General features: G+C 71.3%; 51 protein-coding genes, 1 tRNA gene and 3 pseudogenes (2 of these 55 running past the window's edge). 24 read left to right on the forward strand and 31 right to left on the reverse strand.

Annotated elements, in window-relative coordinates:
* A protein-coding gene (locus ACGFYP_RS17830) for a tetratricopeptide repeat protein (protein ID WP_393493839.1) crosses the window boundary here: on the reverse strand, nt 1–94 show its 5' portion. 1196 nt of this gene lie to the left of the window's left edge; only the first 94 of its 1290 coding nucleotides appear in the window; the start codon lies at nt 92–94; its stop codon lies off the left edge, out of view.
* 222 nt (nt 95–316) lie between these two features.
* Between ACGFYP_RS17830 and ACGFYP_RS17835 the strand changes: the two genes are divergently transcribed.
* Together ACGFYP_RS17835 and ACGFYP_RS17840 are read left to right on the forward strand one after the other, a co-directional pair.
* Entirely contained in the window at nt 317–769 is a 453-nt protein-coding gene (locus tag ACGFYP_RS17835) for a hypothetical protein (protein WP_393493842.1), read from the forward strand.
* A 104-nt stretch (nt 770–873) separates the two neighbouring features.
* Nucleotides 874–1749: a spermidine synthase gene (locus ACGFYP_RS17840; RefSeq protein WP_393494344.1), complete on the forward strand. Its 876-nt coding sequence runs from the start codon at nt 874–876 to the stop codon at nt 1747–1749.
* Between the two features lie 15 nt (nt 1750–1764).
* Here ACGFYP_RS17840 and ACGFYP_RS17845 read toward each other — a convergent pair whose 3' ends face one another.
* The gene (locus ACGFYP_RS17845; protein ID WP_393493845.1) at nt 1765–2301 is read right to left on the reverse strand and encodes a hypothetical protein; all 537 of its coding nucleotides are present in this window, start codon (nt 2299–2301) and stop codon (nt 1765–1767) included.
* A 78-nt stretch (nt 2302–2379) separates the two neighbouring features.
* Between ACGFYP_RS17845 and ACGFYP_RS17850 the strand changes: the two genes are divergently transcribed.
* Nucleotides 2380–3081 (forward strand): response regulator transcription factor, encoded by a 702-nt coding sequence (locus ACGFYP_RS17850; RefSeq protein WP_361968008.1) that lies wholly within the window; start codon nt 2380–2382, stop codon nt 3079–3081.
* A complete protein-coding gene (locus ACGFYP_RS17855) occupies nt 3078–4487 on the forward strand; it encodes a sensor histidine kinase (RefSeq protein ID WP_393493848.1) in 1410 nt (469 codons plus the stop codon). The genes ACGFYP_RS17850 and ACGFYP_RS17855 overlap by 4 nt, the downstream gene beginning before the upstream one ends.
* Nucleotides 4488–4611: 124 nt before the next feature.
* Here the strand turns inward: ACGFYP_RS17855 and ACGFYP_RS17860 are convergent, their stop codons facing one another.
* A complete protein-coding gene (locus ACGFYP_RS17860) occupies nt 4612–5604 on the reverse strand; it encodes a transcriptional regulator (RefSeq protein WP_393493851.1) in 993 nt (330 codons plus the stop codon).
* Nucleotides 5605–5796: 192 nt separating this feature from the next.
* On the opposite strand from ACGFYP_RS17860, the gene ACGFYP_RS17865 reads away from it, so the two are divergent.
* Nucleotides 5797–6414: a TetR family transcriptional regulator gene (locus ACGFYP_RS17865; RefSeq protein WP_393493854.1), complete on the forward strand. Its 618-nt coding sequence runs from the start codon at nt 5797–5799 to the stop codon at nt 6412–6414.
* Nucleotides 6415–6460: 46 nt separating this feature from the next.
* On the opposite strand, the gene ACGFYP_RS17870 is transcribed toward ACGFYP_RS17865, so the two are convergent.
* The 5 genes from ACGFYP_RS17870 to ACGFYP_RS17890 all read right to left on the reverse strand — a co-directional run bounded on the left by ACGFYP_RS17870 (nt 6461) and on the right by ACGFYP_RS17890 (nt 10830).
* Complete coding sequence (locus tag ACGFYP_RS17870; protein WP_393493858.1) at nt 6461–7234, reverse strand: glucose 1-dehydrogenase; 774 nt, start codon at nt 7232–7234, stop codon at nt 6461–6463.
* 35 nt (nt 7235–7269) lie between these two features.
* Entirely contained in the window at nt 7270–8184 is a 915-nt protein-coding gene (locus ACGFYP_RS17875; RefSeq protein ID WP_393493861.1) for an NAD(P)H-binding protein, read from the reverse strand.
* A complete protein-coding gene (locus tag ACGFYP_RS17880; RefSeq protein WP_361968020.1) occupies nt 8181–8804 on the reverse strand; it encodes a ScbR family autoregulator-binding transcription factor in 624 nt (207 codons plus the stop codon). The genes ACGFYP_RS17875 and ACGFYP_RS17880 overlap by 4 nt, the downstream gene beginning before the upstream one ends.
* A 64-nt stretch (nt 8805–8868) precedes the next feature.
* The gene (locus ACGFYP_RS17885) at nt 8869–9432 is read right to left on the reverse strand and encodes a nitroreductase (protein WP_393493865.1); all 564 of its coding nucleotides are present in this window, start codon (nt 9430–9432) and stop codon (nt 8869–8871) included.
* A gap of 138 nt (nt 9433–9570) precedes the next feature.
* Nucleotides 9571–10830, reverse strand: coding sequence for an aminotransferase class V-fold PLP-dependent enzyme (locus ACGFYP_RS17890; RefSeq protein WP_393493868.1), 1260 nt, complete (start codon nt 10828–10830; stop codon nt 9571–9573).
* A gap of 428 nt (nt 10831–11258) precedes the next feature.
* On the opposite strand from ACGFYP_RS17890, the gene ACGFYP_RS17895 reads away from it, so the two are divergent.
* From ACGFYP_RS17895 to ACGFYP_RS17930, 8 genes are all read left to right on the forward strand, one after another.
* A complete protein-coding gene (locus ACGFYP_RS17895) occupies nt 11259–12257 on the forward strand; it encodes an NAD(P)/FAD-dependent oxidoreductase (protein ID WP_393493871.1) in 999 nt (332 codons plus the stop codon).
* Nucleotides 12254–12553 carry a 2Fe-2S iron-sulfur cluster-binding protein gene (locus ACGFYP_RS17900; RefSeq protein ID WP_361968028.1) on the forward strand — a complete coding sequence of 100 codons (300 nt, stop codon included), beginning with the start codon at nt 12254–12256 and terminating at the stop codon, nt 12551–12553. The genes ACGFYP_RS17895 and ACGFYP_RS17900 overlap by 4 nt, the downstream gene beginning before the upstream one ends.
* A 78-nt stretch (nt 12554–12631) precedes the next feature.
* Nucleotides 12632–13384: a hypothetical protein gene (locus ACGFYP_RS17905; RefSeq protein WP_361968030.1), complete on the forward strand. Its 753-nt coding sequence runs from the start codon at nt 12632–12634 to the stop codon at nt 13382–13384.
* Between the two features lie 67 nt (nt 13385–13451).
* Nucleotides 13452–14885, forward strand: a complete 1434-nt coding sequence (locus ACGFYP_RS17910) for an ATP-grasp domain-containing protein (protein WP_393493876.1) — start codon at nt 13452–13454, stop codon at nt 14883–14885.
* Nucleotides 14882–16207, forward strand: a complete 1326-nt coding sequence (locus ACGFYP_RS17915) for a biotin carboxylase (protein ID WP_393493879.1) — start codon at nt 14882–14884, stop codon at nt 16205–16207. The genes ACGFYP_RS17910 and ACGFYP_RS17915 overlap by 4 nt, the downstream gene beginning before the upstream one ends.
* On the forward strand, nt 16204–17490 hold the full coding sequence (locus ACGFYP_RS17920; RefSeq protein ID WP_393493882.1) for an acetyl-CoA carboxylase biotin carboxylase subunit family protein: 1287 nt from the start codon (nt 16204–16206) through the stop codon (nt 17488–17490). Before ACGFYP_RS17915 ends, ACGFYP_RS17920 begins: the two co-directional genes overlap by 4 nt.
* The gene (locus tag ACGFYP_RS17925; protein WP_393493885.1) at nt 17487–18383 is read left to right on the forward strand and encodes an EamA family transporter; all 897 of its coding nucleotides are present in this window, start codon (nt 17487–17489) and stop codon (nt 18381–18383) included. The genes ACGFYP_RS17920 and ACGFYP_RS17925 overlap by 4 nt, the downstream gene beginning before the upstream one ends.
* On the forward strand, nt 18383–20035 hold the full coding sequence (locus tag ACGFYP_RS17930) for a DUF885 domain-containing protein (protein ID WP_393493888.1): 1653 nt from the start codon (nt 18383–18385) through the stop codon (nt 20033–20035). The genes ACGFYP_RS17925 and ACGFYP_RS17930 overlap by 1 nt, the downstream gene beginning before the upstream one ends.
* 4 nt (nt 20036–20039) lie before the next feature.
* Here ACGFYP_RS17930 and ACGFYP_RS17935 read toward each other — a convergent pair whose 3' ends face one another.
* Entirely contained in the window at nt 20040–20498 is a 459-nt protein-coding gene (locus ACGFYP_RS17935; RefSeq protein ID WP_393493891.1) for a winged helix-turn-helix transcriptional regulator, read from the reverse strand.
* A gap of 87 nt (nt 20499–20585) precedes the next feature.
* On the opposite strand from ACGFYP_RS17935, the gene ACGFYP_RS17940 reads away from it, so the two are divergent.
* Nucleotides 20586–21860 carry an MFS transporter gene (locus tag ACGFYP_RS17940; protein ID WP_393493894.1) on the forward strand — a complete coding sequence of 425 codons (1275 nt, stop codon included), beginning with the start codon at nt 20586–20588 and terminating at the stop codon, nt 21858–21860.
* Between the two features lie 263 nt (nt 21861–22123).
* Nucleotides 22124–23617, forward strand: coding sequence for a cellulose binding domain-containing protein (locus tag ACGFYP_RS17945; protein WP_393493898.1), 1494 nt, complete (start codon nt 22124–22126; stop codon nt 23615–23617).
* Between the two features lie 168 nt (nt 23618–23785).
* On the opposite strand, the gene ACGFYP_RS17950 is transcribed toward ACGFYP_RS17945, so the two are convergent.
* The 7 genes from ACGFYP_RS17950 to ACGFYP_RS17980 all read right to left on the reverse strand — a co-directional run bounded on the left by ACGFYP_RS17950 (nt 23786) and on the right by ACGFYP_RS17980 (nt 30113).
* On the reverse strand, nt 23786–24685 hold the full coding sequence (locus ACGFYP_RS17950; RefSeq protein WP_393493901.1) for a carbohydrate ABC transporter permease: 900 nt from the start codon (nt 24683–24685) through the stop codon (nt 23786–23788).
* Complete coding sequence (locus ACGFYP_RS17955) at nt 24685–25686, reverse strand: sugar ABC transporter permease (RefSeq protein ID WP_361968049.1); 1002 nt, start codon at nt 25684–25686, stop codon at nt 24685–24687. The genes ACGFYP_RS17950 and ACGFYP_RS17955 overlap by 1 nt, the downstream gene beginning before the upstream one ends.
* 4 nt (nt 25687–25690) lie before the next feature.
* Nucleotides 25691–26974, reverse strand: a complete 1284-nt coding sequence (locus ACGFYP_RS17960) for an ABC transporter substrate-binding protein (RefSeq protein ID WP_393494347.1) — start codon at nt 26972–26974, stop codon at nt 25691–25693.
* 150 nt (nt 26975–27124) lie between these two features.
* Nucleotides 27125–27197, reverse strand: a tRNA-His gene (locus tag ACGFYP_RS17965).
* A 166-nt stretch (nt 27198–27363) separates the two neighbouring features.
* Nucleotides 27364–27966, reverse strand: coding sequence for an oligoribonuclease (orn, locus tag ACGFYP_RS17970; RefSeq protein ID WP_361968051.1), 603 nt, complete (start codon nt 27964–27966; stop codon nt 27364–27366).
* A gap of 163 nt (nt 27967–28129) precedes the next feature.
* Entirely contained in the window at nt 28130–29299 is a 1170-nt protein-coding gene (locus tag ACGFYP_RS17975) for a helix-turn-helix domain-containing protein (protein WP_393493906.1), read from the reverse strand.
* 397 nt (nt 29300–29696) lie between these two features.
* The gene (locus ACGFYP_RS17980) at nt 29697–30113 is read right to left on the reverse strand and encodes a hypothetical protein (protein ID WP_393493909.1); all 417 of its coding nucleotides are present in this window, start codon (nt 30111–30113) and stop codon (nt 29697–29699) included.
* A 348-nt stretch (nt 30114–30461) separates the two neighbouring features.
* Between ACGFYP_RS17980 and ACGFYP_RS17985 the strand changes: the two genes are divergently transcribed.
* Nucleotides 30462–30983, forward strand: a complete 522-nt coding sequence (locus tag ACGFYP_RS17985) for a universal stress protein (RefSeq protein ID WP_137989180.1) — start codon at nt 30462–30464, stop codon at nt 30981–30983.
* 191 nt (nt 30984–31174) lie between these two features.
* Complete coding sequence (locus ACGFYP_RS17990; protein WP_393493914.1) at nt 31175–31738, forward strand: GPR1/FUN34/YaaH family transporter; 564 nt, start codon at nt 31175–31177, stop codon at nt 31736–31738.
* Between the two features lie 206 nt (nt 31739–31944).
* Here ACGFYP_RS17990 and glmS read toward each other — a convergent pair whose 3' ends face one another.
* Nucleotides 31945–33762 (reverse strand): glutamine--fructose-6-phosphate transaminase (isomerizing), encoded by a 1818-nt coding sequence (gene glmS / locus ACGFYP_RS17995; protein WP_361969253.1) that lies wholly within the window; start codon nt 33760–33762, stop codon nt 31945–31947.
* 55 nt (nt 33763–33817) lie between these two features.
* On the reverse strand, nt 33818–34093 hold the full coding sequence (locus ACGFYP_RS18000; RefSeq protein WP_361969256.1) for a hypothetical protein: 276 nt from the start codon (nt 34091–34093) through the stop codon (nt 33818–33820).
* 209 nt (nt 34094–34302) lie between these two features.
* On the opposite strand from ACGFYP_RS18000, the gene ACGFYP_RS18005 reads away from it, so the two are divergent.
* Nucleotides 34303–35913: a beta-N-acetylhexosaminidase gene (locus tag ACGFYP_RS18005; protein WP_393493919.1), complete on the forward strand. Its 1611-nt coding sequence runs from the start codon at nt 34303–34305 to the stop codon at nt 35911–35913.
* 80 nt (nt 35914–35993) lie between these two features.
* Nucleotides 35994–37028 carry a hypothetical protein gene (locus ACGFYP_RS18010; protein WP_393493921.1) on the forward strand — a complete coding sequence of 345 codons (1035 nt, stop codon included), beginning with the start codon at nt 35994–35996 and terminating at the stop codon, nt 37026–37028.
* On the opposite strand, the gene ACGFYP_RS18015 is transcribed toward ACGFYP_RS18010, so the two are convergent.
* From ACGFYP_RS18015 to ACGFYP_RS18050, 8 genes and pseudogenes are all read right to left on the reverse strand, one after another.
* The gene (locus ACGFYP_RS18015) at nt 37021–37668 is read right to left on the reverse strand and encodes a hypothetical protein (RefSeq protein ID WP_393493923.1); all 648 of its coding nucleotides are present in this window, start codon (nt 37666–37668) and stop codon (nt 37021–37023) included. The two genes, ACGFYP_RS18010 and ACGFYP_RS18015, sit on opposite strands and share 8 nt — an antisense overlap.
* A gap of 187 nt (nt 37669–37855) precedes the next feature.
* Nucleotides 37856–39649, reverse strand: a complete 1794-nt coding sequence (locus ACGFYP_RS18020; protein ID WP_361969267.1) for an IucA/IucC family siderophore biosynthesis protein — start codon at nt 39647–39649, stop codon at nt 37856–37858.
* Between the two features lie 32 nt (nt 39650–39681).
* A complete protein-coding gene (locus ACGFYP_RS18025) occupies nt 39682–40224 on the reverse strand; it encodes a GNAT family N-acetyltransferase (RefSeq protein WP_393494350.1) in 543 nt (180 codons plus the stop codon).
* A gap of 65 nt (nt 40225–40289) precedes the next feature.
* Nucleotides 40290–41570, reverse strand: coding sequence for a lysine N(6)-hydroxylase/L-ornithine N(5)-oxygenase family protein (locus tag ACGFYP_RS18030; protein WP_393494353.1), 1281 nt, complete (start codon nt 41568–41570; stop codon nt 40290–40292).
* Between the two features lie 48 nt (nt 41571–41618).
* Nucleotides 41619–43076 (reverse strand): annotated as a pseudogene (locus tag ACGFYP_RS18035) (pyridoxal phosphate-dependent decarboxylase family protein); the annotation flags it as partial.
* 235 nt (nt 43077–43311) lie between these two features.
* Complete coding sequence (locus ACGFYP_RS18040) at nt 43312–44169, reverse strand: siderophore-interacting protein (RefSeq protein WP_393493927.1); 858 nt, start codon at nt 44167–44169, stop codon at nt 43312–43314.
* Nucleotides 44170–44172: 3 nt separating this feature from the next.
* Entirely contained in the window at nt 44173–45225 is a 1053-nt protein-coding gene (locus ACGFYP_RS18045) for an ABC transporter substrate-binding protein (protein WP_361969278.1), read from the reverse strand.
* 93 nt (nt 45226–45318) lie between these two features.
* Nucleotides 45319–45822: an ATP-binding protein gene (locus tag ACGFYP_RS18050; RefSeq protein WP_393493931.1), complete on the reverse strand. Its 504-nt coding sequence runs from the start codon at nt 45820–45822 to the stop codon at nt 45319–45321.
* A gap of 84 nt (nt 45823–45906) precedes the next feature.
* On the opposite strand from ACGFYP_RS18050, the gene ACGFYP_RS18055 reads away from it, so the two are divergent.
* From ACGFYP_RS18055 to ACGFYP_RS18070, 4 genes and pseudogenes are all read left to right on the forward strand, one after another.
* Entirely contained in the window at nt 45907–46755 is an 849-nt protein-coding gene (locus ACGFYP_RS18055; RefSeq protein WP_393493934.1) for a Scr1 family TA system antitoxin-like transcriptional regulator, read from the forward strand.
* Nucleotides 46715–46993 (forward strand): DUF397 domain-containing protein, encoded by a 279-nt coding sequence (locus ACGFYP_RS18060; protein WP_393493937.1) that lies wholly within the window; start codon nt 46715–46717, stop codon nt 46991–46993. The genes ACGFYP_RS18055 and ACGFYP_RS18060 overlap by 41 nt, the downstream gene beginning before the upstream one ends.
* 468 nt (nt 46994–47461) lie before the next feature.
* Complete coding sequence (locus ACGFYP_RS18065) at nt 47462–48010, forward strand: GNAT family N-acetyltransferase (RefSeq protein ID WP_393493940.1); 549 nt, start codon at nt 47462–47464, stop codon at nt 48008–48010.
* 81 nt (nt 48011–48091) lie between these two features.
* Nucleotides 48092–48262 (forward strand): annotated as a pseudogene (locus tag ACGFYP_RS18070) (MarR family transcriptional regulator); the annotation flags it as partial.
* Between the two features lie 50 nt (nt 48263–48312).
* Here ACGFYP_RS18070 and ACGFYP_RS18075 read toward each other — a convergent pair.
* Nucleotides 48313–48462: pseudogene (locus ACGFYP_RS18075) on the reverse strand (IS701 family transposase); the annotation flags it as partial.
* Nucleotides 48463–48619: 157 nt separating this feature from the next.
* On the opposite strand from ACGFYP_RS18075, the gene ACGFYP_RS18080 reads away from it, so the two are divergent.
* Nucleotides 48620–49024 (forward strand): type II toxin-antitoxin system PemK/MazF family toxin, encoded by a 405-nt coding sequence (locus tag ACGFYP_RS18080; RefSeq protein ID WP_393493943.1) that lies wholly within the window; start codon nt 48620–48622, stop codon nt 49022–49024.
* Between the two features lie 267 nt (nt 49025–49291).
* Here ACGFYP_RS18080 and ACGFYP_RS18085 read toward each other — a convergent pair whose 3' ends face one another.
* The 4 genes in view from ACGFYP_RS18085 to ACGFYP_RS18100 are tightly spaced (at most 8 nt apart) and all read right to left on the reverse strand, a layout consistent with a single transcriptional unit that may run on beyond the window.
* The gene (locus tag ACGFYP_RS18085) at nt 49292–50455 is read right to left on the reverse strand and encodes an acyl-CoA dehydrogenase family protein (RefSeq protein ID WP_393493946.1); all 1164 of its coding nucleotides are present in this window, start codon (nt 50453–50455) and stop codon (nt 49292–49294) included.
* A gap of 8 nt (nt 50456–50463) precedes the next feature.
* Nucleotides 50464–51399, reverse strand: coding sequence for a hydroxymethylglutaryl-CoA lyase (locus ACGFYP_RS18090; protein WP_393493949.1), 936 nt, complete (start codon nt 51397–51399; stop codon nt 50464–50466).
* Nucleotides 51396–53426, reverse strand: coding sequence for a biotin carboxylase N-terminal domain-containing protein (locus tag ACGFYP_RS18095; RefSeq protein WP_393493952.1), 2031 nt, complete (start codon nt 53424–53426; stop codon nt 51396–51398). The genes ACGFYP_RS18090 and ACGFYP_RS18095 overlap by 4 nt, the downstream gene beginning before the upstream one ends.
* Nucleotides 53427–53434: 8 nt before the next feature.
* Nucleotides 53435–54999 carry the 3' portion of a carboxyl transferase domain-containing protein gene (locus ACGFYP_RS18100; protein WP_361969305.1) on the reverse strand. The gene runs 43 nt beyond the window's last position, so the window shows 1565 of its 1608 coding nt (coding positions 44–1608); its start codon lies off the right edge, out of view — the gene reads right to left on this strand; its stop codon occupies nt 53435–53437.

Genomic DNA, 54999 nt, shown 5'->3' on the forward strand with positions numbered 1-54999 from the left:
CCGCCCGTCGGACCGTCGCGGCGAACTCCGCCGGCGAGTGCTGTCCGCGGAGCCGGCGGAAGGCGAGATTGGGAACTGCCCCTGACACCGCCATGGCCGAGCCCTCTCCTGTGCTGCCGGTGTTCCGGCGGGGCAAAACGTACCTGCTGTGATCGGTCGCCTACGCAGGGTTTTGCCATAAATCGGATATCTCGCTCGCGATCTGCCATGAACTGCCATCCTTTGCGGCGGCGTGCCGCCGTAGCCGTTGACGCGTACGGGCGTTGAACCATGCGGAGAGACGGAACGTGTCTTCTCAGGAGCGAGGAGGGGTCACATGTTGGAGATCGGATCGCAGTCGACCGCACTGCACCCACCCACCCCGGACGCCAGCGCCCCGCACGCCGGTGCCCCGCACGCCGAACCCTGCGACCTGGTGACCGTGCCGGTCCGCCAGGGCCTGGAAGCCGTCGACATCCTCCGTCGCGGCGGGACCCCGGTCGTCGGCCCCGTGCTGCACGACGGCGCCTGCGACACCCTCGGCTTCCTGGTGCCGCCCGGCACGGCGGCGGCCTGGGACATGCCCGGCAGCGCGTGTACCCGGACCTCGGGCCGTGGCCTGCGGATCCCCGAGCTGCCGGAGCTCCCCGAGCCCGCCGGTGACGCGCCGCGCCCGGCCGGCTGGCTCCTGCCGCCCGGCGACACCGGCGAGGTCACCGACCCGGCCGTGCTCCGCGAGGCCCTCGGCCAGGCGGCCCGCCTGATCGAGGCGGCCGACGGCTGTCGCTAGGTCGCGTCCGGAGCCTCCGCGCGGGCGGAACAGGAACCCTCCCTGGAGGCCGTGATCCGGCGCCCCGGGCCTCGTCGGGCGGGGAGCTGGCACGCATGCCGATAATGGGGCACGTGGCCAGGAACAGACAGCGTGAACGGGCGGCGGCGGCCGTCGCCGTCGTCGAGACCGTCGACGGCGGGCTCGCGGAGCTCATACCCGACCGGGAGCGGCCCCGCGGCTGGACGCTGCTCATCGACGGCGCCCCGCAGTCGCACGTCGACCTCGACGACCCGGCCCACCTCTCCTTCGAGTACCAGCGACGCCTCGGCCACATCGCCGATCTCGCCGCCCCGCCCAACCGGCCGCTCCAGGTCGTCCACCTTGGCGGCGGGGCCTTCACGCTCGCCCGCTACATCGCCGCGACCCGGCCCCGCTCCACCCAGCAGATCGTGGAGCTCGACGGTTCGCTGGTCCAGCTCGTCCGCCGTGAGCTGCCCCTCGACACGGCCGCCCGCATCCGGGTCCGCTCCACCGACGCCCGCGCGGGGCTCGCCAAGGTGCAGGACGGCTGGGCGGACCTGATCATCGCCGACGTCTTCAGTGGGGCACGGACCCCCGCGCACCTGACCACCGCGGAGTTCCTCACCGAGGTCCGCCGGGCCCTGAGGCCGGGCGGTTTCTACGCGGCGAACCTCGCGGACGGACCGCCGCTGACCCATCTGCGGGGCCAGATCGCGACCGCCGCCACCGTGTTTCCCGAACTCGCGCTGACCGCCGACCCGACCGTGCTGCGCGGCCGCCGCTTCGGCAACGCCGTCCTCCTCGCCTCCGACGGGGAGCTGCCCGTCGCCGAGCTGACCCGCCGGGTGGCGACCGACCCGCACCCCGGCCGGGTCGAACACGGCCGGGAGCTCGCCGACTTCACCGGCGGCGCGACCCCGGTCACCGACGCGAGCGCCAAGCCCTCGCCCGTACCGCCGGCGTCCGTCTTCCGGTAGATGCCGTAGGGGCCGTCAGCGGTCCTCGATCTCCACCCGGGGCGCCGTGTCGTGCCACACGCAGAAGACCGACAGCTCGCGCCCGTCCTTGGTGAACGTGACCCGGATCCAGGTGGGTTGCTTCCACACCTGCATCTGCCAGCCCGAGGACGGGGTGGCGGAGACCAGCTCCGCCGACGTCTCGCCGAGGTCGAAGGCGACCCGGCCGCCGTCGACCGCGTAGCTCTTCACGCTCCCGCCGCTCTCCGGCGGCTTCGTGGCGGGCGGCTTGGCGGTCGTGGGCCTGCGCGAGGGGGTCGCCGAGGGCGATGACGGCGGCGTGGTGGACGGGCCTGCCGACGGCGTGGCGGAGGCGGAGGGTCCCGGGTCTCGCGTGGAGGACGCACGTGTCTCGTCGTCGCCGGTCCCGGCCGGAATGGGCAGGGCGCGCGGCGGGTCGTAGACCGTACCGGCCAGTACCGTGTGCACACCCCACCAGGAGAGAGTGACCGCCGCGCCCGTGGCGAGCGACCACGCCATCGCGTGAACAAGTCCTCTGTGCATCCGGGCCATACTGCACCACCCCGGTGACGGCCGTCCCACAGGGTGGACCTTGCCTCGCGTTCCCCCGAATGGCGTACGGTGCGGGCCATGGCAAGTGTGCTCGTGGTCGAGGACGACCAGTTCGTGCGCTCCGCCCTCATCCGGCATCTGACCGAGGCCTCCCACACCGTACGGAGCGTCGGCACGGCCCTGGAGGCGCTGCGCGAGGTCGCCCATTTCCGTTTCGACGTGGTCATCCTGGACCTCGGACTGCCTGATCTGGACGGGTCCGAGGCGCTGAAGATGCTCCGCGGCATCACTGACGTACCGGTGATCATCGCGACCGCGCGGGACGACGAGGCGGAGATCGTCCGGCTGCTCAACGACGGCGCGGACGACTACCTCACCAAGCCCTTCTCCGTGGAGCACCTGTCGGCGCGGATGGCCGCCGTGCTGCGGCGCTCGCGGGCGCTCGCGGGCGAGGCCCCGCCCTCACGCGTGATCCAGGTCGGCGGCCTGTCCATCGACCCGCTGCGCCGGCAGGCGGAGCTCGACGGGGACCGGCTCGACCTGACCCGGCGCGAGTTCGACCTGCTGGCCTTCCTGGCCGGCCGGCCCGGTGTGGTCGTGCCGCGCAAGGAGCTGCTCGCCGAGGTGTGGCAGCAGTCCTACGGGGACGACCAGACCATTGACGTACATTTGTCATGGCTACGGCGGAAGTTGGGCGAGACGGCCGCCCGTCCCCGCTATCTGCACACCTTGCGCGGGGTGGGCGTGAAGCTCGAACCGCCCCGGGAGCAGCAGCCGTGAGATGGGCACTCGTCAAGGTGTCGCTCGCCGTCACCGCCATGGTCGTCGTCGCCTTCGCCGTGCCGCTCGCGCTCGTCGTCAAGGAGATGGCGAGCGACCGGGCCTTCTCCAACGCCGAGCGGCGGGCCGCCGGGCTCGCGCCCGTCCTCGCCATCACCACCGACCGCGACGAGCTCGACCGGGCCGTGGCCACCACCGAGGACGGCGCCGCGGGCCGGATGGCCGTCCATGTCCCGGCCGCCGTGGAACCGGGCGGCAAGGGACCGGAGAAGGACCTGGAGATCGGCACCCGCCGGGCCGCCGAGAAGGACCTGCGGACCACCCGGGAAATGGGCCGGGCCACCATCGCCGAGGTGGAGGGCGGTTCGGTGCTGCTCCAGCCCACGGCGCTCTCCTCCGGCCAGGTCGCCGTGGTCGAACTCTTCGTCCCCGAGGGCGAGGCCACCAACGGCGTCGCCACCGCCTGGCTCGTCCTCGCCGGTGTCGGCCTGGCCCTGATCGTCGGTTCGGTCGCCGTCGCCGACCGGCTCGGCGTACGGATGGTCGAGCCCGCGCAGCGGCTCGCGGGCGCCGCCCACGACCTGGGCGAGGGCAGGCTCGGCGCGCGGGTCCCCGAGGAGGGTCCGCCGGAGCTGAAGTCGGCCGCGATCGCCTTCAACTCCATGGCCGACCAGGTCGTCCAGCTCCTCGCCAACGAACGCGAACTGGCCGCCGACCTCTCCCACCGGCTGCGGACCCCGCTGACCGTGCTCCGGCTCAACACCGCCTCGCTCGGCTCAGGGCCCGCGGCCGACCAGACCCGGGCCGCCGTCGCGCAGCTGGAACGCGAGGTCGACACCATCATCCGTACGGCGCGGGAGGCCAAGCCGCAGACCCAGGCCACGGGGCCCGGCGCCGGCTGCGACGCCTCCGAGGTCGTACGGGACCGGATGGACTTCTGGTCCGCGCTCGCCGAGGACGAGGGCCGCAAGGTACGGGTCGCGGGCATCGAGCGGCCGGTACGCATCCCGGTCGCCAGGCCCGAGCTCGTGGCCGCGCTCGACGCGCTGCTCGGCAACGTCTTCCGGCACACCCCGGAGGGGACGGCGTTCTCCGTGGACGTCCACAACGGCGACGACGCCGTCATCGTCCTGGTCTCCGACGCGGGGCCCGGCATCGCCGACCCGGCCGCCGCGCTGACCCGCGGCAACAGCGGCCACCGCGACGGCTCGACCGGCCTCGGCCTGGACATCGTCCGGCAGATGGCGGAGGCCACCGGCGGTGACGTCGCCATCGGGCACTCGGTGCTCGGCGGCACCGAGGTCCGGATCTGGATCGGTCTCGACGGACGCCGCTCGGGCGGGGCGGGCGGCCGACGCGGCCAGCGGGGGCGTCGCAAGAAGCCGGCCGCGCAGCGCGCCCGGTGAGGCTGCATGGCCGGATGAGCCCCGCAGCCTGGTGCGTGCCCTGGCGCGTGTCCTGGCGCGTGTCCTGGTACGCCCCCTGGTACGCGTCCCAGGGCGTGTCCTGGTACGCCCCCTCGTACGCGTCCTAGTGCTCGACCATGTCGCCCAGTGCGCGGTCGAGGTCGCTGGCGAAGCGCTGCCATTCCCGGGCGTAGGAGTTGGCCAGGTCCGCGACCGCGACGGCGCAGTGCACCGGCACCGCGGCCATCAACTGCTGCCCGGCTTCAAGATCCGGCGCCCGCTTGTTGAGCCAGCGCAGCAACGCGCGCCCCGACTCGGTGAACCTGAGGGAGGGGTCCTTCGCCAGGGTCTCGATGCGCTGCTCCCGCAGGTCGCCCGGCGGCGGTCCGGCGGGGCCCGTCCGGTTGCAGCCCTTGGTCTCGCGGGCGGCGCCCGGGCGTGGCGGTGGGGGAGCCTGCTCGTCGCGTCGGATCCGCTGCCGGATCTCGCACGCGGTGCTGACCGACACCCCCGCGCTCGCGGCGACTTCGCTGAGCGTGGCACCCGGGTGTTCGGCGAGGAAGGCGACGGCCACCTCCCGGCGCCTGGCGGCGTCGAGCGGGCGGGCGCGGCCGTCCACCCCGACCCGTACCTCCGTGCGGGGAACGTCCTCGGTCGACGTACGGCGGACGGCGCTCACGGTCTTGGGGGAGAGCCCGGTGATCCGCGCGATCGCGCGGTCCGACAGATCCGGGTGCGAGGTCAGGATCCGCCCGGCGGCGGCCTTACGGTCCTTGAGCGTCAGGGGCAGGCCGTGGGAGACGTTGGCCGCCACGGAGTGGATGAAGACCTCACTGGCCGGCCCGTCCAGAAACCGGACGGGGATCATCTTCTCGCCCCGGAGTCGGGCGGCCTGGAGGCGGTGCATTCCGTCGACCACGCGCAGGGTGTCCCGGTGCACGAGGACCGGCTCGATGTCGCGCTGCGCGAGGACTTCGACGTGCTCGCGGCTCAACCCGCCCAGACGGGGCGAATCGGCGGCCACCAAGGAGGCCGACGGCACCATGTGGACCTCCGGACACTCGCCACCCGACATGGCATCGAGGTCGCGGTCCGTCGCCTCTAACAGGTCCCTCAATTCCTCCACCACCTTTTCCTCACGCAGGCGCGTGAGCAAGACAGCCCGCCGCGAGGCCGCGGCGAGGCACGGTTTCGGGTACGGCTCACGATAACAAAAATAGCGTTCTTTATGTTCTGTAGGGTGGGGTGGACATCCTCAACTTCCGGAGGAATGCCTGTTGTTCGGATCGACGGGACGGTGACCTGCCACGTGCCGCAGACACGAGCCGCACTCACGCGACGCCGGGTCCTGCTCGCGGCCGCGACGGAGCTCGCCCGATACGGGTACGCGGGAACGTCGTTGACGCGCATCGCCTCGCAGGCCGGGGTGACCGTGGGGGCGCTCACCTTCCACTTCCGGTGCAAACCCACGCTGGCCCGGGGCGTGTACGAGGAGGGTGCGGCGGTCACGCGTACGGCCGTCGAACGGGCCCTGGGGCGCTCGCGGCTGCCCCTGCAGAACGTCATCGACCTCACCCACGAGGTGGCGCGGCTGCTGCGCTCCGACATCACCGTGCAGGCGGCCTCACGGCTGAGCCGGGACGCCGCCTGCACGGGCTACGACTGGCATCGGCTCTGGCTCGGCGAGGTGGAACGGCTCGCCGACACGGCGCAGGGGAGGGGTGATCTGGGCGAGAGCTGCACGGCGGAGCTGTTGTGCTGTCTGGTGGTGTGCATGCTGGCCCGGTTCGACACTCCGCCGGTCCACGCCTCGGCCTCGCTCCACGAAGACCTCGAAGCGCTCACGCAGTTGTGGTGCCTGGCGCTCGGCCCGGTCGCCGCGCGCCGCTCCCCCGCCCTGCTGCCGGGCGGAAGCCCTCAGGGCTGAGGCCGCGGAAGTCCTCAGTGCTGAGATGCGCGGGCGGGGCGCCGGCTCACCGTGCCGTCCAGCCTCCGTCCACCGGGACCGCGGCGCCGGTGGTGAACGAGGACCGGTCCGAGCAGAGCCACAGCGCGGCCTGGGCCACCTCGGAGGGGTCGGCGAGCCGGCGCTGGATGGCGCGGCTGGTGAACGGCTCGTACAGGGAAGGCGTACGGGTGAGGACCTCGTCCATCAGCTCGGTGTGCGTGCTGCCCACCACCAGGGCGTTGACGCGGATGCCGTGCGGCCCGTACTCGTCGGCGGCGGCCCTGGTGAGGCCGAGGACGGCGTGCTTGGCGGCGATGTAGGGGGCGGCGGTGCCGGTGGCGCGCAGGCCCGCGACGCTGGACGTGTTCACGATGGCGCCGCGCGTCCCGGTGTCGAGCATCGCGGTGATCTGGGCGCGGAGGCAGTTCCAGACGCCACGGACGTTGACGTCCATGATCCGGTCGTACTCGGAGTCGTCCGTCCTGTGCAGGGGGGTGCCCGAGGAGGCCCAACCGGCGTTGTTGAAGGCCGCGTCGAGCCGGCCGTAGCTGTCCAGGGCCCGGTCGACGGCGCGCTGGACGTCGCCGCCTTCGGTGACGTCCCCCGCCACGCAGAGCGCCGCGCCGCCGCTCTCCCGGATGAGCCGGGCGTGGTGTTCGAGCCTGTCCTCGCGCCTGGCCATGAGGACCACCGCCGCGCCCTCGGCGGCGAAGGCGTGGGCGGCGGCGGCGCCGATGCCGCTGGACGCACCGGTGATCATGACGGTCTTGCCGTGGAGCAGAGGAGTGGTCGAAGCCACGGCGGCGGGGTCCAATCGCTGGGTGGGGCGCGCGATCACGCGCAGACGTGGGTGAAGGCCGACGCGTGCTCGGCCGCCCAGGTGCGGAAGGACCGGGGAGCGTGCCCGGTCGCCTCCCGTACGCCGGAGGCGACGGCGGCCTTGGCCCCGACGTTCTGCCGCTCGGCGCTGAGGGTGAGCGCGTCCACCAGGGCCTCCGGCAGGCGTCGGCGCCATTGCTCACGGGCCTGGTCGAGGGAGATCTCCTCGAAGACCAGCGGCCGGCCCAGGACGTCGGAGAGGATCGCGGTCTTGTCCCGGGCGGAGATCGCGCGCGGCCCGGTGAGCGCGTAGGTGCGCCCGCGGTGGCCGGTGCCGGTCAGCGCCTGGACGGCGGCGTCGGCGATGTCGGCCGGGTCGACGCAGGCGTTGAGGGAGTCTCCGTGGAGGCCGCGTACGACACCGTCCTTGGCGATGCCGTCCCGCCATGCCAGGGCGTGCGTCATGAAGGCGCGGGGGCGCAGCAGGGTCCACGGCAGACCGGAGTCCTGCAACCGCTCCTCGTTGCCACGCTGCCAGCGGGTGATGACGTCGTCGGCGTCCGGGTCGGTCACCGCCTGGGCCGACAGTTTGACCACGTGCGGGGTGCCGGCCGCCACGGCGGCGTCGAGGAGGTTGATGTCGTGGTCGGGGCGCAGGGGGTCGTTGGTGATGAGCAGGAGGGCGTCCGCGCCGCGCAGGGCGGGCCTGAGCGTGGCGGGGGAGGCGAATTCGGCGCCGACGATCCGGCCGGGAAGGCCCGAGGCGGCCGCCTTTCCCGGGTCCCTGGTCAGGAGGGTCACGTCGTGTCCTCCCAGGGAGGCCAGCCGGGCCGCGGTGAGCCGGCCGACCGTTCCGGTGGCCCCGGCGATGACGATACGGCGGGCCGACTGCGGGACACCGACCTGTGGCGTCGGGAGGGAGGGGTTCATGAGGCCTTTCCGAGGTCGGGGTCGACAACGACGGTGGTGGCGGCGTCGCCCGCCGCGATTCCCGGCAGCAGCAGCCGCCACATGGAACAGGTGCGCTCCGTCAGGTCTTCCCGGCCGGTGACGAGTTGGGAGTAGAGCTGTACGCCCGTACAGGCGCCGACGATGAACTGGGCGACCTCCTCGGGCGAGACGTCTTCCCGGAGGTGCCCTTCGGCGCGGGCGACTTCGAGGTGGCCGACCATGATGTCCTTCCAGCCCTCGAAGGAGTCGCTGTCGTGCATGTCGAAGCGGCTCTGCTCGACGGCGAGCCGGACACCGGCGCGCAGCATCGGGTCGGTCTGCAGCCGATGGGCCCAGACCAGGGTGATGTCGACCAGGCGCTGCAGACCGCTCGACTCGAGGAGGGGCTCGATCACGTAGGGCTGGGCGTTCATCACCTCGCGCGCCAGGTCCTGCTTCGAGGGGAAGTGGAAGTACAGCGCGCCCAGCGTGACGCCGGCGCGTTTGACGATGCGGGTGACGCTCGCGCCTTCGTAGCCCTCCTCGTCGAAGAGTTCCGCAGCGGCCTTCATGATCAGGTTGCGCGTGCGGACGGCACGCTCCTGCTTGAGGTCGGTCACCCGTGCATCCGATCGCGCTCGAAAAATAGCGAACGTATTTTATGTTAGCCCGGGTGACGGGCCCTCAGGGAGTGAAGACGGAGATCCGGTCGGTGACGTCCTCGGGTACCCGCCGCCTCGGCGACGTACTCTCCGGCGGGGTGCCGATGCACAGCCAACCCAGCAGACGCTCCTCCCCGCGCAGGCCCAGGGCCCGGCGGATCCGCCGGGACTCGGTGAATCCGCCGGTGCGCCAGACGCTGCCGAAGCCGCGGGCGTGCAGGAGCAGGATCAAGGAGCCGGCCATGGCGCTGGTGGCGGCGAGCTGTTCCCACTCGGGGACGGGACCGTCCTGGCCGGTGTCGGGCGGCACGGGCGAGAACACAAGCGTGGCGAGGAGCGGCGCTCCCCGGATCTCCGCCAGCTGCCGCCGCCGCGCCGCGGACCCCGCGCCCTCGTCGGCGAAGCAGCGCTCCAGGGCGGCGCGGCCTTCGTCGCGCACCAGGATCAGCCGCCACGGCCGGAGCCCGCCGTGATCGGGGGCCGTGGCGGCCGCCCGCAGCAGATACGCGAACTCCTGGTCGTTCGGGGCGGGTTCGACCAGGTGGTGCTCGCTGCGGCGGGACAGTACGGCCGTCATGACATCCATCGATGTTCCTCCTCTGCGTACTCGGGCCACGTACTCGGGCCACGTACCCGGGCCACGTGCTCGGGGCTCGCGACGGCGCCCTCGCGACGGCCCTCGCGACGGCCCTCGCGGTGGTCCTCGCGACGGTCCTCGCGGTGGTCAGGCCAGTGACCGGACGACCCTGAGGGCCCTGTCCACGTCCTTCGGGAAGTTGACGATTCCGGCCGACAGACGCACATGCGGGACCGCGTAAGGCGTGCCGCTGGCGATGACCCGGTGGTCGCGGAAGATCTGCACCACCTCCGGCGGCGTGTAGCCGCGTACGTCGAAGCAGACGAAGCCCGCGGAGCGTTCGGCGTCGACCGGCGTGTGGAGCGTGACGTGCTTCATCCGGGCCAGACCTTCCTTGATCTGCCCGTTCAGCTCGGCGATCCGGTCGTGGACGCGCGTGCGGCCGATCTGCCGGTGGAAGCGGAACGCCTCGGCGGTGGCCCACTGGTGCTCGTACGCGAAGAAGCCGCCCGGGCTCACCCACGCGGCCTGGGTCGGTCCGGCCGGCGGGCGCTCCTGCCGCCAGGCGTCGGTCGTCTCCTTCGCCATCAGGCTGGGGATCGTCGGCTGGAGGAGCGCCCAGTTCTCGGCCTTCGCCCAGATGATTCCGGTCCCGTGCGGGCCGAGGATCCACTTGTGCGTACCCGCGGCGAAGAAGTCGCAGCCCATCTTCGCGACGTCCTCGTCCACCACTCCGAAGCCGTGGACGCCGTCCACGACCAGCAGGATGCGGTCCTCATCGTCGCGGTGACGGTTCAAGTCCTTGATGGCGGCGGCGACTTCGGCGATCGGGAGCCGCACACCGGTGCCGGAGTGGACCCAGGTGACGCCGACGACCCGGGTCTGGGGGCGGACGGCGGCGCGGATCCGGGCCACGGCCTCGGCGGCGGAGAAGTTCAGCGACGACTCGTAGAGGGGGATCTTCCGCATGGACCCGCCCCACTTCTCGACGGCCAGCCGGATCGACTCGTGATGCGGGTAGAACTCGTGCGTGGTCGTCAGGACCTCTTGCCCCGGCTTCAGGCGCAGGCCGTTGTAGATGAGGGCGAGACCCATGGTCGTACTGCTGGTGAGGGCGATCTCGTGGGGCTGACCGCCCACGTATTCGGCGGCGGCGGCCGTCACCTTGCGCCACAGCATGTCCTCGTCGCGACGGAACATGTTGTCGTCGAGGAAGCTGTACGGATTCTCGTCGAACGCCCTGCGGTACCTGGTGATCGCCTCGCGCACGGGAGTCGGGTTCGAGGCGAAATAGAAGTTCGACAGATGTGCGAACTCGGGGGCGAGCAGGAACTGCGCGCGGACGGATTTCCAGTCGTGCGGCCGGAAAGGCTGGGACGCGGCGTTCTGTGCGGCTGCATTTCCCACGGGGCCTAACGCGAGCGAGGTGGCCGCGATGCCGGATCCGGCCAGAACTTTACGGCGCGAAAGTGACACGATCACTCCTCTGCAGGTGGATTGGGGAATAGTGAACGAGCGCCGTCGCGATCCGTCAAGACCGCTCTGCTTCGACTGAGGAAGTTCCACAGTCGGAGGTGCGGGTCGGGGTGTACGACCAGTTCAGGGGTGCAGGCGGGGGTTCCGACGGGGCGCCTGCGGGGATCCGGCCCGGACTTCGGCGGAGTTCCGGACCCTTTTCTTGACGGCGTGTTCAAGGCCCCCAATGATGAAATAGCTCGCCACGAACAAAGCCTCCCCGGTCAATGAACCGGGCCGGCCGTGAGATTGAGGTAGCCGAGCTGTTTCGACGAACGCGGGAAGGGCCTGGGATTCGAATGCATCAAGCGGGGGCTCGAATGGAGACGAGCGCGGACGTGGCCGTCGTGGGAGCGGGTCCTGCCGGCCTGTATGCCGCCTACTGCGCGGGATTCCGAGGGCTTTCCAGCGTGATCGTCGACGCGCTGCCCGAACCGGGCGGCCAGATCGCGGCCCTGTACCCGGAGAAGAAGATCCACGACGTCGCCGGCCATGTGGCCGTGCGGGGACGGGAGTTGATCGACCATCTGGTCGCCCAGGTCGCGCCGTTCGACCCACGCTACCTGCTCGGCCGGACGGCGGCCTCCCTCACGCGGGACGACGGGGCGGGCTGGGTGATCGGCCTGGAGGACGGCGGGCGGGTGCGTGCCGGAGCCGTCGTGATCGCGGCCGGACTCGGCCGTTCGACCCCGCGCACCCTGCCCTGCCTGCGGCCCTACGAAGGGCGCGGCGTGGCCCACCACGTACCGCGCCTTGAGGAACACCGGGACCGTGACGTGGTGATCGTGGGCGGTGGCGACAGCGCGGTCGACTGGGCCCTCGCCCTCGCGCCGATCGCCCGGTCCGTCACCGTCGTCCACCGGCGCTCCGCCTTCCGCGCCCACGAGCACAGCGTCAAGCAGATGTACGCGGCCGACGTCCGCGTCCTGACCGACGCCCAGGTGACTGCCTGTCATGGCGTACGCCACCTGGAGGACGTACGCGTCCGGACCGGCGAGCGGACCGGCGAGGAAGAGGTGACGCTGCCCGCGCAGTCCCTCGTCGCGGCCCTGGGATTCCTCACCAGCCTGGGCCCGGTCGCCGACTGGGGCCTTCAGCTGGAGAACCGCCAGGTCGCGGTCGACCGGGCGATGCGGACGAACCTGCCACGGGTGTACGCGGTCGGCGACATCTGTACGTACGAGGGGCGCGTCCCGCTCGTCTCCGTGGGCTTCGGCGAGGCGGCGACCGCGGCGAACCACGCGGCCGTCGAGCTCCGCCCCGGCTCCCGCCTCGCGCCGGAGCACTCCACCGACCCCGACGCCGCGCCCCTGCCATGACCCTGAAGAAGCTGACCATCCTTCCGACCGGAACCGAGATCCTGCTGCCCGCCGGATCCCCCCTCACCGAAGTCGAGTACGAGACCACCCAGCGGCTCATCCCGTTCGGCTGCCGTTCCGGCGCCTGCGGCGCGTGCGTCGTCGAGGTCCTGGAGGGCTTCGACGCCCTCGGCGCACCCGACGACGACGAGCTCGACTTCCTCGAAGACCTCGGCCGGACCGGCGGCGACCACCGCCTGGCCTGCCAGTGCCGGCTGCGGGGCGACGCGACCATTCGCGTCGTCGACGACATCTGAAGCGCTCACACCGAGCGTCCGAGCACCCCAGAGAACCCAACGAGCACCCCACGAGCACTCACGAGAAAAGGTGACACCATGCCCAACCGCGTGACCAACGTCGGCTACGGGGACAGCACCACGTTCCTCAACGCGGCCGCCTCGGCGGAGCTGCGCGCCCAGGTCGACCAGCAGATCGACCAGCAGGTCCTCGAGTGGTACGCCAACGTCCCCGAGGCCGCCCACCTCGAAGGCAAGAACGTCGACTCCGACTACTACAAGCGGCACCTCATCGAGACCGCCTGGCGCATCCGGCTGCTGCGCGTGGCCGAGGCCAAGGCGCTCGTGGAGATAGCCAAGCGCAGCCCGGAGGCGGCCCAGGTCTGGGCCAACTACGAGCAGGAGGAGATGCTCCACGACGAACTGTTCATCACCGACCTCGCCAAGGTCGGGGTGTCCCGCGAACAGTTCCTGGCCACCGAGCCCTACCTGTCGACCAAGCTCCTCACCGGCTACTTCTCCTACCTCCTGGACCACGAGGGCCCGCTCGGTGTCGTGGCGTACAGCTACCTCGTCGAGTACGTCAACGTGAAGCTGGAGCCCAGGAAGCTGGAGGCGCTGAAGGGGTCGGTCGGCGAGGGCAAGATCGGCGGCCAGATCAGCCACTCGCACACCGACATCAACGACGACCACCCCGGCGAGGTGTGGGCGGCGGTCCGTCACCTCCTGCACGACGAGGACGACGTCGCCGCGTTCAAGCGGTACCTCCGCGAGCACCAGTCGCTCCTCGCGCAGTACTTCGAGGAGCTCTACCTGGACACCATCGCCAAGGCCGAGAAGCAGCCGGCCTGAGCCCAGTCCTCGGTGGGGGCGCGGCGCGACCGCGCGGCGCCCCCACCCGCCGGTGAGGAGGCCGGAATTGAGCAAGGAAAACGCCGGGGGAGCAGACGCCGGGGGAGCGGGCGCCGGGGGAGCGGACGCCGAGGGAGTGAACGCCGGGGGAGTGGACGCCGGGGGAGTGCTGCTCCTCAGCCACGTCGGGTTCTCGTTCCTGGAGGACCTCGCCCGCACGGTCACGGCGCGGGGGCTGAAGGTCTACGTGCTCAGCTCGCTGCCGGAGCCGCAGCACCAGGGATCCAGGCCCGGGGCGCTGGCGGACCTCGCCGACGACGTCCGGGTGACCACCGACCACGTACTGACCCCGCAGGACGTCGAGGACCACCTCGACCGCCTGGAGGCCGCGGGCACCTCGGTGCTGTGCTGCCTCACCGTCTGGGAGGGCTACCGGCACCTGATGGCGCTGGCCAACGCCCGTCTCGGCGTGCCCGACCTGGACGAGAAGCAGGTCCCGGAGCTCCGCGACAAGCTGACCCTGCGCAACCGCCTCGCCGACGCCGGCCTCAGCCGGGGCCGGGCGTCCGCGCTCACCCCCGAGACGCTCGCCGCCCGCCAGGCCGATGGCGGCCGCCACTTCGTGAAGCCGGTCAGCGGCATCGCCTCGTTCGGCACGTTCCCCCTCACCTCCGACACGACCTGGGCCGACCTTGAACGCATCGCCGCGGAGGCCCACGCCGACACCGTCTACGCCGGCGCCTTCACCACGCACCAGGGCCCCGGCGACCCCGGGGTCGTCGACTTCCTCGTCGAGGACTACGTCCCCGGCCGGGAGTTCAGCTTCGAGGTGATCGTCGTCGACGACGAGCCGCACGTGGTGGCCGTCCACGAGAAGTGCGAGGTGACGGAGACGGCGGGCACCGTCCTGGAGAACGCCTGCGTCAGCCCGCCCACGAGCCTGTCCCGTGAGGAGACCGCCGCGGGCATCCGCTGGGTGGCGAACGTCCTGTTCGTCCTCGGCCTGCGCTGGGGCTGCTTCCACGTCGAGGCGCGGCACGCCCCGTCCGGCTGGGACCTGATCGAGGTCAACCCGCGCGTCGGCGGCAGCCTGATCTCGCCCAGCGTGGCGGAGCTCACCGGCGGCCCCGGGCTCCTCGACCTCTGGCTGGACTCCCTGCTCACCGCCCACCGACCGGCCGCGTACCTCAGGACGCTGAAGAGCCTCTCGTACGCCCCCGACGGCACCCCGAGGAGCGCGAACGCGACCTTCTTCCGCGTCTTCTTCGCCGACCCCGGCACGATCCGCGCGGTGGGACCGAACGACGACCTCCCGCTCCGGCCGGTCCTCTCGCAGGTCCTCCTCAAGGCCGGCGACGTCGTGGAGTCGTCCTCCCGCGAGGTGTTCCTCGGCCAGGTGCTCTGGCGCATGGACCGGGCCGACCGGGACACGATCCTCCCCGAGCTGCTGCCCGCCTCCGAGCGTGCGATCGAGATCGCGTACGAGACGGAGCGCGGATGACCGGGCCGATCCTCCTCGTCGTCGACTACAACCTGAGCCGGATCGACGAGGTCCGCCACCTGCGGGAGTACGCCCGCGAACGCCACGGCGCGACCGTGGTCCTCATCCGCGCCGACCCCACCGAGGCCGACCACGCCATCGCCGACGAGGTGATCGACCTCGATCCGCTGGGCGACGGCTTCCCCGAGCTGGGCGAGAAGCTGCTCGCCGACCGGCGCGAGCGGATCAGGGCGGGCATCGTCTTCTCCGACAACGCCGTGCGCAGCGGCGCCGAACTGCTCGACCGCCTCGGTGTCCCCGTCGACTCGCCGTACCTGGCCGAGGGAGCGTTCTCCAAGTACCGCTACCGGCTCGACGAGGCGCGCGTGGCCGACCTGCTCACGGCGCAAAGGATCATGGTGCCCGCCTTCGCCGAGATCGCCTCGCTCGACCATCTGAGGGAGTTCGGGATCACCCACCCCGAGGGCTTCGTCGTCAAGCCGGCGGCCGAGGGCAACAACCGGGGCGTCGTCGTGGTCCGTCCGGGCGACGACCTGACGGCGGCGTTCGCCGAGGTCCTCCCCTATCTGGAGGGCGGGGTCATCTGCGAGGAGCTCATCCCGTACCGCCGCGAGTACTCCTACGACGGTCTCGGCTCGCTGAACTTCCTCACCGAGAAGATCAGCGCGAGCGGCCGGTACCCCGTCGAGATCGCGCAGGTGCTGCCCGCCGGCCTGGACGAGCACGAGCGCGCGACCCTGGAGCGCGCAGGACGGCAGGCGAACTGGCTGGTGGGCCAGTGCGACGGGCCGTTCCACAACGAGATCAAGCTGAGCGACGACGGGCTGCGCGCCGCGATCGTGGAGCCCAACCGGCGACCGGCCGGGATGAAGATCTGGGCACTGGCCCGATGGGTGTACGGGATCGACCTGCACCACCGCTGGGTCGACGCGGCCTTCGGCACGGCCGCCGACGCGGGACGGCTCGTGCCCGGCTGCGCGGCGGCGACGGTGATGCTCGGCGTCGGCAGCGACCGCTCGTTCTCCCCGGACGACGTCGCGCCCGGCGCGGACCCGTTCGCGGACGCCGTCCGTGCCACCGCCGAACGGTTCGGCCTCGCCGACGGGGAACTGACGGTCACGGAGTTCTCCTGGATGTCCCCCGACCGCCGCGACCTGCACGAAGTCGCCCGCGACAACGCGGACTTCGCGGCGCAGGGCTGTGTCGTCCTGCGCGGCGACCGCGCCGACATCCGCACCGTCGTCCACGCACTGCGCGAGGCCTGGTCGGCCGCCCTCGACCGGACCCTCGCCCTCCCCACTCCCGTCAGGAAGGCCCGATGAAGATCCTCGTCCTGCACCGCGTGCCCTACTTCAAGATCGAATACCACCGGGGGATCTCCCACGACCTGCACGAGGTCACCTACTTCGGGACCGAAGGGGCGCTCGCCACCCTCCCGCCCGACCTGCGCTGCGAGCGGGTGAGCCGTCCGGGCACGCGCCCGGCCTTCGATGAGGCCAGGGACTGGCTGGCGGAGCGGCCCCGCGCCTTCGACCGGGTCATCTCGATGTCGGAGTACGAGCTGCTCGACGCCGCCCGGCTGCGCGAGCACCTGGGCGTCCCGGGCGCGCCGGTGGACCAGGTCGCCCTCGCCCGCGACAAGGTCCTCATGAAGCGGGCGGTCGAGGAGGCGGGGCTCCGCGTACCGCGCTTCCTGCCGTTGCCGCGCTTCCTGGAGCGGGAAGGCCGGGTGCCCTGGGAGGGCCGGACCGTCCTCAAGCCGCATCGGGGCGCGTCCAGCGAGGACGTGCTCGTCTTCGACACTCCGCGCCAGGCCGTCACGGCCGTCACCGAGGGCAGGACCGGCGTCGCCCGGCTCGACAGCGGGGCCGACCGGGCCGACCAGGAGGACTTCCAGGTCGAGGAGTTCGTCTCCGGGCCGATCCGGCACTACGACGGCTTGGTGCAGCACGGCGAGGTCCTGGTCCTCACGGCGAGCGAATACCTGGGCACCTGCCTGCGGTACGCGCAGGGCCGGCCGATGGGCTCCTTCCAGATCGGCTTCTCCGAGGAGACCCGCGCCTGGGTGGCGCGCGCCCTGGCCGCCGTACGCATCGAGGACGGCACCTTCCACCTCGAAGCGATCGTCCACGAAGGGGAGTTGGTCTTCCTGGAGGTCGGCAACCGGGTCGGGGGAGCCGACGTGGTGGCCACCTTCGAACTGGCCACCGGCGTCCACCTGCCCTCGTACGAGCTGCGCGTCCTGCTCGGCGAGCCCGTCGCGGGGACGCTCCCCGAGCCGCCCGCCGACGGGCGCCGGTACGGCTGGTTCGTCCACCCCGGCCACCACCTGGCCGGGCGGGAGTGCCGGGGCCTGGCGGGCGCCGTGGCGTTCCGGGCGGGCCCGCGCGTCGTCGCCTGGACCGAACTGCCGCCCGGCGCGCAGCTGCCCGACCACATCACCTACCAGGCCGGGGAGACGGTCCTCGCCGGGATCGTCGCGGGCGACACCCCCGAGGAGACCCGGGACTGGATGGTCGACCTGTTCGACTCCGTCTCCGTCGACACCCACCCGGCAGCCACCGCTTCCCTCACCCCCGCAACTCCCGAACAGGTCCCGGCATGAAGAAACAGCACATCCTGCTCGCGGTCGCCGTCACCGCGATCTGGGGTCTCAACTTCTCGATCATCAAGATCGGGCTCAAGAGCGTCGACCCGCTCATCCTGGCGGGGATCAGGTTCGCGCTCTGCGCGCTGCCCGCCGTCTTCTTCCTGAAGCGGCCGCAGGTGCCGTGGCGACACACCGTCGGCTACGGCCTCGTCTTCGGCGTCGGGCTGTGGGGCGTGGTCAACCTGGGCATCGAGGCAGGCGTGTCGTCGGGGATCGCCTCCCTGGTACTGCAGTTCAGCGCGTTCCTGACGATCGTGCTCGGGGCCGTGGTGTTCCGCGAGTCGCTGTCGCGGTACCAGTACCTGGGGATCGGCGTCGCACTCGTCGGCCTGTTCTCGATCACCTTCGTCACCGACGGCACGGTCACCCTCTTCGGTGTCGCGCTCGTGCTGTTCGGCGCGGTGTCGTGGAGCGTCGCCAACGTGATCCTCAAGAAGGCCAAGCCCAAGGACACGCTGGCGTTCCTGGTCTGGTCGAGCCTCTTCGCGCCGATCCCGCTGTTCCTGCTCGACCTGGTCGTGAACGGCACCAAGGGCTATGTCGAGTTGCCCGAGCAGCTCGGCTGGTCGGCGTTCCTGTCGATCCTCTTCCAGGCGTACCCGAACACCCTGCTGGGGTACGCCGTGTGGAACTGGCTGCTCCGCGAGTACCCGGTGTCGACCGTCGCCCCGCTCTCCCTGCTCGTCCCGGTCTTCGGCGTGCTCGGCTCGGTACTGATCTTCGACGAGCCGCTGCCGGCGCTCAAGCTGGTGGCCGGAGCGCTGATCGTCGCGGGCCTTGTCATCGGCCTGTACGGCAAGCGGCTGGCCGAGTCCGGGGTCGCCCGGCTCCCGTCGGTGAGCCGCTGATGAGCGCGGTGAACGAGCTCGCGGACCGGTACGTGGACGAGCTGGCCGCACTGGATCCGTGCCTGGCCGCGGTGATGGGCATCGCAGGGCAGGAGGAGCGGCTGACCGACTTCGGGCCGCAGGCCGCCCAGGAGCGTGCGGAGTTGGCCCGCCGCACGCTCACGGCGGTCGACGCCACGCCGGTCGCCGGTGACGCGGAGCGGGTCGCGGCGGCGGTGCTGCGGGAGCGGCTCGCCACGGAGGTGGCCCTCGTCGACGCCGACGCGTACGGCACGCTGCTCGACACCCTCGACGGCCCGGTCCAGCGGGTACGGCACGCCGTGGGCCTCCTGGACCAGGGCGCCGACACCCCCTGGGACGCGCTCCTGGCCCGGCTGCGGGCCGTCCCCGGAGCGCTGGCGGGGCTGCGCGAGGGCCTGGAGGCCGCACGGCGCGGCGGCCGGGTCGCACCGTACCGCCAGGTGACCCGGAACGCCCACGAATGCCGGGACATGCGGCCGTACGTGGCGGGGCTGCCCGCCGGGCACGGCGACGGCGCGCTGCGCGGCGCCCTGGACGAGGCCGCGGCGGCCGCGAACGACGCCCTGACGCGGTTCGCGGTGTACCTGTCGGAGGAACTCGCGCCGGACGCCCCGGAGTCGGACGCGGTCGACGAGGACCGCTACCAGCTGGGCGTACGGGAGTTCCTCGGCACCCGGCTCGACCTGGCGGAGACGTACGCCTGGGGCTGGGACGAACTGGCCCGCGTACGAAGGGAGATGGCCGAGGCTGCGGCGCTGATCGCGCCCGGCGAACCGGTACCGGCGGTCCTCGCGGCGCTCGACGGCGACCCGCGGTACCTGGTGAAGGGCGCGGCGGCGTTCCGCGACTGGATCCAGGAGCTCGCCGACGGCGCCATCGCCGACCTCGACGGAACGCACTTCGCTATCCCCGCGCCGCTGCGCCGGATCGACTGCCGGATCGCCCGCACCGACGGACCCGCCTCCTATCTGGCGCCCAGCGAGGACCTGTCGCGCCCCGGGACGGTCTGGTGGCCCTCGACCGACCCGGACGCGCCGGTCCCGACGTGGACGGTGCCGAGCACGATGTTCCACGAGGGCGTCCCCGGCCATCATCTGCAGCTGGGGGTGACGACCCTCAACACCGCCACCCTCAACCGCTTCCAGCGGCTCTCGTGCGAGCTGCACCTGGGGCACTGCGAGGGCTGGGGCCTGTACGCCGAGCGGCTCATGGACGAGCTGGGGTACTTCGCCGACCCGGCGCACCGCCTAGGGATGCTGGCCGGCGGGCAGCAGCTGCGCGCCGCGCGGATCGTCCTGGACATCGGGCTGCACCTGCGGCTGCCGATCCCCGCGGGCACCGGGTTCCACGAGGGGGAGCGGTGGACGCCGCGGCTCGCCCGCGCGTTCCTCGCCGAGCACTGCGGGCTCGGCCCGACAGGGTTCGTCGCCTTCGAGATCGACAGGTATCTGGGGCGCCCCGGGCAGGCCCTCGCCTACAAGCTGGGCGAGCGGGCGTGGCTGGAGGCGCGGGAGGCCGCCCGCCGCCGCGACGGCGCCGCGTTCGACCTCAAGCGTTTCCACCGACACGCTCTGGACATGGGCCCGATGGGCCTGGACCTGCTGCGCGCGGAGCTGACGCGTCACGCCTGACCGGTTACTGAGACTTCTGCACGTGCGTCGTGTCGGTGCCGAGGGGAGTGCCGTCGGGGCCCGTCGGCGCGAATTCCGGTACGGGCGTGCCGTGTTGGTCGACCAGGACGGAGTGGGTCTCGCCGGGGGCGAAGGCGTGCCGCTCGCCCCACTGGCGCAGCGTGAGGATGACGGGGAAGAGCGCACGGCCGGCGTCGGTGAGCACGTACTCCTGGCGCCGGCCCGACGGCGCGGTGCGCTGCGCGAGGACTCCGTGAGCGGTGAGCTTGCGCAGCCGGTCCGTGAGGATGTTGCGCGCGATGCCGGTCCGTCGCTGGAACTCGGTGAACGACCGTGCCCCGTCCATCGCGTCGCGGACGACGAGCAGACTCCACCGGTCCCCGACGAGGTCGAGCGTGCGGGCGACGGGACAGTCGGGGTCGGTCCAGTCGAGGCTCGGGGCGCCCATGGTCGTGCGTGTCATGACACCTCCCAATGGGTTGCGGATTGAAACCATCATGCCGTACGGTCAGAACGGTTGCAATCTGCTACCAATCTGGATGGGAGCGCTATGAACATGTGGCGGCGGTTACTGCTCGCGGTGATCTGTGGTGTCGCGGTGGCGAGCATCTATGCCGCGCAGCCGGTCCTCGAACCGATGGGACGCGATCTCGGTGTGTCGGCGGAACTGGCCGGGTGGATCGTCGCGACCAGCCAGTTCGGCTACCTGGCGGGGCTCCTGCTGCTCGTGCCGCTCGGCGACGTCGTCGACAGGCGCCGGCTCATCGCCGTGCACCTGGCGATCACCGCGGTCGGCATGGTCCTGACGGCCTCCGCGTCGGCCGCGTGGGTGGCGTTCGTGGGACTCGCGACGGCCGGGGTGTTCGCGGTCGTCGTGCAGACCACGGTGGCATACGCCGCGTCGGTCTCCCCGCCCGCCGAACGCGGACGGAACATCGGCGTCGTGACCTCGGGCGTCGTGGTCGGCATCCTGGGCGCGCGGGTCGTCACCGGCGGCCTCGCCGAGGTGTGGGGCTGGCGGAGTGTCTACGCCGTGCTCGCGGTGCTCTCCCTCGCGCTCGCGGCCCTCGTCCTCGTCCTGCTGCCGTCCGAGGAGCGCACCCGCCCGACCGCCTCGTACCGGCAGGTCGTCGCCTCGCTCGGCGGACTGTTCGGGGAGCGCCTCGTCCTGACGCGCGGACTCATCGCCTTCTTTCTCTTCGCCTCGTTCGGCACGCTGTGGAGCGGTCTCTCCCTGCCGCTCGCCGACTCGCCGTGGCACCTGAGCGAGAGCCAGATCGGGCTGTTCGGCATCGCGGGACTCGCCGGCGCCCTCGGCGCGGCCCGCGCCGGACGGTGGGCGGACGCCGGCCGGGCGACCCCGGTCACCGGATTCGCCCTCGCCCTGCTCATCGCCTCCTGGGCGGCGATCGCCCAGCTGCCCTGGACGCTCTGGCTCCTCATCGTGGGGATCGTCGTCCTCGACTTCGCGGTCCAGGCCGTGCACGTGAGCAACCAGCATCTGCTCACCGCCGCGCACCCTGATCGCGTCAGCAGCGTCATCGGCGGCTACATGGTCTTCTACTCGCTCGGCTCCGCCCTCGGCGCGGCCGCGACCACCGCCGTCTTCACCAGCTACGGCTGGGCGGGCTCCAGCATCCTCGGCGCCGCCTTCGCGGCCTGCGGCCTCGCCGTCTGGGCGACCGACAGGCGCCTGCGCCGCGCCGACACGCACCAGGCACCGGAGCAGGCGCCGGGGCGGGCGCAGGAGCAGACGCACGGCACCGACAAGACCGACCGGGCGGACAAGGCCGGACAGGCGATGGAGAGCCCCAAGGTTCTCTGAGCGCGGCCGGCCTCCGCGCCCCAGGGCGTCGCACAGTGGGCTCCGGCCCGGTTCCGGTGTCATCCCCCGTCGCCGGGAACCGGACCCGAGCCCACTGCGCGACGCCCCGCGCGTGCGTGAACCTTTCCCCGTCCCGATGCGTTCCTTAAGGGGAGCCTAAGAATCCCCAACCCTGGCCCCCTCGTGGGCATTTGTCCGTTTCCCTGTCGCTAGCGTGCTGCCGCACCCCACCCCCACCCCCGGCACACAGAGGCAGGCACGCGATGGGCACCACCAGTTCGCACCGGCGCAGGACGAGCGGCAGGACGAAGGTCATCGGCGCGGTCGTCTCGGCGGCGGTGGTCGGCGGCGCGGCCTTCGCGCTCACCGGCACCGCGCAGGCCGCCGCCGTGGGCGCCGCGTACACCCGCACCAGCTCCTGGACCGGCGGCTACACGGGGCAGTACGTCGTGACCAACGAGACCTCCAGCGTCCAGCCGGGGGGCTGGACGCTGGAGTTCGACCTGCCGGCCGGGACGACGATCGGCTCGCTCTGGAACGGCGAGCACACCGTCTCCGGTCGGCACGTCACCGTGAAGCCCGCCAGTTGGAACAAGGAGCTGGCCCCCGGCCAGTCCGTCACCGTCGGCTTCGTGACCTCGGCGGCCGGCGAGGCGGGCGACCCCGCCAACTGCCTGATCAACAAGGCCTCCTGCTCCGTCGGCGGCGTCACCCCGACCCCGAGCGGCCGCCCGACCGAGCAGCCCACCGCCACCGCGAGCCCCACCGCCCCGGCGACCCCCACCGCCACCCCGACGACCACGGCCCCGACGACCTCCGCGCCGACGCCGACCCCCTCGGCGACCGCCACCGGGACCCCGGGCGCCGCCCCGAAGTTCGCGCCGTACATCGACACCTCCCTCTACCCCTCGTACGACATGCTGGCGACCGCCGACGCCACCGGGGTGAAGGAGTTCAACCTCGCCTTCATCACCTCCGGCGGCTCGTGCGCCCCGCTCTGGGGCGGTGTCACCGACCTCGCCGACGACAAGGTGGCCGCCCAGATCGGCGCACTGCGGGCGAAGGGCGGTGACGTCCGGGTCTCCCTCGGCGGCGCCGCCGGCCACGAACTGGCCCTGAACTGCGCCAACTCCGCCGACCTCGCGGCCGCGTACGGCAAGGTCGTCGACCGGTACAAGCTCACCAAGGTCGACTTCGACATCGAGGGCGCGGCCCTGCCGGACACCGCCGCCAACACCCGCCGCTCCCAGGCCATCGCGCAGCTCCAGAAGGCCCACCCCGGCCTGAACGTCTCCTTCACCCTGCCGGTCATGCCCGAGGGCCTGACCCAGCCGGGCGTGGACCTGCTCGCCGACGCCAAGAGGAACGGGGTCCGCGTCGACGCCGTCAACGTCATGGCGATGGACTACGGACCGGCCTACAGCGCCGACATGGGTACGTACGCGATCCAGGCCGCGACCGCCACCCAGGCCCAGGTCAAGGGCGTCCTCGGCCTCTCCGACGCCGCCGCCTGGAAGGCCGTCGCCGTCACCCCGATGATCGGCGTCAACGACGTCACGACCGAGATCTTCAAGGTCGACGACGCCACCCAGCTGGTCGACTTCGCGAAGTCCAAGGGCATCGGCTGGCTGTCGATGTGGTCCTCGACCCGCGACAAGCAGTGCGCGGCCGGCGCGGTGAACCACGCGGACGCCACCTGCTCCTCGATCCTTCAGCAGCCGCTGGCCTTCACCAAGGCCTTCGCCGCCTACAAGTAACGCCTACAAGTAACGCCTACACGTAACCGGGACCCCTCAGAGCCCCCCTGTCCCCCCACATCGCGCGCCCCGGCCGGAGCCCTACCCTCCGGCCGGGGCGCGCCCACGATTCGAGCCCGCCGTTCCCGTCCACCCTTCGCGCCCGCCGCTTCAAGGCCGGGCGCCCGCTCAGCCCTTCAGCGCGCCCCGCATGATCCCGCCGACGATCTGCCGGCCGAAGACCACGAAGACGAGCAGCAGCGGCAGCGTCCCCAGCAGCGCACCGGCCATGATCACCGACTGGTCGGGGATGTACCCGCGGCCGAGCCCGGCAAGGGCCACCTGGACCGTCGGGCTGCCGTTCTGCGTCAAGGCGATGACCGGCCAGAAGAAGTCGTTCCACGCCATCACGAACGTCAGCATCCCGAGCACCGCCATCGCCGGACGCGCCGCGGGGAAGACCACGTGCCAGACGATGCGCAGCGAGCCCGCCCCGTCCACCCGGGCCGCCTCGACCAGCTCCGAGGGGAGCGCGCGGCTCAGATGCTGACGCATGAAGAAGACACCGAACGCGGAGACGAGCGCGGGCAGCACCACGGACTGCAGCCGGTCGGTCCACGACACCTCGGCGATCAGCATGAACAGCGGTACGACGGCCAGCTGCGGCGGCACCATCATCGTGCCGATCACCACCGTCAGGAGCGCGTTCCTGAACCGGAACCGCAGCTTGGCGAAGGCGAACCCCGCGAGGGTCGAGAAGAGCACCGTGCCCGCCGCCACCGCCCCCGCGACGACGGTGGTGTTGAGCAGCGCCGTGCCCAGGTTCGCGTCGGTCCAGGCGGTGCCGAGGTTCTCGGGCAGGTTGCCGCCGAACCAGAGCGGCGGAGGGGTCCTGGCGAGCCGCGTGTTGTCCCGCGAGGCCGCCACCGCCGTCCACAGCAGCGGGAAGAGGGACCCGGCGGTGAAGACGAGGAGCACGGCATACGCCACCCACCCCGCCCGCGCGGAGCTACGGCCCCCCACCGCCCGCGACGACACGGACGCATGCCCTCCCGCCGCCCGCGACGACACCCACGTACGGCGGCCCATCAGCCCTCCCCTCCCCGCCCGGCGAGCCACGGCCGCAGCAGCCGGGCCGCCGCGCCGATCAGCAGCAGGATCAGGAACATGGCCCAGGCGATCGCCGACGCCCGCCCCAGGTGGTGGTTCACCCACCCCTGCTCGTACAGATAGAGCCCCAGCGTCTGGAACTGGTGGTCCGCGCCGCCCGTCGCCCCCGCGCCGCCGTTGAACAGCAGCGGCTCGCCGAAGAGCTGCGTCGCCCCGATCGTCGAGACGACGACCGTGAACAGGATCGTCGGCCTCAGCCCGGGCACCGTCACATGGACGAACTGCCGCCACCGCGAGGCCCCGTCCAGCTCCGCCGCCTCGTACAGCTCGTCCGGGATCGACTGCATCGCCGCCAGGTAGATCAGCGCGTTGTAGCCCGTCCAGCGCCAGACGACGATCGTCGAGACCGCGACCCGCGAGGCCCACGTGCCGTTCTGCCAGTCCACCGGGGAGAACCCGACCGCCCCGAGCACCCAGTTGACCAGGCCGTGGTCCCGCCCGAAGAGCAGGACGAAGACCAGCGTGGCCGCCGCCACCGAGGTGGCGTACGGAGTGAGGGCCGCGACCCGGAAGAAGGTCCGGCCGCGCAGCCGGGAGTTGAGCAGGTGCGCGACGCCGAGCGCGATGAGCAGCTGCGGAACGGTCGACAGGATCCCGATCGTGACCGTGTTCCCCAGCGCGTTCCAGAAGAAGTCGTCGTCCAGGAGCCGGGTGAAGTTCCGCGCCCCGACCCACTCCATCCGGTCCGGCGCGGTCAGCTCCACCCGGTGCAGCGAGGCCCAGCCGGTGTAGAGGAGCGGGAAGAGCCCGAAGGCGGCGAAGAGGACGAAGAACGGGGCGACGAGGGCGTACGGAGCCCAGCGCGCGCCCCGGCTGTGCAGGCGGACCCGGCGCCGCCCAGCCTCCTTCGTACGGGGCGCGGGCGCCTCCAGCGGGGCGCCCGGGTGCGGCGCCGGTGCGGCGACCTCGGCCTCGGTCATCGGCTCACCGGTCCAGGGCGTTGTCGATCGTCTTCACCGCCGCGTCCCAGCCGGCCCGAGGGGCCCGCCCCTTCTGGTCGACCTGGAGCATGCCGATGTCGGCCAGGTTCTGGGCGATGACCGCGTCCTTCGGGCCGGTGACGGCCACCGGCACGCCCCGCGCCGCCGCCGCGAAGATCGCGCCGACGGGGGCGTCGCCGAAGTACGCGTGCCGGGCGCCGGAGACCACCGGCAGGGCGTAGGCGGCCGAGGCGCTGGGGAAGCTGCCCCGCCGTGCGAAGAGCGTCGCCTGCTGGGCGGGCGCGGTCAGCCAGGCCACCAGCTTCGCCGCCTCGGCCCGGTGCTTCCCGGCCGACGGTACGACGAGGAAGGAGCCGCCCCAGTTGCCGGGCCGGGGCGCCGCCGCCACGTCCCACGCGCCCCGGCCGCCGGGCCCCGCCTTGTCCTGGATGTAGCCGAGCATCCAGGCCGGGCAGGAGACGGTGGCGAACCGGCCGTTGGCGTACGCCTGGTCCCAGGCGGGGGTGAACTGCTGGAGCCTGGCGGTCAGGCCGCCGGTGGCGAACGCGGCGGCGAGGTCCCAGGCGTGCTTCACGGCCGGGTTGTCCTTGTAGACGACCTCGCCCTCGGTGTCGTAGAAGCGGAGCGGGCTGCTGCCCGTGATCGCCGCCATCACGCCGGCGGCGGAGTCCACGAAGGCGACCCCCTCGGGCGCCGCGGCCTTGAACCGTCTGCCGACGTCCAGGTACTTCTTCCAGTCCCCGGCCCAGAGCCGGCCGACGGCGGCCCGGTCGGTGGGCAGCCCGGCCCGGGCGAAGAGGTCCTTGCGGTAGCAGACGGCCTGCGGGCCGATGTCCGTGCCCAGCGCGACCGTTCGGCCGTTGCGGTCGGTGCCCTGCGCCCATTTCCAGGGCAGGAAGGCGCTCTTGTCGACGCCGGGCGCCGCGCCGAGGTCTTCGAGGCGGTGCCCCTGGGTGGTGGTGACCTCGGCGATGTTGTTCACCTCGACGGCCTGGACGTCGGCGAGCCCGGAGTCGGAGACGAGGTGGGTGAGCAGCTGCGGGTAGTAGTTCTCGTTCCGCTCGATCGAGGTCTGCCGGACGACGATCCCGGGGTGGAGCCTCATGTACGTGTCGTAGAGGCCGGCCTCCTTCAGACCGAAGGCCCCGAACACCCCGACGGTGAGCGTGGTCCGGCCGTCCCGCTCGGCGGGGCCCGCGGCGCACCCGGCCGGCAGCGCGGTGGCGAGCACGGCGGCGACGGCGAGGGGGATACGGGTCCTGCGGATGACGGCCTCCCGGTGCCAGGGCCTGGTGACCGTCGTCACGTTAGGCGCCCGCCCCCGCCCGCACCCCGGGGGCGCCGCGCGCGCTCACCCGAAGGGCCCCGGAAAACGACCGAGGCCCCGGTTCTTTCGAACCGGGGCCTCGACCTTCAGGGTGAGTGACGGGACTCGAACCCGCGGCATCCTGGACCACAACCAGGTGCTCTACCAGCTGAGCTACACCCACCATGACCGGCGGTTTCCCGAAGGTTTCCCCGACCGGCCGAGAAGAAGTCTACAGGGTCCGGGAGGGTGCTCGCGCCCGCATTCGACCCGGGGGCGTCAGGGGGGCGCCGGAGGTGCGTCAGGGGCGCGAGCAGGGGCTGCCCGGCCGGGCGGCCCGGCCGTCGGAACTACTCCGGCGGCAGGACGTGGCGCGCGGCGATCTGCTTCGCCGTGTCCGAGTCGGGCCCGGGCTGCGGGACGAAGATCGCCTCACGGTAGTAGCGCAGCTCGGCGATGGACTCGCGGATGTCGGCGAGCGCACGGTGGTTGCCGCTCTTCTCCGGACTGTTGAAGTACGCCCTCGGGTACCAGCGGCGGGCCAGCTCCTTGACCGAGGAGACATCGACGATCCGGTAGTGCAGATGGCTCTCCAGGGCCGGCATGTCCCGCGAGAGGAATCCCCGGTCGGTGGAGACCGAGTTCCCGCACAGCGGCGCCTTGCCGGGCTCCTTGACGTGCTCGCGCACGTAGGCGAGGACCTGCGCCTCGGCGTCGGCGAGGGTCGTGCCGCCGGCCAGGGCGTCGAGGAGGCCGGAGGACGTGTGCATCTGGCGCACGATCTCGGGCATGGTCTCCAGCGCCGCCTCCGGCGGGCGGATGACGATGTCCACGCCGTCGCCGAGCACGTTCAGTTCCGAGTCGGTGACCAGTGCGGCCACCTCGATGAGTGCGTCGTCCGTCAGCGAGAGCCCGGTCATCTCGCAGTCGATCCACACCATGCGATCGTTCATGCGTCCTACCTTAGGGGGTGGCTCCCGGTTCCCTCCCGGTTCGGACCGGGACAGGCTGACGGGCGGCCCGGGCGAACGCCGACGGGCGCCCGGGAGAGGTACCCCCGGACGCCCGTCGGATTGATCGTGCGCGGCTTGTGGCGCGCGCGGTCCTGCCCGCCCCCTAGGGGGCGCTGCGCTGACCCGGCAGGGCCGGGCGGCCGGAGGCGTACATGTCCGACTGCGGCTTGCCCGGGTCCAGCGGCCCACCGGGCCGCCGGAGGACCGGCGCGCCCTGCGGAGGCACCAGCGGGTCGAGCACCGCCGTCGTCGTCTCGGCCTGCGGGCGCCTGGCCCGGTAGGCCGCGCGGTACGCGGCCGGCGAGGAGCCGAGCTGGCGGCGGAAGTGCCCGCGCAGCGCCACCGGGGAGCGGAAGCCGCAGCGACCCGCGACCTCGTCGACCGAGTAGTCGGAGGTCTCGAGCAGCCGCTGAGCCTGCAGCACCCGCTGGGTGATCAGCCACTGCAGCGGGGCGGACCCCGTCAGCGAGCGGAACCGCCGGTCGAACGTACGCCGTGACATGTACGCGCGGGCCGCGAGCGTCTCCACGTCGAACTGCTCGTGGAGGTGCTCAAGAGCCCAGGCGACGACCTCCGCGAGCGGGTCGGCGCCGATCTCCTCAGGTAAAGACCTGTCGAGATAGCGCTCCTGACCGCCGCTGCGCCGCGGCGGGACGACCAGCCGGCGCGCCAGGGCGCCCGCGGCCTCCGCGCCGTGGTCGGTCCGCACGATGTGCAGACACAGGTCGATTCCGGCCGCGGTGCCGGCCGAAGTCAGTACGTCCCCGTCGTCGACGAAGAGCTCCCGCGGGTCCACATGGACCGACGGATAGCGCTTGGCGAGCGTCGGCGCGTACATCCAGTGGGTGGTGGCCGGGCGGCCGTCGAGCAGCCCGGCGGCGGCGAGCACGAACGCGCCGGTGCACAGACCGACGATCCGCGCGCCCTCTTCGTGTGCCCGGCGCAGCGCTTCGAGCGCCTCCGGCGGTGGCGGCGAGGTGATCGACCGCCAGGCCGGTACGACGACGGTTCCGGCGCGACTGATCGCGTCCAGGCCGTACGGCGCGGTCAGTTCGAGGCCCCCTGTGGTCCGCAGCGGGCCGTCCTCGCCGGCACATACGAGCAGCCGGTAACGCGGTACTCCGGCGTCCTGCCGGTCGATGCCGAACACGGAGAGCGGGATGGAGCTCTCGAAGATGGGGCCGCCGCTGAACAGCAGCACCGCGACTACTTCGCGGCGGCGGCGCCCGGACAGCTTCCGTGCGGCCTCCGTTACGGCGGAGTCCTGGCTCATGACGCTAAGCCCCCCTCGGTGTTCGCGTCTCCCTGGTCCTGTCGCTCCTGCACGATTCCCCTCGGTTTTGCACGAGACCCCAGTCTTCGATACCCATGATCGAATCTACTGTGTTCCGTGGCGCCGGCGTGACAAGTTCTCCATCCGGCACATTGTCGACAAGGCAACTTGGCGCGAAGCATTCGATCACGAAGCGTTCCACTCGTGGGCCGCGCAGGGAAGTGCGCGTGGCCCGCATGGCCCGTCCCCGTAGGGTGCGCGGGCCCGGCCCGAGCCTTTCCGGCCTGGTGGCACCAGGGTTGAGGGGTCATTCCGCCAAGGACTCGCCGACATCTGGAACTTGGCTGAAATCATATGGGTGCGGGTGTGCGAATGCGTCAGCTTCGCGGGGGGTGCGTCAGCCCTGACGGTGGTTTCGGCCGCCGTGCGAGCGACGCGCTCGGGGCGCCGTCGCCTCGGCGCGCAGACCGCGCTCCGCACGGCGCAGCAGCACCCGGCAGACCGCCGTCACCGCGGCGAGCCCGACCGCCGTTCCGGCGGCCCCGCCCAGCGAGGTGCCGTAGACCACGAGGACGACCGGGACGAGGACGCAGCAGAAGACCGCCCAGCGGACGACGTCGCCCGCCGACTCCGCCGCCGAGTCCGCCGCGCCGCCCGGAGCGCTCCCCGCCGTGCTCCCTGCCGCGCTCCCCGCCGTGCTCCCCGGCGGCTCCGGGGAGCGTCGCCGGCCGGGTCCGCGCGCCGGGGCGGGGGAGGGGGCGGACGTGTGGAGGTCGGCGGGGCGGGCGGTGGCGGCGGCCGTTGGTGCGGGCACGGGCGGGGCTCCCTGCGACGGTGACTGGACCTGTGGCAACGAGAAGCGGAACGTTCCGGTCACTGCGAGGGGCGTCCGTTTGGCCCTCCGTACGGACACCTGGAGGGACAGCTGTAGGGCACAGGCGGCATTGCCATAACGGGACGGGCTCGTGCATGCTCCCTGGAACGCCGTGCGAGCGCCGGGTGCGAGCCCGGACGGCTCTGGGCGGGAGAGGAGTGTCGCCGTACCCTTGGGGGTATGGGCTTGGGAAGATGATTCCCGGACACAGCTCCGCCGCCAATCCGTTGTTCCGTACGACGTACTCCACTTTCCCTTCCCACAAGGATCTTCTTCGCCGAGACACCGATGGCCGGTCACGAATTCCCCGAACCCGCGGACCGCAAGCGCGTCGCCGACTCCACGGTCGACCCCCTCGCGGTGGAACAGCCACGTCACTCCTGTGATCCCGCCTTCCGGCACGGAGTGGTCGTCGGTTTCGACGGCTCGACGTCCAGTGAGCGAGCCCTCGCGTACGCCATCGGCATGGCCAGGCGTTCCGGCTCCGGCCTGATCATCGTGCACGTCGCCAACCGGCTCCCCACCACCGTCTGGGCGGGGTGCGAGCCGCCGGTCTTCGTCGACGTCCCGGACCACCGCACCGAGGTGCTCGGCCTGGAGCTCGCCTGCGCGGACTATCTGGCCGAGGTGCCCTGGATCCTCGTCGAGCGCGGCGGCGACATCTGCCACGAGCTGGAGGAGGTCGGCCGGGAGTACTCGGCCGACGCGATCGTGGTCGGCTCGACGCACGGGATCGTCGGCCGGATCTTCGGCTCGGTGGCGGGCCGGCTCGCCAAGCGCGCGCAGCGGCCCGTGATCGTCATCCCGTGATCGTCGCCCTGTAATCGTCGGGCCCCGACAGCCGCCCCCTGGGCTTCATCTTCTCGACACTTCGTCAACTCCCTTGATACGGCGATAATTTCTGCCGCCGTCAGGTGATTTGTGCGCTTGTGAAGGGTAGTTAAAAGTCACCGGAACAAGCAGCTCACGCAGCACAACTGCCCACTTGAAGGGAGCCCGCCGTGGACAACGACGTCGCCGCGGGAAACACGACCTCCACTCTCGGCCACCTCGCGCTCGGACTGACTCTGCTGGCCTTCGGCGTCGGCAGCACCGGCGTGATCGACAACGTCGCGGCGTCGGACGCCGCATCCCTCGCCACCTGGGTCGGCGGGGTGGCGCTCTTCCTCGTCGGCCTGCTCGCCCTGCGCGCCGGCAACGGCGGTGAGGGCACGGCCTATTCGGCGCTCGGCGCCTTCTGGTTCACCTGGGGGACCGGAGTCGGCGACGGCGGTTCGGCCGAGGCCACCGGTCTCTTCCTGCTGCTGTGGGCGCTCCTCGCGCTCACACTGACCATGGCCGCCGCGGGCAGCGGTCTGTTCGGACAGGGCGTCTACGGGCTGCTGTTCGTCGCGCTGCTGCTGCTCGGCATCGGCGCACTCGCCGACAACGGCGGTCTGGCGAAGGCGGGCGGCTGGGTCGCCGCGGTGGCGGGCCTCGTGGCCTGGTACGGCGCGACGGCGGCGGTGGCCCACTGGCCGACCTCGCTGAGCCGCTCGGGCCGTAGCGCGGCCGCGGCGAGCTGACGACAGCCGCCTGACGACAGCCGCCTGACGGCAGACGGCAGACGGCAAGGCAACGACAGAAAGCGGTCCCCGCGCACCGACGAGGTGCGCGGGGACCGCTTTCGTGTCCGGCCGGGCGTCCGGCCCTCCGGGGACAGGTCCGGAATGCGGGCGGACGGGCTTTCCCGGCCGTGGTCGAGAGCTCCGGGTGACAGGCCCGGCGGCTGCTACTCGACCGTGACGGACTTGGCCAGGTTGCGCGGCTTGTCGATGTCGCGGCCCATGGCGAGCGCCGTGTGGTAGGCGAGGAGCTGGAGCGGGATGCCCATCAGGATCGGGTCCAGCTCGTCCTCGTTCTTCGGCACGACGATGGTGTGGTCGGCCTTCGCCTGCGGCTGGTGCGCGACCGCGAGGATGCGGCCGCTGCGGGCCTTGATCTCCTCCAGGGCGGCGCGGTTCTTCTCGAGCAGGTCGTCGTCGGGGACGATCGCGACGGTCGGCAGGGCCGGCTCGATCAGCGCGAGCGGGCCGTGCTTCAGCTCGGAGGCCGGGTACGCCTCGGCGTGGATGTACGAGATCTCCTTGAGCTTCAGGGAGGCCTCGAGGGCGACGGGGTAACCGCGCACGCGGCCGATGAACATCATCGACTGGGCGCCGGCGTACTCCGCGGCGATCTTCTTGATCTCTTCCTCGGTCTCGAGGATCTCGCTGATCTGCCCGGGCAGCTTGCGCAGACCCTCGATGATCCGCTTGCCGTCGGTGACCGACAGGTCGCGGATGCGGCCGAGGTGCAGGGCGATCAGCGCGAAGGCGGTCACCGTGTTGGTGAAGCACTTGGTGGAGACGACGCAGACCTCCGGGCCGGCGTGCACGTAGACGCCGCCGTCGGCCTCGCGGGCGATGGCGGAGCCGACCACGTTGACGACGCCGATGACACGGGCGCCCTTGCGCTTGAGCTCCTGCACGGCGGCGAGCACGTCGTACGTCTCACCGGACTGGGAGACGGCGATGTAGAGGGTGTCGGGGTCCACGACCGGGTTGCGGTAGCGGAACTCCGAGGCCGGCTCGGCGTCGGCGGGGATACGGGCCATGGACTCGATGAGCCCGGCGCCGATGAGACCGGCGTGGTACGAGGTGCCGCAGCCGAGGATCTTGATCCGGCGGATGGTGCGGGCCTCGCGGGCGTCCAGGTTCAGGCCGCCCAGGTGGACGGTGGAGAACCGGTCGTCGATCCGGCCGCGCAGCACGCGGTCGACCGCGTCGGGCTGCTCGGAGATCTCCTTGTGCATGTACGTGTCGTGGCCGCCCATGTCGTAGGAGGCGGCCTCCCACTCCACGGTCTCCGGGGTGGCCGTCGTCGAGGCGCCCGAGGTCGTGTACGTACGGAAGTCGTCGGCCTTGAGGGTGGCCATCTCGCCGTCGTCGAGGGTGACGACCTGGCGGGTGTGGGCGATCAGGGCGGCGACGTCCGAGGCGACGAACATCTCCTTCTCGCCGATGCCGAGGACGACCGGGGAGCCGTTGCGGGCCACCACGATGCGGTCGTTGAAGTCGGCGTGCATGACGGCGATGCCGTAGGTGCCCTCGATGACCTTGAGCGCCTCGCGGACCTTCTCCTCCAGGGTGGTGGCCTGGGAGCGGGCGATCAGGTGGGTGATGACCTCGGTGTCGGTCTCGGACGCGAAGACGACGCCGTCGGCCTCCAGCTTGGCGCGGAGCTCCTGGGCGTTGTCGACGATGCCGTTGTGGACGACCGCGACCTTGTTCTCGGGGTCCAGGTGCGGGTGCGAGTTGATGTCGCTCGGCGCGCCGTGGGTGGCCCAGCGGGTGTGGGCGATGCCGGTGGTGCCGGTGAAGCGCTTGGGGACACGGGCCTCCAGGTCACGGACCCGGCCCTTGGCCTTGACCATCTTCAGGCCGGTGGCCTTCGGGCTGGTGATGACGATGCCGGCGGAGTCGTACCCCCGGTACTCCAGCCGCTGCAGGCCTTCCAGCAGCAGCGGAGCCACGTCGCGCTTTCCGATGTAACCGACAATTCCGCACATAAAAGTCTTACCCCTCCAGGTTGGTGAGTGTGCTCCGTCGTGGCGTCGCCATGACTCAGCCGTAGACGATCCGGCGCAGCTGCCGGAGCGAGAGCTCCGGTGGCGCCACGGCGCGGTGCGGCAACTCGGCCGCGATGCGTTCGAAGATCTCGGCGTTCACGGCGCCACCGGACTGAAGCTCGCGGTGGCGGCGACGGACGAAGTCCTCGGTCGACTCGTCGAAGTACGCCAGCACGTCGAGCACCACCCGGGCCGCCTCACCGCGCTGGAGCGCGGTGCTGCGCACCAGGTGGTCGATGAGGTCGTCATGCGACGGGCGGCGATCGAGCACCTGTGAATACTGAGGGGTTCACCCCACACTTCGCAAGAATCCTGCCCGAATTCGGGCAGACGCCTTCATGATCGCGACGCTGGAGGCGATTGGTCTACACAAATTGGTCTACACCTTGACCGCTGTAGTGGTCCACGGTACGCATGGTGACTGTTCGGATACGCATATCCACAGCCGCGAAGCCCATCGAAGTACATCGAAAGGGACCCATGTCTGTGAGACAGCGCAGAACTCTCCCCCGCGTCCTCGGAGCCCTGCTGCTCCTGACGGCAGCCGGGATCTCCTGCGTCGGAGCCGCCCCCGTCTCCCACTCCGCCGTCGAGACCACCACCCGCCCACTCGGCCAGATCGTCCCCGCCCCGGCCTCCGTGGCACCGGCGGGACAGCCGTACGCGATCACCGCCGCCACCCGCATCCGGATCGACGAGCACTCCCGCGACGCCCGCGCCGTCGCCGACTACCTCGCCGGAATCCTCCGCCCCTCCACCGGCCACACGCTCCCGGTCGTCGACGAGGACGACGCGCGCGGCGGCATCCGGCTCCGCCTCGGCGGGGAGAAGGCGCTCGGCGACGAGGGCTACCGCCTGCAGTCCGGAGTCGACGGCATCACCCTCACGGCCCACCGGCCCGCCGGACTCTTCCGCGGCGTGCAGACCCTGCGCCAGCAGCTCCCGGCGGCCGTCGAGAAGAAGACCGTCCAGCCAGGCCCCTGGAAGGTCGCGGGCGGCACCATCACCGACACCCCGCGCTACGCCTACCGGGGCGCGATGCTCGACGTCTCCCGCCACTTCTTCACCGTCGAGCAGGTCAAGCGGTACATCGACCAGCTCGCCCTCTACAAGGTGAACAAGCTGCACCTGCACCTCTCCGACGACCAGGGCTGGCGCATCGCCATCGACTCCTGGCCCCGGCTCGCCACCTACGGCGGCTCCACCCAGGTCGGCGGCGGCCCCGGCGGCTACTACACCAAGGCCGACTACAAGGAGATCGTCCGCTACGCGGCCTCCCGCCACCAGGAGGTCGTCCCCGAGATCGACCTGCCGGGCCACACCAACGCCGCCCTCGCCTCGTACGCCGAACTGAACTGCGACGGCGTCGCCCCACCGCTCTACACCGGCACCGCCGTCGGCTTCAGCTCCCTGTGCGTGCCGAAGGACATCACCTACGACTTCGTGGACGACGTCATCCGCGAGATCGCCGCGCTCACCCCGGGCAAGTACCTCCACATCGGCGGCGACGAGGCCCACTCCACGACCCACGAGGACTACGTGGCCTTCATGGAGAAGGTCCAGCCGATCGTCGCGAAGTACGGCAAGACCGTCGTCGGCTGGCACCAGCTCACCGGCGCCACGCCCGCCAAGGGCGCCCTCGCGCAGTACTGGGGCCTCGACCGCACGAGCCCCGCGGAGAAGGAGCAGGTCGCCGCGGCCGCGCGGAACGGCACCGGGCTGATCCTCTCGCCCGCCGACCGGGTGTACCTCGACATGAAGTACACCAAGGAGACCAAGCTGGGCCTCGCCTGGGCCGGCTACGTCGAGGTCCAGCGCTCCTACGACTGGAACCCGGCCGCCTACCTCCCCGGCGCCCCCGCCGAGGCCGTCAAGGGCGTCGAGGCGCCGCTCTGGACGGAGACCATCTCCGAGAACGCGCACATCGACCAGATGGCCTTCCCGCGCCTGCCGGGCGTCGCCGAACTGGGCTGGTCCCCGGCGGCCACGCACGACTGGGAGGCGTACAGGACACGGCTCGCCGCGCAGGGGCCGCGCTTCGAGGCCCTCGGGATCGACTACTACCGCTCGCCGCAGGTGCCCTGGGAGTAGGAGGAGTTGTCCCGGACGGAGGTCAGCCGGGTGGGCGGGCTCTGGGTGCGCGGCCGGGTGGTGGCGCGGAGACTGACGGCATGTCCGAGCCGAGAGCGGATCCGCCCCAGCCGGCGCCCGAGCCGGGGGCGGATCCGCCCCAGACCGCGTCCGAGCCGCCGGGGGCGGATCCGTCCCGGTCGGCACCTGAGCCGCCGAGGGCGGATCCGTCCCACCCGGCGCCCGGGCCGCCGGGGGTGTCGTTCATCGACAAGGCGGCGTACGTGGTGGCGCCGGGGACCGCCGTCATCGGCCTGCTGTACTACTTCGGCAGCGTGTACACCGACGCCTACTACACCGCCTTCGGCGTGCCGTCGACCGACCTCCAGCTCTCCGTCCAGGCCTACCTGGCCAAGAGCCCCGAGGCGGTCTTCGGCCCGGTGTGGTTCCTGCTGATCTGCGGCCTGGCCGTGCTCCTGGTGCTCGGCCGGGTCGGCCACACGCTGGCCCGCCCGGGGAAGGAGGGCCGACGTCGCACCGTGTGCCGGTGGTTCCTCGTCGTCGGTCTCCTCATGGCCCTGCTGGGCTTCCCGGTCTTCTTCGGGCAGCGGATTCCCCTGCCGCTCCCCGAGAGCTGGTGGGGGACCCGGTACGTACCGCCCCTCGTGGTGGCCCTGGGCGCCACCCTGGCGTTCTTCGCCGTGCGGCAGCGCCTCCAGCGCAGCGCGGGCAATCCGGACCGGCACGCCGTGACCGCCGAGCGGATGTGGTCCGCGGGCGGCGCCCTGTTGATCGGTCTGCTGGCCATGAGCCTGTTCTTCGGCACGTCCCAGTACGTGGCGGATTCGGGCGAGACCGATGCCTGGACGGCCATCGAAGGGGGGCACGTGGACAGCCTGCCGGTGGTGGTCTATTCGCGCATCGCGATCGTCCACCACGCGAAGGGCATCACGCCCCAGGACTTGGGTACCGGCAAGGACTCGTACCGGTACCAGTACACCGGCTTCCGCCTGCTCGTGAAGTCCCCGTCCCGCTTCTACCTGGTCTCCCACGCCTCGCGGTACGCGGACCATCTGACGGTCGTGCTGCCCGACGACGACACCGTGCGCGTGGAGCTGACCTCGGCCGTCAGGTGAACTCCCCTTCGGGCTCCACCGGGTCGGTCTCGGTCGGGGTGGGGTCCACCGTTTCCGTGTCGGTCGGGGTGGGGTCCACCGTGTCGGTGTCGGTCGGGGTGGGCAGCGACGAGTCGGTCGCCGTGGGCCCGTCCTCGACGGCCTCCCCGGAGAAGGGCACGGCGAGCGCCTCGCCTTCCTCGGTCTCGACGGTCAGCACTCCGGAGTAGGGTCCCGGATCGTACGGCGTGTACTCGAGGACCATCTCGCACTCGCCTTCGGGGGCCAGCGTGCCGCCGCACGTACCGATGCCCGCCGATGCCGAGCCGGTGTCCGGGTCGTCGGGGGCCGCGGTCGGATTCAGGAAGCGCATGGGCCGGCTCGTGGTGTTGCGGACCTTCACCTTCCCGCCCGTCGGCTTGTGCACCTTGGCGGTCGGAACGCGGACCGGGGCGGCCTCACCGCCCCCGCCCCCGTCCTTCCCCGGGAAGACGGTCCCCAGCGTGCCGCCCGATTCCGATTCCGAGGCCGGCGGCGCGGTGGTCTCCGTGGGCGTCTCGCCACCTACCGGGCCGTCCCCTCCGCCCCCGCAGGCGGCCGATGTGGCAAGGGCCACGACCAGTGCCGTTCCGGCCAGGCCACGGGCGATTCGAGTCCTCACGGCGTCAGCACCTCCGCTCCCGGCCGGTGCGGCCCGGCCCGCGATCAACCTTCCACAGCGACGGTGCGTAACCGACGCGTTCGGTGCGGTGACACAGGGTGATCGCCTGAATGGCGGGGGGACGTGGTGGCCGGTGCCGGTCGGCGAGGGCCGGGTGACGCCGACCGGCGGTCTCGGGGCCGTACCGTCAGGCGAACCGCGCGATCGGGTTCACCAGGTCGCCGACGAGCTGCAGCGCAGCCGACGGGTCCGCCAGGTCCACCATCTGCCTGTTGTCGCGCAGCTGGAGGCGGTTGAGCGCGGAGAGCGCGAAGGTCTCCGCGAACATGTCGTACCGCTCGAACTTCTCCGCCAGCTCCGGCTTCGACTCCTGGTACGCGCGCACGCACTCCGCGACCGTCCGCCAGAAGGCGTCCTCCGCGAGCGTCCCCTCCGCCGCCAGCGTCGCCGCGAAGAAGCGGAAGAAGCAGTCGAAGACGTCCGTGAAGATCGACAGCAGCTTCATGTCCTCGGGGACGTCCGCCCGGATCCGCTCCACCGCGGGCGGCAGCACCGCCGTCGGGTCCATCACACAGATCTCCTCGGCGATGTCCTTGAACACCGCCCGGACGACCGCGCCCCGCTCGTCGAGAACCAGGATCACGTTCTCGCCGTGCGGCATGTAGACCAGGTCGTACACGTAGAAGCTGTGCAGCACCGGCAGCAGGTACGCGTCCAGGTAGCCGCGCAGCCACTCCGTCGGAGCGAGCCCCGAGTCCGCGATCAGGGCGCCCGCGAAGGACGCGCCCGCGTGGTCGACGTGGAGCAGCGAGGCCATCGTCGCGAGCCGCTCGCCGGGAGCCAGTGAGGCCACCGGAGACTCGCGCCAGAGCGCGGCGAGCATCTTGCGGTACGGGGAGTAGCGGTCGGTGGCCGCCTCGTACTCCAGGTGCCGGTAGCCGACCGCCGCCCGCTCGCGGATGATCGAGAACCGGGCCTCCTTGAAGACGGAGTCGGCGTCGATCAGCCCCGCCAGCCAGTCGTTGATCGCCGGGGTCGCCTCCATGTACGCGGCCGAGAGCCCGCGCATGAAGCCCATGTTGAGGACCGATATCGCCGTCTTCACGTAGTGCTTGGCCGGATCCGCGGTGTTGAAGAACGTACGGATCGACTGCTGCGCCAGATAGGCGTCGTCGCCCTCGCCCAGGTACACCAGGCGCTGCTGGGCGACCTCGGCGGCGAAGGTGACGGACAGCTTGTTCCACCACTGCCAGGGGTGGACCGGCATCAGCAGGTAGTCGGCCAGGTCGAGGCCCCGCTCGGCGAGGACCGCGGCGAAGCCGTCCACCGCGCCGTCGCCCAGCTCGGCGCGGACGAAGCTCTCGTACGCGATGTCCGCGCCGGCCGTGAAGGTGGTGCGATCGCGGCGCGCGGCCAGCCAGATCAGATGGATAGGGGCGGCGGCCTCGGGCGCGTACGCGTGGTACTCGTCGACGCCGAAGCCCAGCCGGCCGTTGTTGGCGACGAAACAGGGGTGGCCCTCGGTCATCCCCGTCTCGATCGCCTGGAAGTCGGCCCGGGCCAGCTCGGCGGCGGTGACCGGCGGCTTCGTGGCCTTGTACGCCGTACCGGACAGGGTGGAGGAGATCTCCTCCAGATAGACCGGCAGGACCTCGTCGCTCAGGCCGAGCGAGCCGCGCAGCTCGGTGATGAACTGCAGCGCGTCGAGCGGGAGGTGCTCGTCGCCCCGGTGGCGGCTGATCGAGGCGGCGTCGACCTGCCAGTGGTCCAGCGCGTACCGGTCGGCGGCGAAGCGGTACTCGACCGTGCCGTCGTCGCTACGGACCCGGTAGCGGTTCCCGCCGAGCTCCTGCGGGTTGAGCAGACGCTCGTGCGCGAACTCGGCGAGACCCTTGCGGATCAGCGCACGGTTGGCGTCCGCCCAGCGGGCGGGGGTGAGGTGCGCGACGGGGTCGGCTACGGGTGAGGGGCGGCGGGTCATACGGTGGCTCATTCGGTCGGTCCCACGGTGGCTCATACGGTGGCTCCCATGGCTTCCGTGGCTCCCACGGCGGCTTCGAACTGGGAGCGGGTGCAGAAGGACAGCAGCGCCTTCTTCTCCGGCTTCTGGATCTCACGCTCGGCCACGAAGCCGACGACCTCGTTGAGCGCGTGGACGGCCTTGTTGGACACGTCCGGCTCGACGACGACCCGCTCGGTCGCCGGGTCGGCGAACAGCTCGGCCATCACGGCGGTGATCACCCGGCGGGTGAAGCCGTGCACGGGGGTGTCCGTGGGCGCGACGAGGAAGTGCATGCCGACATCGCCGGGCCGCGGCTCGTACAGGCCGACCAGCTCCAGCTGGGAGGGGTCGTACCGCTCCATCAGGACGGCGGGCTCCCCGTCCACGAGGCCTATGAAGGCTTGGTGGTACGGGTTGGCGGCGAACGCCATGTACTCGCGCTCGACGTCCTGGAGCGCGGCGTCCTGCATCATCCAGAAGGCGGCCTTGGGGTGCGTGACCCAGGCGTGGACCAGCTCGGCGTCCGCGAGCGGGTCGAGGGGGCGGAAGCGGATGGTCGTACGGCTGGCCGTGGGGTTCGTGGGGTTCGTGGGGTTCGTGGGGTTGGTCGTGGTGCTGGTCACGCGGCGAACTCCTGGAACGCGATGGTCTTCTCGACGGGGTAGTACTCGCGGCCCAGCATCGCTCCGATGATGTACGCGTTGCGGTACGCACCCATGCCCAGGTCGGGCGAGGTGATGGAGTGGGTGTGGACGCTCGCGTTCTGCAGGAAGACGCGGCGGCCGGTGGTGTCGATCGAGTAGTTGCGGGCCACGTCGAAGCGGCCCTGCGAGTCCCAGCGGAGCCGGTCGCGGACCGGCTCCAGGAACGCGGGGACGGAGTACCTGTACCCGGTCGCGAGGATCAGGCCCTCGGTGTCGAGCGTGAAGTCCTTGCCCTGCTCCTCCTGGTGGAAGCCGAGCGTGTACGTACCGCTGGTGTCGTCGTACGCGGCCGAGTGCAGGGCCGAGTTGGTGAGCAGGCGGGTGGGGACGGGGCCGGCCAGGTTCTTCTGGTAGAGCAGGTCGAAGATGGCGTCGATCAGCTCGCCGTCGATGCCCTTGAACAGGTTCTTCTGCTGGTTCTCCAGGCGGTAGCGGGTCTGCTCGGGCAGCGCGTGGAAGTAGTCCACGTACTCCGGCGAGGTCATCTCCAGCGTCAGCTTGGTGTACTCCAGCGGGAAGAAGCGCGGGGAGCGCGTCACCCAGTTGAGCCGGTAGCCGTGGACGTCGATCTCGGAGAGGAGGTCGTAGTAGATCTCCGCCGCGCTCTGGCCGCTGCCGACCAGGGTGATCGACTTCTTCTTCTGCAGCTCCGCCTTGTTCGGGACGTAGCGGGAGTTGTGGATCGCGTCGCCGCCGAGCCCCTCGCAGGAGGCGGGGACGTACGGCGGGGTGCCGGTGCCGAGCACGAGCCGGCGGGCGCGGAACGTCTCGCCGCCCTCGGTCCTCACCACGTACTCCTCGCCGGCCTCGTCGTACGAGACGGAGGCGACGGTGGTGGAGAAGCGGATGCTGCCCAGCTGGTCGGCGGCCCAGCGGCAGTAGTCGTTGTACTCGGTGCGCAGCGGGTAGAAGTTCTCGCGGATGTAGAAGGAGTAGAGCCGCTTCTTCTCCTTCAGGTAGCTGAGGAAGGAGTACGGCGAGGTCGGGTCGGCGAGCGTGACCAGGTCCGACATGAACGGGGTCTGGAGGTGGGAGCCCTCCAGGAACATCCCGGAGTGCCACTCGAAGTCCGGCTTGGACTCCAGGAACAGGCCGTTCAGCTCGTCGATCGGCTCGGTCAGGCAGGCGAGACCGAGGTTGAACGGACCGAGCCCGATGCCGATGAAGTCGTACGTGGTGGCGGTCGGCGTCGTCATCGGCGTCGGCATCGTCGGCATCGTCGTCATCGTCGTGTCAGGCGTGGACAAGGTCTCTCCCAGGTACTGCTCGGCGTGGCCGGCTATCAGATCGAGGACGGCGGCGATGTCGGCCACGGTCGTCTCGGGGTTGAGCAGGGTGAACTTGAGGTACTGACGGCCGTCGACCTTGGTCCCGGCGACGACGGCCTCGCCGGAGGCGAAGAGCGCCTTGCGGGCGTAGAGGTTGGCGCGGTCGATCTCCGCGGGGGACGTGACGGCCTCGGGGATGTAGCGGTAGACGAGCGTCGACAGCTGCGGCTGCACGACCACGTCGTAGCGCGGGTCGGCGGCGATCAGATCGAACCCGGCCCTGGCCAGGTCGCAGACCTCGTCGAAGAGCTCGCCGACACCGTCGGCGCCCATCACGCGCAGGGTCATCCAGAGCTTGAGCGCGTCGAAACGGCGTGTGGTCTGCAGCGACTTGTCGACCTGGTTGGGGATCTGCTCGGCGACGGTCCGGAGCGGGTTGAGGTAGTCCGCGTGGTACGTGGCGTGGCGCAGGGTGGCCCCGTCGCGGACGAGGAGGGCGGAGGAGCTCACCGGCTGGAAGAAGGACTTGTGGAAGTCGACGGTGACGGAGTCGGCCCGCTCGATGCCGTCCAGGAGGTGGCGACGGGTGCGCGAGGCGAGCAGCCCGCAGCCGTAGGCGGCGTCGACGTGCATCCAGGCGCCGTACTCGTCGGCCAGGGCGGCGATCTCGTGCAGCGGGTCGATGGAGCCGAAGTCGGTGGTGCCGGCGGTGGCGACGATCGCCATCGGGGTCAGCCCCTCGGCGCGGCAGGCCTCCAGCTCGGCGGCGAGGACGACGGACTGCATGCGGCGGGTCCGGTCGACGGGGATGGAGATGACGGCGTCGGGGCCGAGGCCGAGGAGGCCGGCGGACTTCTGGACGCTGAAGTGGCTGCAGTCGGAGGTGAAGATCCGCAGCTTGGAGAGGTCGTTCGTCTTCGCCTCTTCGCGGGCCAGGAGGAGGGCCTGGAGGTTGGACTGCGAACCGCCGCTGGTGAAGACGCCGTCGGCGGAGGCGCTGTCGACGGAGGCGCTGTCGGACCACTGGTCGAAGCCGATGCGGTTGGTGGTCCAGTTGATGAGCTTGCGCTCGATGAGGGTGCCGCCTGCGCTCTGGTCCCAGGTGTCGAGCGAGGAGTTGACGGCGGAGAGGACGGCCTCACCGAGCAGGGCGGGGATCACGACCGGGCAGTTGAGGTGGCCCAGGTAGCGGGGGTGGTGGAAGTAGACGGCGTCGCGGAGGTAGACGCTCTCCAGCTCGTCGAGGGCGGCGGAGGAGTCGCCGAGCGGCTTGTCGAGGTCGACGGCGTCGACGGTGGGGGCCAGCGCGGCCGGGGTGACACCGGTGAACGGACGGCGCGTCGTGGCGAGTTTCCTCGCCACCCGCTCGACTCCTTCGGTGACGCAGCGCCGGTAGCTCTCCGCCGTGGCGTCGTTGAGCAGGTGCGAGCGCATGGGGATGGTCCTCCGGACGGGAGAGGTGAGGGGTGGGGTGGGGTGGGGGGTGGCAATGCCTAAGGCAGCAATGCTTAAGTAAGGTTAGCCTAACCTAACTTTGCTATGCAAAGGACCCCCCACCCTTGAGGGGTGAGGGGTCGTGGTGTGGCGGGGGAGTGCTGGAGGGGGTGGTGTAGGGGGTGGTGGAGGGGCGGTACTGCGCCTCCTCCTACGCCTCTTCCTGCGCGTCTACCTAGGCGTCTTCCTGCGTCTCGTCCGGCGTCTCGCGCAGAGCGTCCTCGGAGAGGCCCTTGCGCCAGTAGCCGACGAACGTGACGCGCCTGCGGTCGAGTTCACGATCGCGTACGAAGTGGCGGCGCAGCTCCTTCACGGAACCGGACTCGCCCGCGATCCAGACGTACGGAGCCACGCCCGGCAGTTCGGCGCCGCGCACCGCCGCCACGGCGGACGGCGCGCCCTCCTCCCGTACGAGCCAGGTGACGGTGGCGTCGGCCTGCGTCGTCAGCTCGATCCGGTCGCCGGAGAACGGGACTTCGAGGTAGACCTGCGCCCGCGTCCCCGCCGGCAGCCACTCCAGGATCGCCGCGGCGGCCGGCAGGGCCGTCTCGTCCGCCCAGAGGAGGACCGAATCGGCGTCGGCCGGGAGCCGGAAGCGTACGGCGGTGTTGTCGGCGACCGCCGGGCCGAGCACGACGACCTTGTCGCCGGGACCGGCCTGCTGCGCCCAGCGGCAGGCCGGGCCGCCGTCCTCGTGGAGCGCGAAGTCGATGTCGAGCTCGTTCGGCCCTTCGGGCTCGCCGCGCTGCTCGCGGACGGTGTACGAGCGCATCACGGCCCGCTCGCCGTCCGGCATCGCGCGCCAGGCGCCCAGGATCGCGTACATGTCCGGGTTGTCCAGCGGCGGCAGGACGGGGGCGTCCTGGCCGGGATGCGGCAGGAAGAGGGAGAGCGACTGGTCGCGGCCCCCGGAGGCGAAGGACTTCAGGTCCTCACCGGTGAAGGTCACGCGGACCAGGGACGGGCCGAGCCGCCTCGTCCGGTCGACCTGGAGGGAGAAGAACTGGAACGGGGCGGTCTCGGCGTTCGTCATGGGTCAGGACACCTTCTTCGCGTTCTCCAGGGCCTTGGCCAGGTCCTCCAGGATCGGCGCGCACTTGGCGTACGAGTAGATCGGCTCGGTCACCCGCGGGATGACCTGACCGGCCTTGACGGCGGGCAGCGCGGCCCACGTCGGCTTGGCCTTGAGCGCCTCGGGCTGGAGGGCGGAGGTGCGGTTGTCGAGCATGATGATGTCGGCCTGGTACTTGTCGACGTTCTCCCAGCTCAGGCCCTCGAACCAGCCGCCCTGGTCGAGCGCGGTGGGCGTGACCAGGTTGACGCCGAGCTCCTTGAAGTAGAGCGTGTCGGTCGGCCGGACCGGGGTGGAGACGTAGAACAGGTCGGGGGATCCGGAGCCGATCAGGACCTTGATGTCCTTCTTGCCCTTGGCGGCCTGCCGGACGCGCTCGGCGGCCGCCTCGAAGCGGGCCTTGTCGTCCTGGATCTGCTTGGTCTTCACATCGGCGCCGAGGGAGGCGGCGAGGTCGACGTGGCGCTGGAGCACGGACGGCATGGACTTGTCCGAGGCCCACAGGGCGACGCTCGGGGCGACCTTGAGGATCTTGTCCTTCTGCTCGGCCGGGACGTACCAGAGGTCGTTCTTCTCCCACATGTCCGTGATGAGGAGGTCCGGGTTGAGCTTGAGGTACTCCTCGATCTTGAACTCGCCCCAGACGTTGCCGATGACCTTGACCTTCGTGACGTCGAGGTCGCCCGCCTGGACGTCCGGCTTCACCTCGCCCGTCTTCGGGTCCTTGACCGTGGTCGGACCGAAGACGCCCTTCACCTCGATGCCGAAGTCCTTGAGGGCGGCGGCCATGCCGGTGAAGGCGACGATGTTCTTCGGGGTGGACGTCGCCGAGACGGCGGTGCCGCGGTCGTCGGTGAACTTCCAGGGGCCCGCCTTCTCCGTGGTGCCGGAGGAGGAGCCGCCGCCGTCCTGCGTCTTGGTGCCACAGGCGGCAAGCGCGGCGCCGAGCCCGAGGGCGCCGCCCGCGGCGAGCAGGCCGCGGCGGGTGAGGGAGGTGACTCGGGCGTTGCTGGGCATGGCGAGGTCGCTTTCGGTACGGGTACGAGCCGGGTACGAGCCGGGTACGAGCCCGGTACGGCCGGGGTAAGTGGAAGGTAGGTTAGCCTAACCTCATGTCGGCCAGGGGGTGGGGGTGGCCGGGGTGATGGGGGTGATTGGGGTGATGGGGGTGGTTGCGGTGGTGAGGGCTGGTGGGGGCTGAGGTGCGGGTGCGTCGCACTCGAACCACACCGTCTTGCCCCCGGCGGACGGCTCCACGCCCCACCGATCGGTCACGGCCTCGACGAGCGTGAGCCCGCGCCCGCCCTCCGCGAGCGGCTCGGTGGCCTTCGCGTACAGCGGCCCGGATGTCGTATCGGCGACCTCCACCCGGAGCCCGTGCGGCTCCCGCAGGATCAGCACGGTGCAGCGCCGCCCGGGGACGTGTCGTACGACGTTGGCGACGAGTTCGGTGAGCGCGAGTTCGGCGGCGTCGACGAGGTGGTCGAGCGCCCAACGGCTGAGGAACATGCGCAGGATGCGCCGCATGTGACCGGCGGAGTGCTCACCGACGGTGAAGCCCATGCGGTAGCTGTTCCGAAGTTCCGCCGGATAGAGGTCAGTTGCGTGATTCATGCCACCAGGGTGGGGCGGGCTGGTTACGCTCGGCTACGGACCGAAACGAACGCAGTGATGCGTGAGCTTGGGGGTGACCTCGTCGTGGTCAACATCCGCAGTCTGGATCCCAGCGCCTCGCCGCTGGACTATTACGGCTCGGAACTCCGCCGGTTGAGGGAGGAGGCGGGGCTGAAGCAGCAGCAGTTGGGAGACATCGTCTTCTGCACGGCGTCGCTGATCGGCCAGATAGAGACGGCGAAGAAGGTCCCCACGCGCGAGTTCTCGGAACGGCTGGACGCGGCGCTGATGACGGGCGGGCTGTTCTCGCGGCTGGTGGGGCTGGTGCTGAAGAGCCAGTTGCCTACGTGGTTCCAGCCGTATGCGGAGCTGGAGGCGACGGCGACGTACATCTCTACGTATCAGGCGCAGTTGGTGTATGGGTTGTTGCAGACGGAGGAGTACGCGCGAGCGGTCCTGGCGACCGGGCTGCCCAACGACCTCGAAGGACTGGTGGCAGGCCGGATGGAGCGCCAGCGCATTCTGAGCAGAGAGCAGCCGCCGATGACCTGGGTGGTTCTCGACGAGGCGGCGTTGCATCGGCCGATCGGTGGCCGGGAGGTCATGCGAGCCCAACTCGCGTCCATGTTGGAGCTCCGAGCCAACCGCTGGCTGCGGATCCAGGTGTTGCCCTTCGCAGCGGGGGAACACGCCAGCTTGATCGGCACCTTCAACTCGTTACGGTTCGAAGGTGATCCGGACATCGTCTACACGGAGGACCTCATCTCGGGCCACATGACCGCGAATCCCGAAACGGTCAGGGAAGCCGCCCTTCGTTACGCTCACTTGCAGGCTTCCGCCCTCTCCGTGGAGGATTCAGCGGATCTGATCATGCGCGTGATGGAGGAACGTTATGGGGACCAATCGGGGCCTGACCAGCGCGCGGTGGCGTAAGTCCAGCTACAGCGGCAACACGGGTGGCGACTGCATCGAGTGCGCCCCCCTCGGCGCCGCCGCCTGGCGCAAGTCCTCCTACAGCGGCCCCAACGGCGGCGAGTGCATCGAGGTCGCAGACCTCACCGCTCACATCGCTGTCCGGGACTCCAAGAACCCCGAGGGCCCGGCCTTCCTGGCGACGCCCGCCGCGTTCGCGGTGTTCGTGACGGCCACGGCCGAAGGTCTCCTCGGCTGACGTGGCGAGGGGCCCTCGCGGGCTTCTGGTTCGGCCGCCCTCGTTCTGAGTGTGGCGACCGGAGGCGGTGCGTCAAGGGCGCTCCTTCGTCGCGTCGCTGCGCGATGGCCTGCGGCCACCCTTGACCCACCGCCTCCGGTCGCCTTTTGACACTCGGGGGGCGGCCGGGGGCGTGGCCGCGCGGGGGCTCCCTTGTTCCTGGGCTGGGATCGGCGCGTGCGGGTGTGTGGGTGGGTTGGCGCGGCAGTTGAATGGGGCGGCCCGGCACCGGCTCGGCGTGTGGCGGTGGGTGGGTGGTGGGGATTCATGCCCCGCTGGTCACTGTCCGGTGGGGGCTGGGGCGTACGTAACTGCGCGGAACTCGCGGTAACTCGCAGGGATTGAGGGAGATTCCGGGTGGAGGGGCCGTCGGGGAGGGACTTCGGGGCGGTTGAGGTCGCTCGGGGATGGCGGCTTTAGCATGGGGCCATGTCCGAGATGCCTTCACGGGTTGAACTGCGCCCGCTCACGCTCGCCGACCAGGATGAGTTCTGCTCGCTCGTGAGGGCCAGTGCGGAGCTTCATTCGCCGTGGATGCAGTTGCCTGGGACGGCGGAGGAGTTCCGGGGGTGGATGGGCCGCTTCGGCGACGGTACGAACCGGGGGTATGTGATCCGGGTTCGGGAGACCGGGGTGGCTGCCGGCATGGTGAACATCAACTCGATCATTCGGGGGCGTTACCAGGGCGCGTCGATCGGCTATGCGGCGTTCGCTCCGTCTGCGGGGCGGGGATATATGGCCGAGGGGCTGACGGCCGTTCTGCGGCACGCCTTCGACGATCTGCGGCTGCATCGGGTGGAGGCGAACATTCAGCCGGGCAACAAGGCGTCCTTGGCCTTGGTGCAGCGTCTGGGGTTTCGGTACGAAGGCCTGTCGCCCGACTATCTCTTCATCGACGGGGCCTGGCGCGACCACGAGCGTTGGGCCATCACCGCACCGGCTCCCTGGACGCCCGATCCCTCCCTGCCTGCGGTCTAGGGGCTGTCGGTAGCGTAGTGATCATGGAATCGTAGAGACCAGGCGCCGGCTGATCCGGCCGCTACCGAGGACATGCTCGAGGAGAACCTCCACCTGACTGAAGCCGGCGAGGCTGCCAGGGTCCGGTTGCGCAGGCTGGTCACGGAGCTGCGCGCGGAGGTCCACAAGGGCATCAGCGACGAGGAGTACGTGGCCGCGCTCAAGGTGCTGCAAGTGATGATCGCCAACGTCCAGGGAGACGGGGCCTCCTAGTACTCCAGCCGTAGATCGTGATCTTCATGCCCGAGTGGCTTGTGCATGGTCGTGGCCGGCCTGGGATCGGGCCTGGCGGCGGCACCGCCAGTCGCACAGGCCCCGGCCCCTGCGGAGAGCTTCTGCCAGGCCCGCTCGGGCACCTTCTTGGCCAGGGTGTCCGCACGGAACCTCCCCGCCCTGGTGGTGACTTCGTGCGACCCGTGTCCTGCCGGCGGGCAGGGTCTACGCTGTGACCTGCGGCCACCGCGTGATCGTTTGTCTTCACACACCGATGATCGACGGGTGGCCGCACCCGTCTCCACAGCGCGTCGGGGTCGCTCAGCGTCCGCCCGCCGTCCTGTGTCAGGAGGACATGTGTGCCGTGGCGAAGTCTGGTGGGTGGAGTTCGACGAGCGGCGGCCGGTCGTGCTGCTGTCGGGAGACGACGCGTCCGGGATCCGGGTGATGCAGGTCGTCGCTCGGGCGGGTGTCGACATCACCGGTCTGGGCGTCGAAGTGACAGTAGGCGCCGTGGAAGGACTGCCCTTCGAAGGCGTGCTTCGGTTCGCGTTGCCGCGTCCGGGCTTTACCCCTTGCACGTGGCTGACCACCGTGTCCCGGGACGACCTGATCGAGCGGGCGGGCGCCCTGTCCTCCGCGAAACTCAGCGAGATCGAGAACGCCCTCCGTCTCGGTGAGCAGGCGAAGGAGTGGACCCCGGCGACGACCGCGAAGCTCAGCGAGATAAGGAACGCCCTCCGTCTCGGTGGACTCGGGTAGGCGGAGAAGGAAACGAACGGCGTGGTCGGTCTCGTCCAGATGATCGACGCTGCCGGCTGCCTCCTCGGCGCCCCTCACGATCGAGATCACGAACTACGGCTGGAGTAGGGCGGCCACCACCAGAGGCCTACGGACAGCCGTCAGCCCTTGAGCCCCCGGCTGCCCGACATGCGCGCCCGCCCCGGCCCCGCCCCCCCCGGTTCACCAGAGGCTCACGCCGTCGGCCCGCCGGAGAGCCTCGGTACCCGGCCCGCCCCGCTTCCCTCGTCACGAACCCGCAAGCCCCAGTTCCCTCGCGATCAGCATGCGCTGGACCTCGCTCGTGCCCTCGCCGATCTCCAGGATCTTGGAGTCGCGCCACATGCGGGCCACCGGGTACTCGTTCATGAAGCCGTAGCCGCCGTGGATCTGGGTGGCCTCGCGGGCGTTGTCGACCGCGACCGTGGAGGAGTACAGCTTCGCGATCGCCGCCTCCTTCTTGAACGGCTCCCCGGCGACCAGCCGCGACGCCGCGTCGCGCCAGCCGATCCGGGCCATGTGGGCCCGCATCTCCATGTCCGCGATCTTGAACTGGATGGCCTGGTTGTCGCCGATCGGGCGGCCGAAGGCGTGGCGTTCCTTCGCGTACTTCACGGACTCGTCCACACAGCCCTGGGCGAGCCCGGTCGCGAGCGCCGAGATCGCGATCCGGCCCTCGTCCAGGATGCGGAGGAACTGCGCGTACCCACGGCCCTCTTCGCCGAGCAGGTTCGCGGCCGGCACGCGGACGTCGTCGAAGGACAGCTCGCGGGTGTCCGAGGCGTTCCAGCCGACCTTGGAGTAGGGCGCGGCGACCGTGAAGCCGGGGGTGCCGGAGGGGACGATGATCGAGGAGATCAGGGGGCGGCCGTCAGGCTTGCGGCCGGTGACGGCCGTGACCGTGACCAGGCCCGTGATGTCCGTACCGGAGTTGGTGATGAAGCACTTCGAGCCGTTGATGACCCAGTCGTCGCCGTCGCGGACGGCGGTGGTGCGGGTGCCGCCGGCGTCCGAGCCCGCGCCGGGCTCGGTCAGGCCGAACGCGCCCAGGATCTCGCCCGAGCACATCCGGGGGAGCCACTCCTGCTTCTGCTCCTCCGTGCCGAAGCGGTAGACCGGCATCGCGCCGAGCGAGACGCCCGCCTCCAGGGTGATCGCCACGGAGGAATCCACGCGGGCGAGTTCTTCGAGCGCGATGCCCAGGGCGAGGTAGTCGCCGCCCATGCCGCCGTACTCCTCAGGGAAGGGCAGGCCGAACAGGCCCATGCGGCCCATCTCGCGGACGATCTCGTACGGGAACTCGTGGCGCTCGTAGTAGTCGCCGATCTTCGGCGCGACGACGTCGTGCGCGAACTCCTCCACGGTGCGGCGGAGTTCCTCGTGCTCTTCGGCGAGCCGGTGGTCGAGGGACATGGGTGACGTCACTCCTTGTGGGAGAGGGCGCGGACGGTACGGGAGGGGCTCGGTCGGCCCAGTTGTTCGGCCATCCACACGCTGGTGGCGGTGAGGGCGGCCAGATCGACCCCGGTCTCGATGCCGAGGCCGTCGAGCATCCACACGAGGTCCTCGGTGGCGAGGTTGCCGGTGGCGCTCTTGGCGTAGGGACAGCCGCCGAGGCCGCCTGCGGAGGCGTCGACGGTGGTGACGCCGTGCTGGAGCGCGGCGAGGGTGTTGGAGAGGGCCTGGCCGTACGTGTCGTGGAAGTGGACGGCCAGACGGGAGGTGGGTACGCCGGCCTCGTTCAGGCTCTGGAGGAGCCGGGTGACGTGACCGGGCGTGGCGACACCGATCGTGTCGCCGAGGCTCAGCTCGTCGCAGCCCATCTCGGCGAGGGCCTTGGTGACGCGGACGACCTGGTCGACGGGGACCGGGCCCTCCCAGGGGTCGCCGAAGCACATGGAGAGGTAGCCGCGGATGCGGAGGCCCTGCTCTATGGCCCGGGTGACGACGGGCTCGAACATGGCGAGGGCCTCGTCGACGGTCCGGTTGAGGTTGGCCTTCGCGAAGGACTCCGTGGCGGAGGCGAAGACGGCGACCTCGCGGGCGCCGAGGGCGAGGGCGCGGTCGAGTCCGCGTTCGTTCGGTACGAGGACGGGGAGACGGGCCGGTACGCCGGTGAGGAGCGGGAACAGGTCCTCGGCGTCGGCCAGTTGGGGCACCCACTTGGGGTGGACGAAGCTGGTCGCCTCGACGGTGGAGAGCCCGGCGGCGGCGAGCCGCCGGACGAACTCGGCCTTCGTGGCGGTCGGGACGACGGTCTTCTCGTTCTGGAGCCCGTCGCGCGGCCCGACCTCGTGGATCCGGACCCGGGCGGGGAGCCCGGGGGCGGGCACGCGCATGGGCAGGCCCGTGGTCATGATTCCTCCCTGGGGGCCACCACGGCGAGGACCTGGTCCATGGCGACGGTGGAGCCGGGGGTGACGTCCAGCTCGGTGACGGTGCCGGCGTGCGGGGCGGAGATGACGTGCTCCATCTTCATGGCCTCGACCACGAGCAGGCTCTGCCCGGCCTCGACCTCGTCCCCGACGGCGACCTTGACGACGGTGACGGTGCCGGGCATCGGCGCGGCCAGCGTGTCGGCGCCGCCGTGCCGGGCGCCGGTGAGGGCGGCGGCGACGGGGTCGTGGTCCTGGACGTGCCAGGAGTCACCGTCCCGGCCGAGCCAGAGCCCCTCGGGGGAGTGGGCGAGCCGGAAGTGGTGGACGAGGCCGTCGAGGTGCACGGTCACGTGGTGGGCGGAGATCTCCCCCACCCCACCCCTGCCGGGGGCGTTGCCGGACACGGCAGGTGCATCGCCGAGCAGGAGCTCGGCGTTCTTGGCCGTGCCGCGAACGCGGCACAGGACCGGGTCCTGACCCGCCACGCGGAAGTGGCGTGGGGTCCAGGCCGGTTGGCCGCCGAGGCGCCAGGCGGTGGGGGTGTCGAAGGGGTCCGTCCAGCCCGTCGAGGCGGGAGTCGGGGGGAACTGGCGTACCAGCGCCGCCGCCGCGTACACCTCCGGCGGGACCGACCCCCCGGTCAGGCTCTCCGCGTCCCGTTCCACCAGGCCTGTGTCCAGGTCGCCCGCGATCACCGATTCGTGGGCCAGCAGCCGCCGCAGGAAGCCCGCGTTGGTCTGGACGCCCAGGGTGACCGTGTCCGCGAGGGCCGCGCGGAGGCGGCGGAGGGCCGTGGGGCGGTCGGGGGCGTGGACGATGACCTTCGAGAGCATCGGGTCGTAGAGGCTCCCGACCTCCGTGCCCTCGCTCAGGCCCGAGTCCGTGCGCACCCCTCCCCCAAGCTCTCCGAGCAGGGGGGACCCCCAGCCCTGCGGCTCGTGCAGGGAGAGGATCGTGCCGCCCGAGGGGAGGAAGCCCCGCGAGGGGTCCTCCGCGCAGATCCGGGCCTCGATCGCCCAGCCGTCGAGGCGGACGTCCTCCTGGGCGAAGGCGAGCGGCTCGCCCGCCGCCACCCGTAGCTGCCACTCGACCAGGTCCAGGCCCGTGATCAGCTCCGTCACCGGGTGCTCCACCTGGAGCCGGGTGTTCATCTCCATGAAGTAGTACGAGGACGGGTCGCCGCCCGGCACGATGAACTCCACCGTGCCCGCGCCCACATAGCCGCACGAACGCGCCGCCTCGACCGCCGCCGCGCCCATCGACTCGCGGAGTTCGGGCGTCAGCAGGACGCTCGGAGCCTCCTCGATGATCTTCTGGTGGCGCCGCTGCAGCGAGCACTCGCGCTCGCCCAGGTGGACCACCCCGCCATGGGCGTCCGCGAGGACCTGGATCTCGATGTGGCGCGGGCGGTCGATCCACCGCTCCACCAGGAGCGTGTCGTCGCCGAACGACGACCGCGCCTCGCGGCGGGCCGCCGCGATCTCGTCCGTCAGCGTCGACAGGTCGCGCACCAGGCGCATGCCCTTGCCGCCGCCGCCCGCCGAGGGCTTCAGCAGGACGGGGGCGCCCAACTCGCGTGCCGCCGCCTCCAGTTCCGGGTCGGCCGCGCCGGGGACGACGGGCACGCCCGCCGCCTTCACCGTCTCCTTCGCCCGGATCTTGTCGCCCATCAGGGAGATCGCGGACGGCGAAGGGCCGATGAAGACCAAGCCCGCCTCCTCGCATGCGCGCGCGAAGGCCGCGTTCTCCGCCAGGAAGCCGTAGCCCGGGTGGACCGCCTGGGCCCCGGTGCGACGGGCCGCGTCCAGGAGCGCGTCGACGGAGAGGTACGACTCCGAGGCCGGTGGCGGGCCGATCCGTACCGCCGTGTCCGCCTCCCGTACGTGACGGGCCTCCGCGTCCGCGTCGCTGTACACCGCGACGGAACGGACGCCGAGCGCGCGGAGGGTACGGATGACGCGGACCGCGATCTCGCCGCGGTTGGCGACGAGCACTGTGTCGAACATGGACTCCCTCACATCCGGAAGACGCCGAACTGGGGGTCACCCAGGGGCGCGTTGGCACAGGCCGTCAGGGCGAGGCCCACCACCTGGCGGGTCTCCATCGGGTCGATGACCCCGTCGTCCCAGAGCCGCGCCGACGCGTAGTAGGCGTTGCCCTGGGTCTCGTACTGCGCGCGGATCGGGGCCTTGAAGGCCTCCTCGTCCTCCGCGCTCCACTCGTCGCCGAGCTGGTCCCGCTTGACGGTCGCGAGGACGGACGCCGCCTGCTCGCCGCCCATGACGGAGATCTTGGCGTTGGGCCACATCCACAGGAAGCGCGGGGAATACGCCCGGCCGCACATCGAGTAGTTGCCCGCGCCGTACGAGCCGCCGACGACCACCGTCAGCTTCGGCACGCGCGTGGTGGCCACCGCCGTGACCATCTTCGCGCCGTGCTTGGCGATGCCGCCCGCTTCGTAGTCCTTGCCGACCATGAAGCCCGAGATGTTCTGCAGGAACAGCAGCGGGATGCCGCGCTGGTCGCACAGCTCGATGAAGTGCGCGCCCTTCTGGGCGGACTCGGAGAAGAGGATGCCGTTGTTGGCGACGATCCCGACCGGGTGGCCGTGGATCCGGGCGAAGCCGGTGACCAGCGTCTGCCCGTACTCGGCCTTGAACTCCTGGAAGCGCGAGGCGTCCACGATCCGCGCGATGACCTCGCGGACGTCGTAGGGGGTACGGGAGTCCACCGGCACCGCGCCGTAGAGCCCCGCCGGGTCGACCTTCGGCTCCTCGACCGGCTCCACCGACCAGGGGAGAGCGCCGCGCGCGGGGAGCGTGGCGACGATGTTGCGGACGATGCGCAGCGCGTGCGCGTCGTCCTCGGCGAGGTGGTCGGTGACTCCGGACGTACGGGAGTGGACCTCGCCGCCGCCCAGCTCCTCCGCCGTGACGACCTCGCCGGTCGCCGCCTTCACCAGCGGCGGTCCGCCGAGGAAGATCGTGCCCTGGTTCCGTACGATCACGGCCTCGTCGCTCATCGCCGGGACGTACGCGCCGCCGGCCGTGCAGGAGCCGAGGACGGCGGCGATCTGCGGGATGCCGGCGCCGGACATCCGGGCCTGGTTGTAGAAGATCCGGCCGAAGTGCTCCCGGTCAGGGAAGACCTCGTCCTGCAGGGGCAGGAACGCGCCGCCCGAGTCCACGAGGTAGAGGCAGGGGAGACGATTCTCCAGCGCCACTTCCTGGGCCCGCAGGTGCTTCTTCACCGTCATCGGGTAGTACGTGCCGCCCTTGACGGTCGCGTCGTTGGCGACGATCACGCACTCCCGGCCGGAGACCCGGCCGATGCCCGCGATGACGCCGGCGGCCGGTGCCGCGTCCCCGTACATCCCGTTCGCGGCGAGCGGGGCCAGCTCCAGGAACGGGGAGCCCGGGTCCAGGAGCGTGTCCACCCGGTCGCGGGGCAGCAGCTTGCCGCGCGCGGTGTGCCGGGCGCGGGCCTTCTCGCCGCCGCCGAGGGCGGCCGCGGCCAGCTTGGCGCGCAGAGTGGCCGAGAGCTCGTGGTGAGCCGCCTCATTGGCCTGCCAGGCCGGCG

It is taken from the genome of Streptomyces sp. NPDC048370 (genome assembly GCF_043200825.1).
Classification (GTDB): domain Bacteria; phylum Actinomycetota; class Actinomycetes; order Streptomycetales; family Streptomycetaceae; genus Streptomyces.

Excerpts from the sequence above, each read along its gene's own strand:
- ACGFYP_RS17835 (WP_393493842.1), top strand. The coding sequence starts at position 317 with ATGTTGGAGATCGGATCGCAGTCGACCGCACTGCACCCACCCACCCCG.
- ACGFYP_RS17840 (WP_393494344.1), top strand. The coding sequence starts at position 874 with ATGGGGCACGTGGCCAGGAACAGACAGCGTGAACGGGCGGCGGCGGCC.
- ACGFYP_RS17845 (WP_393493845.1), bottom strand. The coding sequence starts at position 2,301 with ATGGCCCGGATGCACAGAGGACTTGTTCACGCGATGGCGTGGTCGCTC.
- ACGFYP_RS17850 (WP_361968008.1), top strand. The coding sequence starts at position 2,380 with ATGGCAAGTGTGCTCGTGGTCGAGGACGACCAGTTCGTGCGCTCCGCC.
- ACGFYP_RS17875 (WP_393493861.1), bottom strand. The coding sequence starts at position 8,184 with ATGAACCCCTCCCTCCCGACGCCACAGGTCGGTGTCCCGCAGTCGGCC.
- ACGFYP_RS17885 (WP_393493865.1), bottom strand. The coding sequence starts at position 9,432 with ATGGATGTCATGACGGCCGTACTGTCCCGCCGCAGCGAGCACCACCTG.
- ACGFYP_RS17895 (WP_393493871.1), top strand. The coding sequence starts at position 11,259 with ATGGAGACGAGCGCGGACGTGGCCGTCGTGGGAGCGGGTCCTGCCGGC.
- ACGFYP_RS17900 (WP_361968028.1), top strand. The coding sequence starts at position 12,254 with ATGACCCTGAAGAAGCTGACCATCCTTCCGACCGGAACCGAGATCCTG.
- ACGFYP_RS17905 (WP_361968030.1), top strand. The coding sequence starts at position 12,632 with ATGCCCAACCGCGTGACCAACGTCGGCTACGGGGACAGCACCACGTTC.
- ACGFYP_RS17915 (WP_393493879.1), top strand. The coding sequence starts at position 14,882 with ATGACCGGGCCGATCCTCCTCGTCGTCGACTACAACCTGAGCCGGATC.
- ACGFYP_RS17920 (WP_393493882.1), top strand. The coding sequence starts at position 16,204 with ATGAAGATCCTCGTCCTGCACCGCGTGCCCTACTTCAAGATCGAATAC.
- ACGFYP_RS17925 (WP_393493885.1), top strand. The coding sequence starts at position 17,487 with ATGAAGAAACAGCACATCCTGCTCGCGGTCGCCGTCACCGCGATCTGG.
- ACGFYP_RS17930 (WP_393493888.1), top strand. The coding sequence starts at position 18,383 with ATGAGCGCGGTGAACGAGCTCGCGGACCGGTACGTGGACGAGCTGGCC.
- ACGFYP_RS17935 (WP_393493891.1), bottom strand. The coding sequence starts at position 20,498 with ATGACACGCACGACCATGGGCGCCCCGAGCCTCGACTGGACCGACCCC.
- ACGFYP_RS17940 (WP_393493894.1), top strand. The coding sequence starts at position 20,586 with ATGAACATGTGGCGGCGGTTACTGCTCGCGGTGATCTGTGGTGTCGCG.
- ACGFYP_RS17945 (WP_393493898.1), top strand. The coding sequence starts at position 22,124 with ATGGGCACCACCAGTTCGCACCGGCGCAGGACGAGCGGCAGGACGAAG.
- ACGFYP_RS17950 (WP_393493901.1), bottom strand. The coding sequence starts at position 24,685 with ATGGGCCGCCGTACGTGGGTGTCGTCGCGGGCGGCGGGAGGGCATGCG.
- ACGFYP_RS17955 (WP_361968049.1), bottom strand. The coding sequence starts at position 25,686 with ATGACCGAGGCCGAGGTCGCCGCACCGGCGCCGCACCCGGGCGCCCCG.
- orn (WP_361968051.1), bottom strand. The coding sequence starts at position 27,966 with ATGAACGATCGCATGGTGTGGATCGACTGCGAGATGACCGGGCTCTCG.
- ACGFYP_RS17975 (WP_393493906.1), bottom strand. The coding sequence starts at position 29,299 with ATGAGCCAGGACTCCGCCGTAACGGAGGCCGCACGGAAGCTGTCCGGG.
- ACGFYP_RS17985 (WP_137989180.1), top strand. The coding sequence starts at position 30,462 with ATGGCCGGTCACGAATTCCCCGAACCCGCGGACCGCAAGCGCGTCGCC.
- glmS (WP_361969253.1), bottom strand. The coding sequence starts at position 33,762 with ATGTGCGGAATTGTCGGTTACATCGGAAAGCGCGACGTGGCTCCGCTG.
- ACGFYP_RS18005 (WP_393493919.1), top strand. The coding sequence starts at position 34,303 with ATGTCTGTGAGACAGCGCAGAACTCTCCCCCGCGTCCTCGGAGCCCTG.
- ACGFYP_RS18010 (WP_393493921.1), top strand. The coding sequence starts at position 35,994 with ATGTCCGAGCCGAGAGCGGATCCGCCCCAGCCGGCGCCCGAGCCGGGG.
- ACGFYP_RS18020 (WP_361969267.1), bottom strand. The coding sequence starts at position 39,649 with ATGACCCGCCGCCCCTCACCCGTAGCCGACCCCGTCGCGCACCTCACC.
- ACGFYP_RS18030 (WP_393494353.1), bottom strand. The coding sequence starts at position 41,570 with ATGACGACGCCGACCGCCACCACGTACGACTTCATCGGCATCGGGCTC.
- ACGFYP_RS18040 (WP_393493927.1), bottom strand. The coding sequence starts at position 44,169 with ATGACGAACGCCGAGACCGCCCCGTTCCAGTTCTTCTCCCTCCAGGTC.
- ACGFYP_RS18045 (WP_361969278.1), bottom strand. The coding sequence starts at position 45,225 with ATGCCCAGCAACGCCCGAGTCACCTCCCTCACCCGCCGCGGCCTGCTC.
- ACGFYP_RS18050 (WP_393493931.1), bottom strand. The coding sequence starts at position 45,822 with ATGAATCACGCAACTGACCTCTATCCGGCGGAACTTCGGAACAGCTAC.
- ACGFYP_RS18060 (WP_393493937.1), top strand. The coding sequence starts at position 46,715 with ATGGGGACCAATCGGGGCCTGACCAGCGCGCGGTGGCGTAAGTCCAGC.
- ACGFYP_RS18065 (WP_393493940.1), top strand. The coding sequence starts at position 47,462 with ATGTCCGAGATGCCTTCACGGGTTGAACTGCGCCCGCTCACGCTCGCC.
- ACGFYP_RS18085 (WP_393493946.1), bottom strand. The coding sequence starts at position 50,455 with ATGTCCCTCGACCACCGGCTCGCCGAAGAGCACGAGGAACTCCGCCGC.
- ACGFYP_RS18090 (WP_393493949.1), bottom strand. The coding sequence starts at position 51,399 with ATGACCACGGGCCTGCCCATGCGCGTGCCCGCCCCCGGGCTCCCCGCC.
- ACGFYP_RS18095 (WP_393493952.1), bottom strand. The coding sequence starts at position 53,426 with ATGTTCGACACAGTGCTCGTCGCCAACCGCGGCGAGATCGCGGTCCGC.